The sequence below is a fragment of the Frigoribacterium sp. Leaf8 genome (assembly GCF_001421165.1).
In the GTDB taxonomy this organism is placed as follows: Bacteria; Actinomycetota; Actinomycetes; order Actinomycetales; family Microbacteriaceae; genus Frigoribacterium.
Genome location: NZ_LMKB01000001.1, coordinates 105,125 through 161,214, shown reverse-complemented (window position 1 = coordinate 161,214; position 56,090 = coordinate 105,125). Strand labels below are relative to the sequence as shown.

Annotated in this window: 56 protein-coding genes, 1 tRNA gene and 1 riboswitch (2 of these 58 running past the window's edge); of the genes, 31 read left to right on the top strand and 26 right to left on the bottom strand. The window is 71.9% G+C overall.

Translation table 11 applies throughout. The features are described from left to right. From ASL10_RS00790 to ASL10_RS00755, 8 genes are all read left to right on the top strand, one after another. Window positions 1–711, top strand: the 3' portion of a protein-coding gene (locus ASL10_RS00790) for a LacI family DNA-binding transcriptional regulator (RefSeq protein WP_056043320.1). It extends 318 nt beyond the left edge of the window; the window shows 711 of its 1,029 coding nt (coding positions 319–1,029); the start codon falls outside the window, past its left edge; its stop codon occupies window positions 709–711. 285 nt (window positions 712–996) lie between these two features. Beyond that, complete coding sequence (locus ASL10_RS00785) at window positions 997–2,316, top strand: hypothetical protein (RefSeq protein ID WP_200922548.1); 1,320 nt, start codon at window positions 997–999, stop codon at window positions 2,314–2,316. A gap of 36 nt (window positions 2,317–2,352) precedes the next feature. Continuing rightward, window positions 2,353–3,654 (top strand): sugar ABC transporter substrate-binding protein, encoded by a 1,302-nt coding sequence (locus ASL10_RS00780; RefSeq protein ID WP_369794350.1) that lies wholly within the window; start codon window positions 2,353–2,355, stop codon window positions 3,652–3,654. Window positions 3,655–3,665: 11 nt separating this feature from the next. After that, complete coding sequence (locus ASL10_RS00775; protein ID WP_056044485.1) at window positions 3,666–4,676, top strand: carbohydrate ABC transporter permease; 1,011 nt, start codon at window positions 3,666–3,668, stop codon at window positions 4,674–4,676. Window positions 4,677–4,812: 136 nt separating this feature from the next. Continuing rightward, window positions 4,813–5,568, top strand: a complete 756-nt coding sequence (locus ASL10_RS00770; protein WP_218141852.1) for a carbohydrate ABC transporter permease — start codon at window positions 4,813–4,815, stop codon at window positions 5,566–5,568. A gap of 188 nt (window positions 5,569–5,756) precedes the next feature. Then, the gene (locus tag ASL10_RS00765; protein ID WP_056043318.1) at window positions 5,757–6,812 is read left to right on the top strand and encodes a glycosidase; all 1,056 of its coding nucleotides are present in this window, start codon (window positions 5,757–5,759) and stop codon (window positions 6,810–6,812) included. A 91-nt stretch (window positions 6,813–6,903) separates the two neighbouring features. Continuing rightward, window positions 6,904–9,000, top strand: a complete 2,097-nt coding sequence (locus ASL10_RS00760; RefSeq protein ID WP_056043315.1) for a hypothetical protein — start codon at window positions 6,904–6,906, stop codon at window positions 8,998–9,000. A 115-nt stretch (window positions 9,001–9,115) separates the two neighbouring features. Beyond that, entirely contained in the window at window positions 9,116–9,361 is a 246-nt protein-coding gene (locus ASL10_RS00755) for a hypothetical protein (RefSeq protein ID WP_056043312.1), read from the top strand. 74 nt (window positions 9,362–9,435) lie between these two features. On the opposite strand, the gene ASL10_RS00750 is transcribed toward ASL10_RS00755, so the two are convergent. Next, window positions 9,436–10,410 (bottom strand): XdhC family protein, encoded by a 975-nt coding sequence (locus tag ASL10_RS00750; RefSeq protein ID WP_056043310.1) that lies wholly within the window; start codon window positions 10,408–10,410, stop codon window positions 9,436–9,438. Window positions 10,411–10,567: 157 nt separating this feature from the next. On the opposite strand from ASL10_RS00750, the gene ASL10_RS00745 reads away from it, so the two are divergent. Then, window positions 10,568–11,260 carry an NTP transferase domain-containing protein gene (locus ASL10_RS00745; RefSeq protein WP_056043307.1) on the top strand — a complete coding sequence of 231 codons (693 nt, stop codon included), beginning with the start codon at window positions 10,568–10,570 and terminating at the stop codon, window positions 11,258–11,260. 19 nt (window positions 11,261–11,279) lie between these two features. On the opposite strand, the gene ASL10_RS00740 is transcribed toward ASL10_RS00745, so the two are convergent. Beyond that, the gene (locus ASL10_RS00740; protein ID WP_056043304.1) at window positions 11,280–12,251 is read right to left on the bottom strand and encodes a hypothetical protein; all 972 of its coding nucleotides are present in this window, start codon (window positions 12,249–12,251) and stop codon (window positions 11,280–11,282) included. Window positions 12,252–12,542: 291 nt separating this feature from the next. Between ASL10_RS00740 and ASL10_RS00735 the strand changes: the two genes are divergently transcribed. Both ASL10_RS00735 and ASL10_RS00730 read left to right on the top strand, forming a co-directional pair. Then, window positions 12,543–13,061 carry a DinB family protein gene (locus ASL10_RS00735; RefSeq protein ID WP_056043301.1) on the top strand — a complete coding sequence of 173 codons (519 nt, stop codon included), beginning with the start codon at window positions 12,543–12,545 and terminating at the stop codon, window positions 13,059–13,061. Between the two features lie 233 nt (window positions 13,062–13,294). Then, window positions 13,295–13,840 (top strand): MOSC domain-containing protein, encoded by a 546-nt coding sequence (locus ASL10_RS00730; protein ID WP_056043298.1) that lies wholly within the window; start codon window positions 13,295–13,297, stop codon window positions 13,838–13,840. A gap of 75 nt (window positions 13,841–13,915) precedes the next feature. On the opposite strand, the gene ASL10_RS00725 is transcribed toward ASL10_RS00730, so the two are convergent. Then, window positions 13,916–14,305, bottom strand: coding sequence for a DUF2256 and DUF3253 domain-containing protein (locus tag ASL10_RS00725; RefSeq protein WP_056043295.1), 390 nt, complete (start codon window positions 14,303–14,305; stop codon window positions 13,916–13,918). 227 nt (window positions 14,306–14,532) lie between these two features. Here ASL10_RS00725 and ASL10_RS00720 point away from each other — a divergent pair, with 227 nt between their 5' ends. Together ASL10_RS00720 and ASL10_RS00715 are read left to right on the top strand one after the other, a co-directional pair. Beyond that, entirely contained in the window at window positions 14,533–15,201 is a 669-nt protein-coding gene (locus ASL10_RS00720) for a DUF805 domain-containing protein (RefSeq protein WP_056043292.1), read from the top strand. Between the two features lie 313 nt (window positions 15,202–15,514). Beyond that, window positions 15,515–16,810: an MFS transporter gene (locus tag ASL10_RS00715; RefSeq protein ID WP_056043289.1), complete on the top strand. Its 1,296-nt coding sequence runs from the start codon at window positions 15,515–15,517 to the stop codon at window positions 16,808–16,810. 92 nt (window positions 16,811–16,902) lie between these two features. Here ASL10_RS00715 and ASL10_RS16635 read toward each other — a convergent pair whose 3' ends face one another. Continuing rightward, window positions 16,903–17,028: a hypothetical protein gene (locus tag ASL10_RS16635; protein WP_255349713.1), complete on the bottom strand. Its 126-nt coding sequence runs from the start codon at window positions 17,026–17,028 to the stop codon at window positions 16,903–16,905. Between the two features lie 129 nt (window positions 17,029–17,157). Beyond that, complete coding sequence (locus tag ASL10_RS00710; protein ID WP_056043286.1) at window positions 17,158–17,643, bottom strand: Asp23/Gls24 family envelope stress response protein; 486 nt, start codon at window positions 17,641–17,643, stop codon at window positions 17,158–17,160. Between the two features lie 201 nt (window positions 17,644–17,844). Here ASL10_RS00710 and ASL10_RS00705 point away from each other — a divergent pair, with 201 nt between their 5' ends. Continuing rightward, window positions 17,845–19,413 carry a cryptochrome/photolyase family protein gene (locus ASL10_RS00705; protein ID WP_056043282.1) on the top strand — a complete coding sequence of 523 codons (1,569 nt, stop codon included), beginning with the start codon at window positions 17,845–17,847 and terminating at the stop codon, window positions 19,411–19,413. A 167-nt stretch (window positions 19,414–19,580) separates the two neighbouring features. Further along, window positions 19,581–20,177, top strand: coding sequence for a hypothetical protein (locus ASL10_RS00700; protein WP_056043278.1), 597 nt, complete (start codon window positions 19,581–19,583; stop codon window positions 20,175–20,177). 133 nt (window positions 20,178–20,310) lie between these two features. Here ASL10_RS00700 and ASL10_RS00695 read toward each other — a convergent pair whose 3' ends face one another. Both ASL10_RS00695 and ASL10_RS00690 read right to left on the bottom strand, forming a co-directional pair. Then, window positions 20,311–21,480 carry an SGNH/GDSL hydrolase family protein gene (locus ASL10_RS00695; protein WP_056043272.1) on the bottom strand — a complete coding sequence of 390 codons (1,170 nt, stop codon included), beginning with the start codon at window positions 21,478–21,480 and terminating at the stop codon, window positions 20,311–20,313. Window positions 21,481–21,538: 58 nt separating this feature from the next. Beyond that, entirely contained in the window at window positions 21,539–23,230 is a 1,692-nt protein-coding gene (locus ASL10_RS00690) for an ABC-F family ATP-binding cassette domain-containing protein (RefSeq protein WP_056043269.1), read from the bottom strand. A 79-nt stretch (window positions 23,231–23,309) separates the two neighbouring features. Between ASL10_RS00690 and ASL10_RS00685 the strand changes: the two genes are divergently transcribed. Then, window positions 23,310–23,495 carry a PspC domain-containing protein gene (locus tag ASL10_RS00685; protein ID WP_054147120.1) on the top strand — a complete coding sequence of 62 codons (186 nt, stop codon included), beginning with the start codon at window positions 23,310–23,312 and terminating at the stop codon, window positions 23,493–23,495. 127 nt (window positions 23,496–23,622) lie between these two features. Here the strand turns inward: ASL10_RS00685 and ASL10_RS00680 are convergent, their stop codons facing one another. Further along, window positions 23,623–24,099, bottom strand: a complete 477-nt coding sequence (locus ASL10_RS00680) for a DUF2017 domain-containing protein (protein ID WP_056043265.1) — start codon at window positions 24,097–24,099, stop codon at window positions 23,623–23,625. Further along, a complete protein-coding gene (clpS, locus tag ASL10_RS00675; protein WP_056043262.1) occupies window positions 24,096–24,401 on the bottom strand; it encodes an ATP-dependent Clp protease adapter ClpS in 306 nt (101 codons plus the stop codon). The genes ASL10_RS00680 and clpS overlap by 4 nt, the downstream gene beginning before the upstream one ends. A gap of 60 nt (window positions 24,402–24,461) precedes the next feature. Next, a riboswitch (ZMP/ZTP riboswitch) is annotated at window positions 24,462–24,545 on the top strand. 44 nt (window positions 24,546–24,589) lie between these two features. On the opposite strand from clpS, the gene glyA reads away from it, so the two are divergent. Together glyA and ASL10_RS00665 are read left to right on the top strand one after the other, a co-directional pair. Continuing rightward, window positions 24,590–25,906, top strand: a complete 1,317-nt coding sequence (gene glyA / locus ASL10_RS00670) for a serine hydroxymethyltransferase (RefSeq protein ID WP_082460133.1) — start codon at window positions 24,590–24,592, stop codon at window positions 25,904–25,906. 62 nt (window positions 25,907–25,968) lie between these two features. After that, window positions 25,969–26,886, top strand: a complete 918-nt coding sequence (locus ASL10_RS00665; protein WP_056044483.1) for a bifunctional methylenetetrahydrofolate dehydrogenase/methenyltetrahydrofolate cyclohydrolase — start codon at window positions 25,969–25,971, stop codon at window positions 26,884–26,886. Window positions 26,887–27,271: 385 nt separating this feature from the next. Here the strand turns inward: ASL10_RS00665 and galK are convergent, their stop codons facing one another. Both galK and galT read right to left on the bottom strand, forming a co-directional pair. Then, window positions 27,272–28,477, bottom strand: a complete 1,206-nt coding sequence (gene galK, locus ASL10_RS00660; protein ID WP_056043260.1) for a galactokinase — start codon at window positions 28,475–28,477, stop codon at window positions 27,272–27,274. Further along, window positions 28,474–29,577, bottom strand: coding sequence for a galactose-1-phosphate uridylyltransferase (galT, locus tag ASL10_RS00655; RefSeq protein ID WP_054146884.1), 1,104 nt, complete (start codon window positions 29,575–29,577; stop codon window positions 28,474–28,476). Before galT ends, galK begins: the two co-directional genes overlap by 4 nt. A 55-nt stretch (window positions 29,578–29,632) precedes the next feature. On the opposite strand from galT, the gene ASL10_RS00650 reads away from it, so the two are divergent. Both ASL10_RS00650 and ASL10_RS00645 read left to right on the top strand, forming a co-directional pair. Next, window positions 29,633–30,523 carry a DeoR/GlpR family DNA-binding transcription regulator gene (locus tag ASL10_RS00650; RefSeq protein WP_235452253.1) on the top strand — a complete coding sequence of 297 codons (891 nt, stop codon included), beginning with the start codon at window positions 29,633–29,635 and terminating at the stop codon, window positions 30,521–30,523. A gap of 70 nt (window positions 30,524–30,593) precedes the next feature. Next, window positions 30,594–31,535 (top strand): aldose 1-epimerase family protein, encoded by a 942-nt coding sequence (locus tag ASL10_RS00645; RefSeq protein ID WP_056043257.1) that lies wholly within the window; start codon window positions 30,594–30,596, stop codon window positions 31,533–31,535. 442 nt (window positions 31,536–31,977) lie between these two features. Here the strand turns inward: ASL10_RS00645 and ASL10_RS00640 are convergent. Beyond that, window positions 31,978–32,050 (bottom strand) — tRNA-Lys (locus ASL10_RS00640). 148 nt (window positions 32,051–32,198) lie between these two features. Here ASL10_RS00640 and ASL10_RS00635 point away from each other — a divergent pair. The 3 genes from ASL10_RS00635 (at window position 32,199) to ASL10_RS00620 (ending at window position 35,145) form a co-directional block, all read left to right on the top strand. Next, window positions 32,199–32,828 (top strand): hypothetical protein, encoded by a 630-nt coding sequence (locus tag ASL10_RS00635; protein WP_055977451.1) that lies wholly within the window; start codon window positions 32,199–32,201, stop codon window positions 32,826–32,828. 779 nt (window positions 32,829–33,607) lie between these two features. Next, window positions 33,608–34,204 (top strand): sigma-70 family RNA polymerase sigma factor, encoded by a 597-nt coding sequence (locus tag ASL10_RS00625; RefSeq protein ID WP_056043251.1) that lies wholly within the window; start codon window positions 33,608–33,610, stop codon window positions 34,202–34,204. Next, window positions 34,201–35,145, top strand: a complete 945-nt coding sequence (locus ASL10_RS00620) for an anti-sigma factor domain-containing protein (protein WP_056043248.1) — start codon at window positions 34,201–34,203, stop codon at window positions 35,143–35,145. The genes ASL10_RS00625 and ASL10_RS00620 overlap by 4 nt, the downstream gene beginning before the upstream one ends. Window positions 35,146–35,260: 115 nt before the next feature. On the opposite strand, the gene pstB is transcribed toward ASL10_RS00620, so the two are convergent. The 10 genes from pstB to ASL10_RS00570 form a co-directional block, all read right to left on the bottom strand. Continuing rightward, window positions 35,261–36,040 carry a phosphate ABC transporter ATP-binding protein PstB gene (pstB, locus tag ASL10_RS00615; protein ID WP_043597259.1) on the bottom strand — a complete coding sequence of 260 codons (780 nt, stop codon included), beginning with the start codon at window positions 36,038–36,040 and terminating at the stop codon, window positions 35,261–35,263. Between the two features lie 64 nt (window positions 36,041–36,104). Beyond that, window positions 36,105–37,199, bottom strand: a complete 1,095-nt coding sequence (gene pstA / locus ASL10_RS00610) for a phosphate ABC transporter permease PstA (RefSeq protein ID WP_056043244.1) — start codon at window positions 37,197–37,199, stop codon at window positions 36,105–36,107. Beyond that, window positions 37,199–38,161 (bottom strand): phosphate ABC transporter permease subunit PstC, encoded by a 963-nt coding sequence (gene pstC, locus ASL10_RS00605; protein WP_056043239.1) that lies wholly within the window; start codon window positions 38,159–38,161, stop codon window positions 37,199–37,201. Before pstC ends, pstA begins: the two co-directional genes overlap by 1 nt. 142 nt (window positions 38,162–38,303) lie before the next feature. Then, a complete protein-coding gene (locus tag ASL10_RS00600; RefSeq protein ID WP_369700715.1) occupies window positions 38,304–39,404 on the bottom strand; it encodes a phosphate ABC transporter substrate-binding protein PstS in 1,101 nt (366 codons plus the stop codon). A 226-nt stretch (window positions 39,405–39,630) separates the two neighbouring features. Then, window positions 39,631–40,572, bottom strand: a complete 942-nt coding sequence (locus ASL10_RS00595) for an NUDIX hydrolase (protein ID WP_056043236.1) — start codon at window positions 40,570–40,572, stop codon at window positions 39,631–39,633. Beyond that, on the bottom strand, window positions 40,569–42,740 hold the full coding sequence (locus tag ASL10_RS00590; protein WP_056043235.1) for an RNA degradosome polyphosphate kinase: 2,172 nt from the start codon (window positions 42,738–42,740) through the stop codon (window positions 40,569–40,571). Before ASL10_RS00590 ends, ASL10_RS00595 begins: the two co-directional genes overlap by 4 nt. 154 nt (window positions 42,741–42,894) lie before the next feature. Then, the gene (locus ASL10_RS00585) at window positions 42,895–43,113 is read right to left on the bottom strand and encodes a hypothetical protein (RefSeq protein WP_054146872.1); all 219 of its coding nucleotides are present in this window, start codon (window positions 43,111–43,113) and stop codon (window positions 42,895–42,897) included. Window positions 43,114–43,255: 142 nt separating this feature from the next. Further along, complete coding sequence (locus tag ASL10_RS00580) at window positions 43,256–44,593, bottom strand: hypothetical protein (RefSeq protein WP_056043232.1); 1,338 nt, start codon at window positions 44,591–44,593, stop codon at window positions 43,256–43,258. A 93-nt stretch (window positions 44,594–44,686) separates the two neighbouring features. Continuing rightward, a complete protein-coding gene (gene mshD / locus ASL10_RS00575) occupies window positions 44,687–45,517 on the bottom strand; it encodes a mycothiol synthase (protein WP_056043229.1) in 831 nt (276 codons plus the stop codon). A gap of 13 nt (window positions 45,518–45,530) precedes the next feature. After that, a complete protein-coding gene (locus ASL10_RS00570; RefSeq protein ID WP_056043227.1) occupies window positions 45,531–46,211 on the bottom strand; it encodes a winged helix-turn-helix domain-containing protein in 681 nt (226 codons plus the stop codon). 121 nt (window positions 46,212–46,332) lie between these two features. Here ASL10_RS00570 and ASL10_RS00565 point away from each other — a divergent pair, with 121 nt between their 5' ends. From ASL10_RS00565 to ASL10_RS00550, 4 genes are all read left to right on the top strand, one after another. Next, window positions 46,333–46,623: a hypothetical protein gene (locus ASL10_RS00565; RefSeq protein WP_056043223.1), complete on the top strand. Its 291-nt coding sequence runs from the start codon at window positions 46,333–46,335 to the stop codon at window positions 46,621–46,623. Between the two features lie 202 nt (window positions 46,624–46,825). Continuing rightward, the gene (locus ASL10_RS00560) at window positions 46,826–47,449 is read left to right on the top strand and encodes an FABP family protein (protein ID WP_043597230.1); all 624 of its coding nucleotides are present in this window, start codon (window positions 46,826–46,828) and stop codon (window positions 47,447–47,449) included. Continuing rightward, window positions 47,442–48,695 carry a folate-binding protein YgfZ gene (locus tag ASL10_RS00555; RefSeq protein WP_369794348.1) on the top strand — a complete coding sequence of 418 codons (1,254 nt, stop codon included), beginning with the start codon at window positions 47,442–47,444 and terminating at the stop codon, window positions 48,693–48,695. Before ASL10_RS00560 ends, ASL10_RS00555 begins: the two co-directional genes overlap by 8 nt. 33 nt (window positions 48,696–48,728) lie before the next feature. Next, a complete protein-coding gene (locus ASL10_RS00550) occupies window positions 48,729–49,844 on the top strand; it encodes an aromatic acid exporter family protein (protein WP_162234585.1) in 1,116 nt (371 codons plus the stop codon). A 70-nt stretch (window positions 49,845–49,914) separates the two neighbouring features. Here ASL10_RS00550 and ASL10_RS00545 read toward each other — a convergent pair whose 3' ends face one another. Then, window positions 49,915–50,691, bottom strand: a complete 777-nt coding sequence (locus tag ASL10_RS00545; RefSeq protein WP_056043213.1) for a hypothetical protein — start codon at window positions 50,689–50,691, stop codon at window positions 49,915–49,917. Between the two features lie 41 nt (window positions 50,692–50,732). On the opposite strand from ASL10_RS00545, the gene ASL10_RS00540 reads away from it, so the two are divergent. Further along, complete coding sequence (locus ASL10_RS00540; RefSeq protein ID WP_056043208.1) at window positions 50,733–51,476, top strand: phosphoglyceromutase; 744 nt, start codon at window positions 50,733–50,735, stop codon at window positions 51,474–51,476. A gap of 96 nt (window positions 51,477–51,572) precedes the next feature. Here ASL10_RS00540 and ASL10_RS00535 read toward each other — a convergent pair whose 3' ends face one another. Both ASL10_RS00535 and phoU read right to left on the bottom strand, forming a co-directional pair. Next, window positions 51,573–52,106, bottom strand: coding sequence for an AAA family ATPase (locus ASL10_RS00535; RefSeq protein ID WP_056043205.1), 534 nt, complete (start codon window positions 52,104–52,106; stop codon window positions 51,573–51,575). A 94-nt stretch (window positions 52,107–52,200) separates the two neighbouring features. Next, window positions 52,201–52,854 carry a phosphate signaling complex protein PhoU gene (phoU, locus tag ASL10_RS00530; RefSeq protein WP_043597221.1) on the bottom strand — a complete coding sequence of 218 codons (654 nt, stop codon included), beginning with the start codon at window positions 52,852–52,854 and terminating at the stop codon, window positions 52,201–52,203. Between the two features lie 238 nt (window positions 52,855–53,092). Between phoU and ASL10_RS00525 the strand changes: the two genes are divergently transcribed. Both ASL10_RS00525 and ASL10_RS00520 read left to right on the top strand, forming a co-directional pair. Continuing rightward, window positions 53,093–54,286 (top strand): cell wall metabolism sensor histidine kinase WalK, encoded by a 1,194-nt coding sequence (locus ASL10_RS00525; RefSeq protein WP_056044479.1) that lies wholly within the window; start codon window positions 53,093–53,095, stop codon window positions 54,284–54,286. 13 nt (window positions 54,287–54,299) lie between these two features. After that, complete coding sequence (locus ASL10_RS00520) at window positions 54,300–54,980, top strand: response regulator transcription factor (RefSeq protein WP_056043202.1); 681 nt, start codon at window positions 54,300–54,302, stop codon at window positions 54,978–54,980. A gap of 129 nt (window positions 54,981–55,109) precedes the next feature. Here the strand turns inward: ASL10_RS00520 and ASL10_RS00515 are convergent, their stop codons facing one another. After that, the gene (locus ASL10_RS00515; protein ID WP_056043199.1) at window positions 55,110–55,676 is read right to left on the bottom strand and encodes a hypothetical protein; all 567 of its coding nucleotides are present in this window, start codon (window positions 55,674–55,676) and stop codon (window positions 55,110–55,112) included. 166 nt (window positions 55,677–55,842) lie between these two features. Here ASL10_RS00515 and ASL10_RS00510 point away from each other — a divergent pair, with 166 nt between their 5' ends. Continuing rightward, window positions 55,843–56,090: the 5' portion of a CarD family transcriptional regulator gene (locus ASL10_RS00510; protein ID WP_043597211.1), read on the top strand. Its footprint extends 235 nt past the window's final position; the window shows 248 of its 483 coding nt (coding positions 1–248); the start codon lies at window positions 55,843–55,845; the stop codon falls past the right edge of the window.

The following is a 56,090-nucleotide window of genomic DNA, read 5'->3' as shown; positions in this document are numbered from 1 at the left end:
GCGGCGGACGAACCGCTCGACCGCTATCGCCGGCTCGCGGCCGGACGTCGGGTCGACGGCGTCGTCCTGAACGAGCTGACGGTGGACGACCCGCGCGTCGAGCTGGTCCGCGAGCTCGACCTGCCCGCCGTCGGGGTCAACCCGGCCGGGGACTTCCCCCTGCCCGCCGTGCGCCAGGACGACTCGGCCGGCATCGGCGAGCTCGTCGAGCACCTCGTGTCGCTCGGTCATCGGCGGTTCGCCCACGTCGCCGGGCCCGGGCGCTTCGTCCACTCGCGGCGTCGCGGGGCCGCCTGGCGGGACGCCGTCGTCGGAGCCGGGCACGAGCCCGGGGCGGTCGTCGAGGCCGACTTCACCTACGACGGGGGCGCCCGGGCCGCCGCTCGCCTCTTCGGCCCGGACGCACCGGTCCACGACCGGCCCACCGCCGTCTTCTGCGCCAACGACCTGGCCGCCATCGGGTTCATGACCGAGCTCGACCGGCTCGGGGTCCGCGTGCCCGACGACGTCAGCGTGGCCGGGTTCGACGGCATCGATCTCGGGTCGTACGTGCGCCCCGGGCTGACCACGCTGACGACGGCTCCGCGGCTGATCGGGGCCGAGGCGGCGCGCCTCCTGCTCTCGGCCGTCGAGGGCGAGGCCGTCACCGACGCCGAGATCGAGCCCGCCCGGCTGCTGGTCCGCGCGTCGACGGGCCCCGCCGCCCGCTGACCCCGCGGCGCCCCGCGCTGCCTCAGAGATCGCTCGGCGCCCGGGCGTCGAGGACGCGCCACGCTCGCGTCGTCGAACCACGTTCCGAGGTGGTTCGACGACGCGAGCGTGGTGCGCCCTGCGGCGGGAGCCCGATGGGTGCTCGTCGGGCGTCAGGTCAGGAGGTGCGGGACGGGAGATCGCGCCGGGAGGGGTTCCGGCGCGGCGGCGGACGTGCTAGCTTCTCGATCTACCGAAACGTTTCGGTAGACGAGTGAGACCGCACACGACGAAGTGGGTGCCCCGATGACGACCGCCAGTGACACGACGAGCACCGAGGCGAGCGCCGACACCGGGCCCGACACGACGCGCGTCGACACCGGGCCCGACACGACGTGCGCCGACACCGGGCCCGACACGACGCGCGCCGACACCGGGCCCGACGCCGACGCGGCGCGCGCCGCCTCGAAGCCGTACCTCGTCCCGCTGACCCGGGAGCGCCTCCGGACGGTCCTCGACGAGGCCCTCGTCCATCGCAACGAGCTCACCGGCGCCCTCTCGCAGCTGACCTTCTCGAGCCCCGCCGCCTACGACTCGGCCCGCCCCGACTGGGCGGTCGGCCCCTTCACCGTCGACCCGGCGTTCACCTTCACCCTGGACGGCCAGTGGCCCGACCCCGACGGGCTCGGCTGGACGAGCGAGTCGCTCTACAACCCCAGCCTCATCGAGCACGACGGCACGCTGCACCTGTTCTACCGGGCCTCGCCCCGCAAGGAGAGCCTCGGCAGCCGCATCGGCCACGCCACCCTCGCCCTCACCCCCGACGGCGAACCCGCACCCGGCGCCGCCTGGGTCGACGACCCGGCCAACCCGGTCGTCCGTCCCACCCTCGACGACGAACTGCTCGGCACCGAGGACCCCAAGGTCTACCGCGCCGAGGGTCGCTTCTGGCTGTTCTACAACGGCGTCTTCCCGATCACCGAGGAGGCGCGGGTCGCGCACCCGAGCCCCGGTTACCCCGTCCAGGCGGTCGGCATCGACCTGCTGGTCGCCGTCAGCGACGACCTCGTCACCTGGCAGAAGCTCGGCCCGATCGCCGACCACGAGCAGACTCGGCTCTGGGCCAAGGGCGCCGTGATCCCTCGCGACGAGCACGGGAACGCGGTCCGCCTCGGCGGCAGCGGCAGCGGCGGCGGCAACGGCAGCCACGACGACGGGGACTACCTCATGTTCGTCAGCGAGGGTTTCGACGGCGTGCTGCACGTCGGCCGCTCGGACGACCTGCGTCACTGGACCTTCGAGCCCGTGCCGTACCTCGACCTGTCGGGCGTCGGCGGCCACCTGCACGAGGTCGCCGCCGCGATCGTCACGGGCGACGGCCGACTCGTGCTGGACGTCTTCCACGACGTCGACGGGGTCTTCGCGGCGAGCCAGGCGCTCTACGACGTCGGGCGTCCGGTCGACCAGCTCGCCCTCACGTCCGGAGGGTCGCTCAGCTGGGGCGGCCTGCAGCAGATCGGCGGCCGCTGGACCTTCGCCCAGGGCTGGGACGCCCCCGTCGGCTACCGCGACCTGTACTTCTACCGCACCGACCCGCACGCCCCCGTGCCTCAGACCACCCCCTAGCCACACCCGCAGCACCACCCACCCAAGGAGAACACCGTGCAACGACGCACACGCTTCACCCGCCGCGCGACCCTCGGCGCGACCGTCCTGGTCGCCGCCCTCGGCCTGACCGCCTGCTCCGGCGGCGGCGGCGCCTCGAGCGACGCCCTCACCGCCAAGGGCCCCATCACCATCTGGTACTCGAACAACGAGCAGGAGGTGACCTGGGGCAAGGCCATGGTCGAGGCCTGGAACGCCGACCACCCCGACGAGCAGGTCAAGGGGCAGGAGATCCCCGCCGGCAAGTCGAGCGAAGAGGTCATCGGTGCCGCCATCACGGCCGGCAACGCCCCCTGCCTCGTCTACAACACGGCCCCCAGCGCGGTCGGGCAGTTCCAGAAGCAGGGCGGCCTGGTCGACCTGTCGAGCTTCGACGACGGCGCGAGCTACATCGAGGAGCGCAGTGGCGACCTCGCGAAGCAGTACCAGGACGCCGACGGCAAGTACTACCAGCTGCCCTGGAAGTCGAACCCGGTGATGATCTTCTACAACAAGGACCTCTTCACGAAGGCCGGCCTCGACGCCGAGAACCCCGACCTCTCCACCTACGACGACTTCCTCGCGACGTCGAAGACCCTGGTCGACGCCGGCGTCTCGAAGTACGCCATCCACCCGGCGCCGACGAGCGAGTTCTTCCAGTCGCAGTTCGACTTCATGCCGCTCTACGCGGCCGAGACCGGCGGCACTGGCCTCGTCGAGGACGGCAAGGCGACCTTCGCCGACACCGCCGGCGAGGACGTGGCGACCTTCTGGCGCTCGCTCTACGAGCAGGGGCTGGCCGGCCAGGAGCAGTACACGGGCGACTCGTTCGCCGACGGCGAGGCCGCGATGTCGATCGTCGGGCCGTGGGCCGTGTCGGTCTACGAGGACGTCAACTGGGGTGCCGTGCCCGTCCCGACCAAGGACGGCACGAGCGCCGACGAGACCTACACGTTCAGCGACGCGAAGAACGTCGGCATGTACACGGCCTGCGAGAACCAGGGCACCGCGTGGGACTTCCTGAAGTTCTCCACCAGCAGCGACCAGGACCGCGCCCTGCTCGAGACGACGGGCCAGATGCCGATCCGCACCGACCTGGCCTCGACCTACTCCGACTACTTCGACGCGAACCCCTCGTACGCGCTCTTCGGCGACCAGGCGGCCCGCACGGTCGAGGTGCCGGCCGGCCCGAACACCGTCGCCGAGTTGCAGGCCTTCCGCGACGCGTGGTCGAGCAGCGTGATCTTCGGCAAGGGCGACGTCGACTCGTCGCTCAAGGACGCCGCGGACAAGATCGACGAGCTCGCGGCGCAGGGCTGATCGTGTCCACCGTGCACGAGGCGGCGGCAGCGTCGCCGACCGCCGGACGAGCCGAGGAGGCGCACCGCGCCTCCTCGGGGGGTCCCGGCTCCGGGCACCGGGCGGGCCGTCGCCGCGACGGCGACCCGCGCGGGCGCCGGCGGGGCGGCCCCCTCGGCAAGCACCCGCTCGGCCTGCTGTTCAGCGCGCCCTACCTGGTGTTCGTGCTGGCGGTGTTCGCGTACCCGTTGGTCTACGCGGTCTACATCGCGTTCCACGACTACTTCTTCACGGCGCCCGGTGCCGTCGTCGCGCGGCCCTTCGTCGGCCTCGACAACTTCGTCACCGCGTTCACCGACCCGGCGGTCATCCGCTCGTTCGGCAACGTCGGCGTCTTCCTGGTGATCAACGTGCCGCTGACCGTCGTGCTGAGCATGGTGCTCGCCACGGCGCTCGACAAGGTCGCGCACTTCCGGGGGTTCCTGCGGGTGGCGTTCTACGTGCCGTACCTGACGGCGAGCGTCGCCGTCGTCGCGGTCTGGTTGTTCCTCTTCAACGGCGACGGTCTCGTGAACAACGTGCTCGGGCCGTTGGCCCCGACCCCGTCGTGGCTGATCAACTCGGCCTGGGCCATGCCCTCGATCGCGTTGTTCGTCACCTGGAAGCAGCTCGGCTTCTACATCCTGCTGTACCTCGCGGCTCTGCAGAACGTGCCCAAGGAGCTGTACGAGGCGGCCTCGAGCGACGGTGCCGGCCCGATCCGGTCGTTCTTCACCGTCACCGTCCCGGGCGTGCGTCCGGCCACCGTGCTCGTGCTGCTCGTCTCGACCGTCACGGGGGCGAACCTCTTCACCGAGCCGTACCTGCTGACCGGGGGAGGCGGGCCGAACGGCGCGTCGACCTCGCCCGTGCTGCTGATGTACCAGAAGGGCATCGAGCAGGGGAATCCCGACCAGGCCGCCGCGATCGGCGTCGTGCTCGTGATCCTCGTGCTGGTCATCGCCCTGCTGCAGAACCGGTTCGCCGGCGGAAAGGAGGACTGAGATGACCGTCTCCGACGAGACCACCGCCCGCCCCCTGCGGGTCGGCAAGAAGCCGCCGCTGACCCGGGCCCAGACCACGCTGCGCGGCGTCGTGCTGGCGATCGGCGCCCTGGCGTTCCTCTTCCCGTTCTACTACATGGTGATCGGGTCGCTGCAGACCAAGCCCGACCCGACCGTGGCCGGGGCGTTCCCCCACCCGTCGAACCTGACGGTCGAGAACTACGCCGCGATCGACAGCCGCATCGGGCTGCTCAGCGGCCTGCTCAACTCGGGCATCTTCACGGTCGGCGTGCTCGCCTGCACCCTCGTGTTCGGGGTGCTGGTCGGCTACGCGCTGGCCGTGCTGCAGTGGCGTGGTCGCGGGGTCACCTTCGCGCTGGCGCTGCTCGTGCAGGTGGTGCCCTTCCAGCTGCTGATCATCCCGCTGTACGTGCTCATCGCGCGCAACTACGGGCTGAGCGACAACTACCTGGGCATGATCCTGCCGTTCGCCATCAACTCGACGGCGGTGATCATCTTCCGGCAGTACTTCCTGCAGCTGCCGAAGGAGCTCTTCGAGGCCGCGCGCATCGACGGCACCGGCGAGTTCCGGCTGCTGTGGAACATCGCGTTGCCGCTCGTGCGCCCGGCGCTGGTCACGGCCCTGCTGCTGACCTTCATCGGTCCGTGGAACGAGTTCCTCTGGCCGTTCCTCATCACCAAGGAGGCGTCGATGCAGCCGCTCGCCGTGTCGCTGGCGAACTACATCAGCAACGTGGCGGCGACGGCGGCGAACCCGTTCGGCGCGACCCTCGCGGGCGCCGTCGTGCTGGCCGCTCCGGTCGTGCTGCTGTTCATCGTGTTCCAGCGCTACTTCATCTCGACCGACGTCGGCTCGAGCGTGAAGGGCTGACCGACCGCCTCCCGACCCGAGGAGGCGCGCTGCGCGACCGGCGCGCGCCGCGCCTCCTCGGCTCCCCACCCCCAGACCGGGTCGTCGTGCCGACGGCCCCCACCGCAGGAGGCGCGGTGCGATCCCCCCTCGCACCGCGCCTCCGTCGCCTCCCGCCTCTCGCTTCTCGCCTCTCGAAAGGGCCTCCCATGGCTGACTTCCCGTACCGACTGACCCGCCTGGGCGTCGTGATGACCCCCGACCCCGACTCGCCCGACGAGGCCGAGGGCGTGCTCAACCCCGGTTCGGGACGCGGGCCCGACGGCGAGCTCTACCTGCTGCCGCGGCTCGTGGCCACGGGCAACGTGTCGCGCGTCGGGCTGGCCCGGGTCGTCGTCGAGGACGGCGTGCCCGTGGGCGTGACCCGCGAGGGCGTCGTGCTCGCGCCCGACCGCGGGTGGGAACGCGGCGTGACCCACGCCGGCGTCGAGGACCCGCGCGTCACGTGGATCGAGGAGCTCGGGCTGCACGTGATGACCTACGTCGCCTACGGACCGCTCGGGCCGCGCACCGCCGTCGCCGTGAGCGACGACCTGCGCGACTGGCGCCGGCTCGGGCCCGCGACCTTCGAGTACGTCGACGAGCTCGACACCGACCTCGGACTGTTCCACAACAAGGACACCGTGTTCTTCCCGTCGCCGGTCACCGCGCCGGACGGCGTGCGCAGCTTCGCCGTGCTGCACCGACCGATGTGGCACATCGGTGCGACGGTGCCGGGCGAGGGCAGTCCGCTGCCGGCCGGCGTCACCGACGGGCGGCACTCGATCTGGATCAGCTACGTGCCGGTCGACGCGGTCGCCGCCGACCCGCGGGCGTTGGCGCGGTGGGGGCAGCACCGGTTCGTCGCCGGCCCCGAGTTCCCGTTCGAGGAGCTGAAGATCGGCGGCGGCCCGCCCCCGCTGCGCGTCGACGAGGGCTGGCTGCTGCTGCACCACGGCGTCACCGGCGTGATCGACGACGCCTTCGCCCAGCAGCAGAACGTGAACTACGCGGCGGGCGGGATGATCCTCGACGCCGACGACCCGTCGCGCGTGGTCACCCGGTCGGAGGTGCCGCTGCTCGAGGCCGAGACCGCCGACGAGCGCGACGGCATCGTGCCGAACGTCGTGTTCCCGACCGCGATCGAACACGTCGACGGCGTCCCCTACGTGTTCTACGGCATGGCCGACTCGAAGATCGGCGTCGCCCGCCTCGACCGCGCCTGAGGTCGCGCACGGACCGACGACACCCACGGCCCGGCGACACCCTCGGACCGACGGCACCCACGGATCACCGACAAGAAGGAGGCGGTCGACGATGATCGCACGCAACTCACGATGGACGGGCGCGGCGCTGGCCGCGGCCCTGGCGACCGTGCTGGGGGTGACGGGGGCGCTGCCTGCTGCCGCCGCGCCTCCTGGTCCGGCGACCGCGCCGCCCGGCTCGGCCGCGCCGACCGTCCCGGCGGCCGCACCGGCCGTGGCACCGTTGACGAACCTCGCGCACCTGGACTTCCTGCTCGACCGGACGACGCCCGTGCCCGAGGCCGGGCACTCGACCTACCGGCAGAGCGCGGAACCGACGCTCACCCTGCCGTGGACCTACGCCGACGCCCGCGACGGCGGCACCTTCGCCCGGGTGGGCGGCGGTCCGCTCGACCCCGCGACCGGGTACTGGGGGCAGGGTGCATACAACAGCGACGACGTCTCACGGACGGCCGTCGTGTACCTGCGCGACTGGAAGCAGACCGGCTCGGAGTCGAGCCGGCAGAAGGCGTACGAGCTGCTGCGGGCGACCGCGTACTTCCAGACGACCACCGGTGACGCCGCCGGCAACGTCGTGCTCTGGATGCAGCCCGACGGCACCTTCAACCGCAGCCCGGTGCCGGTCGAACTGCCCGACCCGTCCGACAGCGGCAACAGCTACTGGCTGGCCCGCAGCATCTGGGCGTTCGGCGAGGGGTACGCGGCGTTCGCGGACGACGACCCCGAGTTCGCCGCGTTCCTGCAGCAGCGGCTGCAGCTCGGCGTGACGGCGCTGAACCGCGAGACGCTCGCCCGCTACGGTCGGTACGACGTGGCCGACGGGGCGAAGGTGCCCGCCTGGCTGATCGGCTCCGGAGCGGACGCCTCGGCCGAGGCCGTCCTCGGGCTGAGCGCCTACTCGGCCGTCGTGCCGGGTGACGCGGCCTCGCGCACCGCGCTGACGCAGCTCGCCGAGGGCGTCGCGGCGATGTCGTCCGGCGACGGGCAGACCTGGCCGTACGGAGCCGTGCTGCCCTGGGCGAAGTCCCGCTCGATGTGGCACGCCTGGTCGTCGCAGATGCCCGTCGCCCTGGCCCGGGCGTCGACCGTGCTCGCCCGACCCGACCTGCTGAAGCCGGCCGTGCTCGACCAGACCTCGTTCACGACCACGCTGCTCACCGCGAGCGGGCCCGACAACGCCTGGTACCCGACGCCCGTTGACCAGACGCAGATCGCCTACGGAGCCGACTCGCGGCTGCAGTCGGCGCTCGCCGTGGCCGGCGCCGGCGCGGGGGCCCCGGGTCTGAAGCGCATCGCGGCCGTCGCTGCGAGCTGGTACTTCGGCACGAACCGCTCGGGCACCCCCGTCTACGACCCGGCCACCGGGGTGACCTTCGACGGCGTGCAGGCGGACGGCACGGTGAACCGCAACAGCGGTGCCGAGAGCACGATCCACGGCCTGTTGTCGATGATCGCCCTCGACGGCGCCCCCGACGTCTCGGCCGAGGCTCGAGGGCTGACGAGCGTCACGTCGCGTGACGGCCTCACGGTGGTCGAGGCCGAGACGGCGTCGCCCACGACGGGCACGGTCGTCACCCCCGACTCGGCGTGGACGGGCGAGTCGCAGTACGGCGGAGGCTCGGCGCTGCGGCTCGAGCCCGGGCAGAGCGCGACGATCACGGTGCCCGCGGGCTCCGGGTTGCGGCACGTCGAGCCGGTCCTGCTCGCCGCCGAGGGAGTGCGGTCGACGTCGGTCTGGAAGGCGGGACGCGTGCCCCTGGGGACGCTGACGACGCAGGCCGGGGCGCAGGGCGTGACCGCCGCCTCCGGGGCTCTGCTGCCCCAGACGCTGCCGGTGCCGATCGGTGCCGGAGCGACGGCGATCACCGTGACCGCCGGCCGCGACGCGACCGTGGTCGACGGCCTGATCGTGCGGCCGCTCGTCCAGCGGCTCGTGCTCGCCGGGACGGCGGCCGACGGTCGCCCGACGACGACCGAGCTGCTGTCGTCGACCTCGCGGCTGCCGTTGCCGACCCCGGTCGGCGTGCGGGGCAGTCGGACGTCGGCGTCGTCGTACGACGCGCAGGGCCGCCTCGTGCAGCAGCGCGACGTGCAGGGCCGCAGCGTCGTGCTGGTCAAGCCTGGCGGCTTCGCCGTCCTCACCCGCTAGCCCGGCGCCGAGGCCCAGGAACCCGCTCAGACCCCATCGACCCACGTGAGGGTCTGGGCGGGTTCCTGGGGTCTCGTGCGCCAGGACCCGAGGAGGCGCGGGTACGGTCGACCGCATGAGCGACGACACGCAGGCCCCCGGTCCCGACGGCGCCGGCCGCGACACCAGCCCGGGGCACGAGGTCGACCACGACCCGACCGGCATGACCGACGACGAGAAGCGGCACGACCAGCTGACCCGTGCCCCGAAGTCGGACGAGTCGGACGCCGCCCCGCGCATCACGACCGAGGAGCGCGGCGACGGCGTCACCCGCATCGACGTCGCCGACACCGCCAAGGTCCGCCCGGGCGGGGCCGGCTGACGCCGACGCACCACGGGCTCGCCGAGACCCTCTGCGCGCACGGGCGCCTCGGCGGAACCCTGGGGTCTCGCGCCTCAGCTGATCAGGTGGATGCTGCCGTCACGGTCGCGCAGCGGAGCCCGCGAGGCGCCCGACCGCACGGCGAGCACCTCGGCCAGGATCGACACGGCCGTCTCCTCGGGCGTGCTCGCCCCGAGGTCGAGCCCGATGGGGGAGTGCAGTCGGCCGAGCGCCGCCGGCCCGACTCCGCGATCGGCCAGGGCGGAGACGCGTCGGTCGTGCGTGACCCGTGATCCCATGGCCCCGACGTACGCCGCCGGGGACGCCAGCGCCGCCTCGACCAGGTCGGCGTCGAACCGTTCGTCGTGCGACAGCACCGCGATCACGGTGCGCTCGTCGACCCCGGTGCGCGCCAGGTAGTTCGGCGGCCACTCGACGACGACCTCGTCGGCCGACGGGAAACGCTCGCGGGTCAGGAAGACCGGACGCGGGTCGCACACCGTCACGCGGTAGCCCAGCACCGCCCCGGCGTTGCAGAGGGCGACGGCGAACTCGACCGCCCCGAAGACGAGGAGGCGCGGCGGCGGCACCGAGCGCTCGCTGAAGACCCGCAGACCCTCGCAGTCGTCGACGGTCGGCACGACCTCGCCGGTGCGGACCGGGCCGAGCACGACATGCGCCGACGCCTCACGCCCGGCGGCGGCATCGCGGAGGGCGGCGATCGTCTCGGCGTCGTCCGGGGTGACGAGCCGGGCGAGCACCTCGATGCGCCCGCCGCAGCTGAGCCCGACCTCGAACGCCGTCTCGTCGCTGAACCCGAACGTCTCGAGCTGCGGCGTGCCGTCGTCGAGCACCTGCGTGCAGATCTCGTAGACCGCGCCCTCGACGCAGCCGCCCGAGATGCTGCCGATCACGGTGCCGTCGACGGTGACGGCCATCGACGTGCCGACCGTCCGGGGTGCACTGCCCACGACCGACACGGCCGTCGCGACGGCGAGGCGCTCGCCGGCGTCGAGTCGCGCCAGCAGGCGGTCGGCGATCTCGAACACGGGGCTCCTCGGGTGCGACGGGCGAGCGGGTGGTCTCTGGTGGTGCCAGGTCTCGATGGTGTCACGGCCTCGGCCCCGCGACCTACCGCGACCTACCGCGACGTCGGACGTCGCCGGCCGGCGCGAGGTGCTCTCCGGGGTTGGCTAGCCTGACCTCGTGCCCGGTGACGACTCCTCGACGTCCGTCGGCCTGCTGCTCGCGGCCGGCGCCGGGACGCGCATTGGCCGTCCCAAGGCGCTCGTGGTCGACGAGCGCGGGCCGTGGCTGACCCGCGCCGTGACGACGCTGCTCGACGGGGGCTGTGACCGCGTCGTCGTCGTGCTCGGGGCGGGCGCGACCGAGGCGCGGGCGCTGCTGGCCGCCGACCCGCGCCTCCTGACGGTCGAGACACCGGTGCCGGGCGGGGCGACGGACGCGCCGCACGCCGACCCGCGCCTCCCGCCGGTCGACGGTCGGGCGAGGGTGGCGGTCGTCGTCGCGGACGACTGGGCCGACGGCCTCGCGACGTCACTGCGCGTCGGGCTGGAGGCGCTCGCCGCCCTCGACCCCGAGGAGGCGCGGCTCGCCCTCATCACGCTGGTGGACTACCCGGGTCTGCCGTCGTCCGCGGTCGCGCGGCTGCTGTCGTCCCCGGCCGCCGACGTGCCCCTGGGCCCGGCTGCGCTGCGGCAGTCCGTCTTCCACGGACGCCCGGGTCACCCCGTCGTGGTCGGTCGGTCCCACTGGTCGGCCCTCGCGGCGTCCCTCACCGGGGATCGCGGGGCGGGCCCCTACCTCAGGGCGCACGCCGCCGAGCCGGTCGACTGCTCCGACCTCTGGGACGGCGCCGACGTCGACGCGCCCGCCTGACCTTCGCCGTCCCCGAGGGTCAGTTGCACTTCCCGCTGCCGCTGAAGCACGGGGTGTAGTTCGCGGGCAGGGGTTCCTGACGGGGGGTGGGGGACTCCCACCGGTCCCCGGGGACGGGTGCCCCGACGGCACCGATCACGACCAGCCCGGCGACGACGACGGCCGCCACGACGACACCTCGATGCCCGGCGGTGATCGCGGCGAACAGCGTCACGACGAGGCACGCGAGGCAGGCGACGAGGGTCCGGAGCCAGCTGTCCGCGGCCTCCTGGCTGACGGTCACGGGGGTGCCGAAGAGGCTGAACTCGGCCGAGAACCACTGCCCGGCCAGCGAGAGCGTGAGCAGGACGCCCGCCGCGAGGGCGAGCGCCTCGACGATCACGGCGACGCGGTGCATGAGGTGACGGGGCGGGCGGGGCGCCCGGTCCGCCCGGGCCGCGGGGGCGTCGACGGGGACGTCGACGGGTGCGTGCTCGGCCGGACGTGCTCCGTCGTGCGCCGAGGCGTCGCGGCCGCCCCGACCCGACCGCGCGGCGAGGACGACGAACGACGCCAGGCCGACGGTCGCGACGAACGGCAGGCTGACGAAGACGACGGTGGGCACCGTGTAGAGGGAGAAGCCCGCCCGGAGGCCCGACGTGACGCCCGACCCGACGGTGAGCTCGACGCCGGCCCGTGCCACGGCCGCCGCGGCGACGTAGTGCCAGGCCCGGCGTGACACCGGCGCCTCGGACCACCGCCACGCGACGAGGACGACGAGGACGGCCCACACCACGAACGGCACGAGTGCGGCCTGCGCGAGCGCGCCCGGCAACTCGAGCAGCGACGCGACCACCCGGCCGGCCGAGGCCGTCAGGCCGACGAGCGCCGCGCCCGCGACGAACAGGGCCGCGGTGGTGCCGACGACCCACGCCACCTCGCGGCGGTCGACCCGCCGTCGCAGGCTCGCCGCCGCCCCCGCGAGTCGGCCCTCGTGCTGAGTGTTCGTCATGGGTCGACGGTAGCGGCGGGTCGCGGAGCCGACGTCATCCCGGAGGCGGATGTCGGTCGGGCGGCACGGATCGCCCGAGCCCCTGTCCCGCCGCGCCCCGTCCCGCCCTGTCCCGGCGCTCCCGCCGCGCCTCGCCCCGCCATGAACCCGGTTTCGAACCGTGCACCCGGTAGCAACCGGGTGCACGGTTCGAAACCGGGTGCCTCGCGTGGTCGCGGTTGGCGCCGGGGGCACCGACGTCGGCAGGATCTCGATGGCGGGTGTCGGGTCGCGCGTCCTAGCGTCGGTCCCATGCCGATCACGCCCGACACGAAGAACTGGACCTGGGTGCTCGAACGCCCCTGCGACGACTGCGGCTTCGACCCCGCCGAGGTCGCGTTCCGCGACGTGCCGCGCCTCGTCCGCGAGAACGCCGCCGCCTGGCCCGCCGAGCTCGCCCGGCCCGACGCCCGCACCCGGCCCGACGACGCCACGTGGTCGACCCTCGAGTACGGGGCGCACGTGCGCGACGTGTTCCGGGTCTTCGACACGCGCCTCCGGCTGATGCTCGCCGAGGACGCGCCGACCTTCGCGAACTGGGACCAGGACGCCACCGCGCTCGACGACGACTACGCCTCCCAGCAACCTCCGGTGGTGGCCGACGAACTCGTGGCCGCCGCGGCCGTCGTCGCCGACGCGTTCGAGGCGGTGCCCGACGACCGGCTCGGTCGCACCGGCCTCCGCAGCGACGGCTCGGCCTTCACGGTCGACTCGCTCGCGCGCTACTTCGTGCACGACCCCGTGCACCACCTGCACGACGTCCGCCGCTGACCCGTGCCCCGGCCGGCACCATCGCCCGGCGAGCCGCTGTCGCACCGCCGCCCGGGCCACCGCTGTCGCACCGCCGACTGAACATCGCACCGCCCATGTCGACGGTGCGACGTCCATTCGGCGGTGCGACCCACCCGGGCCAGCCCGACCGCCGCCCAGCCCGACCGCTGCCGAGCCCGGCCCCGCGCAGCACCACCCTCGACCCCGGCGGCCGACGCGGGCAGACTGACGACATGACCCGCGCCTCCGTCCTCTCGGTCAACGTCGACGACGTCCACCGCTTCAGCAAGCCGCCCGTGGAGCGGGTCACCCTGCTCGCCGGCCTCGGCGTCGAGGGTGACGCCCACCTCGGGCCCACGGTGCAGCACCGCTCCCGCGTGGCGCGCGACCCGAGTCAGCCCAACCTGCGGCAGGTGCACCTGATGCACGCCGAGCTCTTCGCCGACCTGGCCGACCACGGCTACGACGTCGGGCCGGGCGACCTCGGCGAGAACGTCACCACCCACGGGGTCGACCTGCTCGGTCTGCCCGTCGGCACCGTGCTCACCCTCGGTCAGGAGGCGCGGGTCGAGATCACCGGACTCCGCAATCCGTGCCTGCAGATCGACCGCTTCGAGTCGGGCCTGCTGAAGGCGGTCGTCGGACGCGACGAGGCCGGCGAGCTCGTCCGCAAGGCGGGCGTCATGGGCGTCGTGCTCGCCGGGGGAGAGGTGCGACCCGGCGACGCGGTCGGAGTCGACCTGCCCGTCGAGCCCTGGTCGGCCTTGCAACCCGTCTGATCCCGATCGGTCGCCCCGATCGTCCTCAGCGTCCCTGGCAGCCCGCTCGCCCCGCGCGTCGTGTCGGCGCCCGGCTCAGGACCGGTGCCGGCGGATGCGGATCGGGCCCTTCGCCGTGGACGGGTCGACCACCGACCCGCCCTGCGTGATGTCGACCTCGCCCGCGGCGACCAGTCGTCGGGCCGCGCGACGGACGGGCTCCATCAATCCGCGCCAGGCGTCCTCGTCGTCGGGGTGCAGCGACCGCGCGACGTCCGAGGGGCAGATCGTCGACGTGGCCGCCCGGGCCGCCAGGAGGTCGCGGATGCGCTGCTCGAGCTCGCGGTCCTGCGCCGTCACCTTGCGCGTGCGGCACGCGTCGCTGCAGTACGCGACCTCGTCCCAGTTCGACGCCCACTTCTTGCGCCACTCGATGGTGCGCCCGCACGATCGGCAGGTCTTCGGGTCGGGGGTCGCGGCGCTCATGCTGACAGTCAACGCGGGAGGCGCGGTGTGCGTTCCCGGGGAGGCAGCCGTCGGTCCCTCCGCCGCGGACCGCACCCGCGCCTCCTGACCTCGGGCGCCGCCTTTCGTGCAGCACACCCCGACGAGTCGAGGTGCCCTGCACGAGACGCGGTGCGACGCTGCGGGAGGGGACATCTCGCTCGCGTGGGGGATGGAGTCGCGGGCACGGTCCCCGTATCGTCGTCCCGATGAGCGAGGGCACGGCGGCAGGCACGACGAGGGGTTCGTGGTTCGAGGTCGACCGTCAGCCCCTGCCCGGCGCGACCCCGGTGCAGGCTCTCCGGCGGTTCGTCGGCAACGCCTACGTGGTGCACGCCCGCGCGGGCCGGGCCGAGTTCTGGTGGATCTGGCTCTTCCAGACCGTCCTCGCCCTCGTGCTCAACGTCGGCGTCGGGTCGCTGGTGCGCGGTGCGAGCGTGGCCTCGTGGTCGATCGGCGCTTACGGCTCGTCGCTCTTCGCGCCCTGGCCGGTCGTCGTCCTCGGCCGCCCGGCCGGTGCGGGCCCGGGCACCAGCCTGGGCCAGGGCGCGTCCCTCCAGATCGGACAGTTCTCGCTCGGCCCGTTCGGCCCCGCGGGTCCGGCCTGGGGCGGCACGACCTGGGTCGCCCTCGTCTGGGGTCTCTGGTGCCTGATGACCTTCGTCCCCATGGCGACGCTCACCATCCGTCGCCTGCACGCCGCCCGGGCCTGGGGGTGGGGCTGGTTCTGGCTCGGGGCGCTCATCCCGTTCCTGCAGATCGTCGTCGTGTTCATGCTGGCTCGCGAGACCCAGCCGCCGAGCGCCCGCTTCCTGGACCGCGACCGCGCCCGCGACCGCGCGCGTGACCGCCACCCCGACCCGCACCGCGCCTCCTGACCCCACTGCACCGCGTTTCGTGCACTGCACCGCGACTAGTCGAGGTGCAGTGCACGAAACGCGGTGCGCCGTCGCACGCCGGGCCCCTGGCCAGGCCGGGCACGAGCGGGTAGGCTCGACCTCGGTCGGGCGGTACTCCCGGCCCCGGGCGTGCACGACAGCGCGCAGTCGGGATCACCATCCTCCCCGAGTCACCCACGGTCACGAACGGCACCCGCCGCGAAGGCCGTGCCGCCGGCAGATCGTCACGATCAGCCGGCCCGTGGCCACCATCGGGTCGAGAGAACGGCGCCCGCCGACCACCCCAGGTTCCATGACACTCGCACCCCCGCGCCCCACCGCGCCGTCGTCCACCCCGTTCGCCCGCTTCCCGTGGGCCGGCCTGATCGCCATCGCCGTCGCCACGTTCCTCTCGATCTCGGGCGAGATGCTGCCGACCGGTCTGCTGCCCGAGATGAGCGCCGACCTCGGCGTCACCGAGTCGAGCATCGGCCTGCTCGTCAGCGTCTTCGCCTTCACGGTCGTGCTCACCAGCACCGGCCTCACCCACCTCACCCGTCGCCTGCCCCGCCACCTGATCGTGGTCGGCCTGATCGTCGTCCTCGCGATCAGCGCCGGGCTCACCGCGATCGCACCGACCTACGAGCTCGTGCTCGCCAGCCGCGTGCTCGGCGGTCTCGCCCACGGCATGTTCTGGGCCATCGGCGGCGCCTACGCCGGTCACCTCGTGCCCCGGGCCCAGGTCGGCCGCGCGCTCGCCGTCGCGATGAGCGGGGGCACCCTCGCGTTCGTGCTGGGCGTCCCGCTCGGCACCGCGCTCGGCCAGGCCCTCGGCTGGCGTGAGGCGTTCGGCATCCTCGCCGGGCTCATGGCGCTCGGTGCGGTCTTCGTCTACAAGTTCCTGCCGCCGGTCGGTCGGGGCACGGCGCACGAGTCGGTGCCGGAGCCGGTGACCGACGCGGTCCCGACGCTGGTCGACGGCACCGCGCCTCCTGCGGGGGCCGTCCGTCGCCGTCGCTCGCTGCCGAGGCCGAGCGTGCTCGGCGTCGTCCTGAGCTGCGTGATCACGGCGGTCTTCATGATCGGCCACTACTCGTTCTTCACCTACATCACGCCGTACCTCGTGCGCTCGACCGGGGTGCCCGAGCAGGGCCTGGCCGCGTGGCTCTTCGCGTTCGGCGTCGCCGGGGCCGTGGGGCTCGGCATGGTCGGGTGGTTCCTCGGGGCGCGACCGCGGGTGAGCATCCCGATCGGCGTGGCCGTGGTCGGACTGGCCGTGAGCGGCATGCTCGTCTTCGAGGGCATGCTCGTGCCGTCGCTGGTGGCCTTCGTGCTGTGGGGCGTGACGTTCGGAGCGCTGCCGCCGCTGTTCCAGACCCGGATGCTGCAGGTCGCCCCCGAGCGGATGCGCGACCTCGCGAGCGCCTTCTACACGACCGGCTTCAACGCCGGCATCGGCGGGGGAGCACTGATCGGTGCCCTCGTGCTCGACGGGTCCGGGCTCGACTCGCTGCCCGTCCTCTACATCGTGGTCGCCGCGGTGGTGCTCGTCGCCGTGCTGGCGAGCGACCGTCTGCTCGCCCGTCGGTCGGCCCGCCCCGCCGCCTGAGCGGCGCTGCCGGGACGACGAAAGACGCAGGAGGCGCGACTCGCGTGAGTCGCGCCTCCTGCGTCCGAGGCGGTGCGGATGGTGCGGTTCGGTCAGCGACGACGACCGGGCTGCTGGTAGCCGCCGGCCTGGCCGTTGCCGCCGCCGCGCTTGTTCATGATCTTCTTGATGACGAAGCCCACGATGAGCGGGGCGAAGCGTCGGAGCAGTGATGCCATGGGGTGCCTCCTGGGGCGATGGTGCACGGGTCGTGCGGTCGAGCCGGTCGGCTCGGTGGGGTGCGGCCCGCGGTGCTGCGGGGACGATCGTGTCGGGACGACCGCCGCGGGTACCAGTGAACTCGCTGTCTACTGAACCCGCTGCGAGTCGTTCGTGCCGTCCGAGTCGTCGTCCTGTCCGGCGATGAAGATGTCGCTGACCTCGATGTTGATCTCGACGACCTCGAGCCCGACGAGCTGGGTGATGGCGTCGGCGACGGCCTGGCGGACGTCGTCCGCCACCTGCTGCACCGACAGCGGGTAGTCGACGACGATGCTGAGGTCGGCGGCGGCCTGGGTCTCGCCGACCTCGACCTTGACGCCCTGGCCGTGGTCCTGCTGGCCGACGGCGGTGCGCAGCGCGCCCACGGCACGCGACGCGCCGCCACCGATCGAGTGGACGCCGGGCACCTGACGGGCGGCGATGCCCGCGACCTTGGCGACGACGCCGTCGGCGATCTGCGTGGTGCCCGCGGCGTCCGACGACACGGTCGAGGCACCGTCCACGCGCGCGGCGCCGTCGACGCGCGAGCTGCTGGTCAGGGTGGCGGGGGTGGGAGCGGCGGTGTTCGACATCTCGGGTCCTCTTTCGGCTGGGGGAGTCGTGCGGATGGTCGTGCGGTGGTCGTCGTGCGAGCGGGCGTGTCCGGGCGAACCGGGGCGATCCGGGTGAACCGGGGCGACCCGGGCTGCACGTCAATGAGACGCCGCGCCCGCCCCGTTCGTCACGGTGAACATGCTGGCAACCCGCTGAGTGCCCACGTCTACTGTCGGGGCATGCAGCGCACCCGGTGGATCTTCCTCGACCAGCTCGGCCCGCACTTCGACGACGGCGACCCGATGCTGCTGATCGAGAGCCGGTCGTCGTGGCGGGGCCGCACCCTGCACCGCGCCAAGCTGCAGCTGATCCTGTCGGCGATCCGGCACCGGGCGGCCGAGCTCGGCGACCGTGTCGACTTCCGGCAGGTCGAGCACTACTCCGAGGCCCTCGAGGGGCGGGACGACCTGCAGGTGGTCGACCCCACCTCGTACCGGGCGCGCCGTCTCGTGCGGTCGGTGGGAGCCGAGGTGCTGCCGAGCCGCGGCTTCGTCTCGAGCGAGGCCGAGTTCGCCGAGTGGGCCGCGGGTCGCCAGGGCGGGCGCGGTCCGGGCCGGTCCGCAGGCGCGACGGCGGACGCCGACGACGCCCGTCGAGGAGGCGCGGGTCGACCGACCGGCGCGTCCGGCGGTCGACCGGCACCGCGCCTCCTGATGGAGGACTGGTACCGGGCGGTGCGCCAGCGCACCGGACTGCTGATGGAGGGCCCGCAGCCCGTCGGAGGCCAGTGGAACTACGACCACGACAACCGCGAGAAGCCACCGAAGGGCGCGGCCACTCTCGGCCTGCCGCCGCAGGAGTGGCCCGAGGAGGACGACATCGACGCCGAGGTGCGGGCCGACCTCGAGCGCTGGGAGCGTGACGGGGTCGTCCGGCTCGTCGGCGACGACGCGCCCCGACGGTTCGCGGCGACCCGGGCCGAGGCGACGGCCGCGCTGGCGGACTTCGTCGAGGTGCGGCTGCCCGACTTCGGCCCGTTCGAGGACGCCACGCTGTCGGGCGACTGGACGATGGCGCACTCCCTGCTCAGCGCCCCCATGAACCTCGGGTTGCTCGACCCGCGCGAGGTCGTCGAGGCCGCCGTCGCGTCGTACCAGGCCGGAGACGCCCCCTTGCGGAGCGTCGAGGGGTTCACCCGGCAGATCGTCGGCTGGCGTGACTGGGTCTGGCACCTCTACTGGCACCTCGGCGAGGACTTCGCGACGACGAGCAACGCGCTCGGGGCCACGAACCCCCTGCCCGAGGTGTTCGCCGGCCTCGACGTCGAGGCCGTCGAGGCCGAGTGCCTCAGCGAGACGCTCGACGGCCTGCGGCGGCACGGCTGGAACCACCACATCCAGCGGCTGATGATCCTCGGCAACTGGGCCCTGCAACGCGGGGTCGACCCGGCGGCACTCAACCAGTGGTTCGTCGACATGTACGTCGACGGCACGCCCTGGGTGATGCCGGCCAACGTCGTGGGCATGTCGCAGCACGCCGACGGCGGCGTCGTGGCGACCAAGCCGTACGCGTCGGGTGGTGCCTACATCAACCGCATGACCGACCACTGCGGCTCGTGCCGCTTCGACCCGAAGAAGCGGCTCGGCGAGGACGCCTGCCCGGTGACCGCCGGCTACTGGGCGTTCCTCGACCGCGTCGAGCCGGTGCTCTCGGGCAATCCGCGCATGGGGCAGCAGTTCGCCGGGCTCCGCGGGCTCGCCGACCGCGAGGCCGTCGTCGAGCAGGAGCGCACCCGCACGACCTGGTGAGCCGCGGCGACCGACGCCGCCGGAGGTCGCACCACCGTCGCGTCGTCGAACCAGCCTCCGGGGTGGTTCGACGACGCGGCGACGGTGCGTCCTCGGAGGTGCCCCTCGTTAGGGTGACGGGAGCACCGGGCACAGCGAGCCCGAGGCAGATCACGAGGGAGCCCCCGATGACCACGACCATGCGCAGAACGGCCGTGACGGCCACCACCATGGGCGTGCTCGCCCTCGGCCTGCTGCTCGCCGGCTGCACCTCAGGAGGCGCGGGTGACGGTGACGAGGCCGGTTCCGGCGGGTCCTCGGCCGACTCGACGGAGGGCACCTTCGACGACCTCGCCAGCTGCGACGACGTCGGCTCGGCACTCGGCGGCGTCGTCGACGGCCTCGAGCTGCGCGATGACAGCACGTTCTCGGGTGACCAGGCGAACTGCCAGTGGGCCACCCCGACCACCGAGGCGACCGACGCCGCCGACGTGACGGCGATCGTCGTCCTCGCCCAGCGCCAGGAGTTCAGCGCCGACGACATCAGCGCCCAGACCTCGCAGATCGAGGGCACCGAGGGCGTCGAGACCGTCGACGACTCGCGCGTCCAGGCGTTCGGCGGCCAGGCCTTCTCGCAGTCGGTGACGCAGCAGGGCATCACGGCCTCGGCCAGCACGGTCCTCTCGCCTCACGGCCTGGTCGCCGTCACGGCGACCGGTGCGGGTGACGACGCCCCGCTCAGCACCGACGAGACGCTCGACGCCGCCTACGGCCTGTTCGACTGAGCTGCGCCGCGGCGGGCGTCCGTCCTCGTGACGTGCCCGCGCCTCCTCGTCCCGCTCGACACGTCGGTCGAGCGGTTCGGAAACGTCCTCGCGTGCGGGCCGAACCACGATTCGGGACCACTCGACGGGTCGCTCAGTCGACGCTGAGCTTCTCGAGCACGAAGTCGGCGATGACGCGTTGTCCGGCGTCGTTCGGGTGCACCCCGTCGGCCGAGAGCAGCGAGGCGATCCCGTCGGCGGGCAGGGCGTCGGCGAGGTCGACGTAGGCGCTGCCGGTCTCGGCCGCGAGGCGCTGCACGACGGCGTCGTACTCGGCGGCGTCGCCGGCCAGCCCCTCGGTGAGGTTCGTGCCCGGCACGAACTCGCCCATCAACAGGACCGACGGCGGGTCGTCGAGGCTCTGCAGGCCGTCGATCAGGGTGCGGTAGTCGTCCTCGAACTGGTCCGGCGTACGGCTGAACGCGTCGTTGGCGCCGAGCGTGATCGTGACCAGGTCGGGCTTGGTCGCGGCGATCGAGTCGAGGAACCCGGGCAGGTCGGCCGTGAAGGTGCGGGCCGTGGCGCCGGAGCGGGACGAGTCGAAGAGCGTGATGCCGCGGTCGCGATCGCCGTCGAAGGCGGTCAGACCCTCGAGGTCGACCGGCGTCTGCGCGTGGATCGTCACGGTGTGTGCGCCCGCGTCGAGCCCGGTCACGGACGTGATCCCGCTGGTGGCCATGGAGTCGCGGGTGTCGACCTCGACCGCCTCGCCGTCGTCGACGGCGTAGTCGAAGGTGCCGCGTCCGCTCGACCACCAGAGGTCGAGGTCGGTGCCCGTGAACGGGTACGTGGTGGTCGCGCCGGCACCGAGGGTGACCGCGCGGTAGCCGAGGTCGGCGGTGCGGGACGACGCCGACACCGATCCCTCGCTGCTCGAGGCCCAGCGGGCCCAGGTCGAGGCCGGGGGAGCGACGGCGAACGCGGCCGGCCGGTAGCCGACCCCGCCCGGCACGTCGTCGGTCGGGTAGCGCTCGCGCAGGCCGTCGAGGGTCAGGTCGATCCACCGGGAGTCCACGGTCGAGGCGCCCATGCCCTCGGAGATCGAGTCGCCGACGGCGACCCAGCGGGCGGAGTAGTCGTCGCGGGCGTCGAGGGCGGTCGCCCAGTCGGCGAGCTCCGAGGAGGCGCGGGTCGGCTGGGGAGAGGAGGTCCCGTCCGTGGAGGCGCCGCCCGTGGGCTCGCTCGGGTCGGTCGGGGCCGCCGTGCAGCCCGTGAGCAGGGCGAGGGCAGCGGCGACCGCGACCAGTCGGGTGGTTCGGGTCATGACGACGACGGTAGTCGAGGGGCGCGGGGGTCGTTCACCGGCGACGGCGTCGGCGCCCTCACGACTCGGTGACGGTGCCGCCCTCGACCCTCCAGTGGCGATCGAGCCGGACCGTCTCGAGCATGCGCCGGTCGTGCGTGACGAGCAGCAGCGTGCCGTCGTACGACTCGAGGGCCTGCTCGAGCTGCTCGATGGCGGCGAGGTCGAGGTGGTTCGTGGGCTCGTCGAGCACGAGCACGTTGACGCCTCGGGCCTGCAGCAGGGCGAGGCCGGCGCGGGTGCGCTCGCCGGGCGAGAGCTCGTCGACCGGACGCGAGACGTGGTCGGCCTTGAGCCCGAACTTGGCGAGCAACGTCCGCACCTCGGCCTGGGGCCAGTCCGGCACGAGCGCCTCGAACGCGTCGGCCAACGGCACGTCGCCGGCCAGGAGTGCCCTGGCCTGGTCGATCTCGCCGACGGCGATGCTGGCTCCGCGACTCGCGCCTCCTTCGCTGGGGGCCTGGCGGCCGAGCAGGCCGCGCAGCAGGGTCGACTTGCCGGCGCCGTTCGGGCCGGTGATGCCGATGCGGTCGCCGCCGTCCACCTGCAGCGACACCGGACCGAGCACGAACTCGCCCGTCGCGGGGTCGCCCTGGCGGAACACTGCACCGCTCAGGGTCGAGACGACCGAGCTCGACCGGGGTGCGGCGCCGATCGTGAACTCGAGCTGCCACTCTTTGCGGGGCTCGTCGACCTCGTCGAGGCGGGCGATGCGGCTCTCCATCTGGCGGACCTTCTGGGCCTGCTTCTCGCTCGACTCGGCCGAGGCCTTGCGACGGATCTTGTCGTTGTCGGGGGCCTTCTTCATCGCGTTGCGGACGCCCTGGCTCGACCACTCGCGCTGCGTGCGGGCGCGGCCGACGAGGTCGGCCTTCTTCTCGGCGAACTCGTCGTAGGCCTCGCGGGCGTGACGGCGGGCCGTCTCGCGCTCGTCGAGGTAGGCGTCGTAGCCGCCGCCGAAGACGCGGTTCGACGACTGCGCGAGGTCGAGCTCGAGCACCTTCGTCACGCATCGGGCGAGGAACTCGCGGTCGTGGCTGACGAGGACGATGCCGCCCCGCTGCCCCTGCACGAAGCGCTCGAGTCGTTCGAGGCCGTCGAGGTCGAGGTCGTTCGTGGGCTCGTCGAGCAGCGCGACGTCGAAGCGGCTGAGGAGCAGGGCGGCGAGGCCGACGCGGGCGGCCTGGCCTCCGCTGAGGCCGGTCATCGGGCTGTCGGGGCCGACGGCTCCGTCGCCGTCACGGTCGAGGCCGAGGTCGGCGAGCACCTGCGGCAGGCGGTCGTCGAGGTCGGCGGCGCCGCTGGCGAGCCACCGGTCGAGGGCGGTCGAGTAGACGTCGGCCGGTTCGAGGCCGTCGGCTCGGGGCGCCGGGTCGGGGTCGCCGAGGGCGGCGGCGGCGGCGTCCATCTCGGCGGTGGCCTGCGTGCTGCCCGTGCGGCGGCCGATGTAGTCGGCGACGGTCTCTCCGGGCACGCGCTCGTGCTCCTGCGGCAGCCAGCCGACGAAGGCGTCGCCGGGGTTGAGGGTGATCGTGCCGGCCTGCGGCTCGTCGACCCCCGCCAGGAGGCGCAGCAACGTCGACTTGCCGGCCCCGTTCACGCCCACCACCCCCACGACGTCACCCGGGGCGACGGTCAGGTCGAGGTCGTCGAAGAGGGTGCGGTGCCCGTGGCCGCCGGCCAGGCCCTTGGCCACGAGTGAAGCGCTCATCCGGTCATTCTCGCGTACCGGGCGCCGGCCCGCGAGGCGGCCCTGGCGCCCTCCAGGCGGGGCTGGCATGCTCGGGGGCATGGCCTCCCTCACTCGTCCCCGCCGCGGCAAGATCATCGCCGGAGTCTGCGCCGCCCTCGCGAACCGCTTCGGCATCAGCGCCTTCCTGGTGCGCCTGATCTTCGTGCTGTCGATCATCCTCCCGGGGCCCCAGGTGCTCGTGTACCTCGTGCTCTGGGTCGTGTTCCCGAAGGAGAACCGCTAGACCTCGCCCCACGGGTCTGCTGATCGCCGGGTCGCGGCCCTCGCCCTGCGGGGCGCCGGGCGCGTGGCGCCGGACTGGGGCGCCGGGCGTGTGGCGCCGGGTCGGTGCGCCGGGTTCGGGCGCTGGGTCAGCCCTTGTGCAGGGACCGCAGCAGCGCCTCCTGCAGGTAGCCCAGCCAGTCGAAGACGTGGCCCATCGCCTGCAGCTGACGGTCACCGCCCTCGGGGAGGCCGTCACCCGTGACCCCCAGGCGCTCGCCGAGGGTCAGGCGAAGGTCGTTGAGGGTGCGCAGCCACGACTGCTGGGCGGCACGGTCGAGCGTCGACCCCGCTTCGCCGAGCGTCGCCAGCACCGCCCGGCCGTTCTCGACCTTGCGCCGGGTCAGGTCGTCGGCCGTGAACCGCCGGAACTCGGCGGCCGCCTCGGCGTCGTCGCGGTACGCCGCCGGCAGGAGGCGCGCCAGGGCCGGATCGCCCTCGTCACCGTTCTCGAGCAGCGACAGCAGTTGACCGACCAGGTCGGTGAGCAGGCCCCGCTCGTCGGCGTCGAGCCGCACGCGGATCTCGTCGCCGCCCCGGGGGCGGACGAACGGCACCAGCGTCACGCCTCGTCCTCCTTCGAGAGGGTCGCCCACAGGCCGTAGTCGTGCATCGCCTCGACGTGCCGCTCCATCGCTTCGCGGTTGCCCGTGGCGACGACCGCACGACCCTCGGTGTGGACCCGCATCATCAGGCGCTTCGCCTCGGCCCGGCCGAAGCCGAAGTAGGTCTCGAAGACGTGCGTGACGTAGGTCATCAGGTTGACCGGGTCGTCCCAGACGAGCGTCACCCAGGGGGTGTCGGGCGAGGTCAGGAGGCGCTGGTCGGCCTCCGTTCCCGTGCGGGTGTCGTCGAGGGTGGGGCTCACCCGTCCAGGGTGTCACACGGTCGCCGAGCGGGTTCCCCGTCAGGGGTCGTCTTGTTATGCTGTGCGGGTCGCGACTGGCGTTCAGATGGTCACCATCGGGGAGCGACTGACACACGTGCGTGGCCGTACGCCTGGGCCACGACATCCGACCTCCGTCCGTCCCGTGTGCCAAGGAGTCCTCCGTGACCATCTCCGACCAGACCAGCGCCCAGACCGCCGCCTCGTCCGCCGAGTCGACCGATCGCCAGCCGTCGACCTTCAACCAGCCGCTCTCGGTCGTCGACCCCGAGATCGCCGCCGTCCTCGAGCAAGAGCTGGGGCGCCAGCGCGACTACCTCGAGATGATCGCCTCCGAGAACTTCGTGCCGCGTGCCGTGCTCGAGTCGCAGGGCTCGGTGCTGACGAACAAGTACGCCGAGGGCTACCCGGGTCGTCGCTACTACGGCGGTTGCGAGTTCGTCGACGTCGCCGAGAACCTCGCCATCGAGCGCGCCAAGTCGCTGTTCGGCGCCGAGTTCGCCAACGTCCAGCCGCACTCGGGTGCCCAGGCGAACGCCGCCGTGCTCGCCGCGATCGCCGACATCGGCGACACGATCCTCGGTCTCGAGCTGTCGCACGGCGGCCACCTGACCCACGGCATGAAGCTCAACTTCTCGGGCAAGATGTACAAGGCCGTGGCCTACGAGGTCGACCCCGAGACCTACCTGATCGACATGGACGTCGTCCGTCGCCAGGCGATCGAGCACCAGCCCAAGGTCATCATCGCCGGCTGGTCGGCCTACCCCCGTCAGCTCGACTTCGCGGCCTTCCGCGCCATCGCCGACGAGGTGGGCGCCTACCTCTGGGTCGACATGGCGCACTTCGCCGGGCTCGTGGCCGCGGGCCTGCACCCGTCGCCCCTGCCGCACGCGCACGTGGTCTCGTCGACGGTGCACAAGACCCTCGCGGGTCCCCGCTCGGGCGTGATCCTCTCGAACCACGAGCCCCTGTTCAAGAAGCTCAACTCGGCCGTGTTCCCGGGCCAGCAGGGCGGCCCCCTGATGCACGTCATCGCGGCCAAGGCGACGGCGTTCAAGCTCGCCGCCGAGCCCGAGTTCAAGGACCGTCAAGAGCGCACCATCCGCGGCGCCCAGGCCCTCGCGGCCCGCCTCACGGCCGACGACGCCAAGGCCGCCGGGGTCGACGTGCTGACCGGTGGCACCGACGTGCACCTGGTGCTCGTCGACCTGCGCGCCAGCGAGGTCGACGGCAAGCAGGCCGAGAACCTGCTGCACGACGTCGGCATCACGGTGAACCGCAACTCGGTGCCGTGGGACCCCCGCCCGCCGATGGTCACCTCGGGCGTGCGCATCGGCACGTCGGCCCTCGCCACCCGTGGCTTCTCGGATGACGAGTTCGCCGAGGTCGCCGACATCATCGCGCTCACCCTGATGCCCTCGCCCGACGTCGAGGCCCTCGCGGCCCGCGTCAAGGCGCTGACCGACGCGTTCCCGCTCTACGCGTGAGCGCTGACGTCGCGGCCGGGACTCCGGCGGGCGTCGGGGTCGAGGCCTCGTCACGGGGTGCGGTGGGCGTCGAGCGTGCCCGTTTCGTCCCCGGCGACGACTCGTCCGCCGTGAAGATCGACGGCACGGCTCTGGCCGCCGCCGTCAAGGACGACCTGCGCCTCCGGGTGGACGCCCTCAAGGCCCGGGGCATCGCGCCGGGACTCGGGACGATCCTGGTCGGGGCGAACCCCGGTTCGCTGTCCTACGTCGCGGGCAAGCACCGTGACTGCGCCGAGGTCGGCATCGAGTCGATCCGCATCGACCTGCCCGACACGGCGACCGAGGACGAGATCCGTCGGGCGATCGAGACGATGAACGCCGACCCCGCGGTCACGGCGTTCATCATCCAGTTGCCGTTGCCCGCCGGCATCGACCCGACGGCGATGCTCGAGCTCATGGACCCGGCCAAGGACGCCGACGGCCTGCACCCGGTCAACCTCGGCGAGCTCGTGCTGGCCGTGCCCGGCGGCAAGGGGTCGATCGACACGCCCCTGCCCTGCACGCCGCGCGGCATCGTCGAGATGCTGCACGCCTACGACATCCCGATCGCGGGGACGCACGTCACGATCATCGGCCAGGGGCTGACGGTCGGGCGGCCGCTCGGGCTGCTGTTGACCCGCCTCGAGGCGACGGCGACGCTGACGCACTCCCGGACGGTCGACGTCGCCGCCGAGGTGCGCCGGGCCGACATCGTCGTGGCCGCCGCGGGCGTCGCGGGGCTGGTCAAGCCGGACTGGGTGAAGCCCGGGGCCGCCGTGATCGACGTGGGCATCACCCGCGTGCAGAACGAGGAGACGGGCAAGTACAAGCTGCGCGGAGACGTCGATCCGGCCGTCGCCGCGGTCGCGGGCTTCCAGTCGCCCGTTCCGGGTGGGGTCGGGCCGATGACCCGGGCCATGCTGCTGAAGAACGTGGTCGAGGCCGCCGAGCGTCCCTGACGCCAGGGCCTGCCGGGCGTGCTGCCGCTGCCCGCACCACGCCCGGAGATGAGCACAGCGCCAGGTTTTCCCCTGGCGCTGTGCTCATCTCGTGGTGCTGTGCCCACCTCGTGGAGCGCTGGCCGTCCCGTGGTGCTGAGTCGGGGTCGTGCCCTCATCCCGCCACGGACTCGACACGCCGCCACGCAATGACGTGGCGGCGTATTGACCTCGTGGCGGGGAGCACTGCCGCCGCCCCCACCACGCCAGAAGATGGTCACAGCACCAGGTTTTCCCCTGGCGCTGTGCTCATCTCGTGGTGCGATGCCCAACTCGTGGCGCGATGCCCATCTCGTGGCGCAGCACCCACGCCGTGGCGCTGTGCCCGTGGCAGGGCAGCCCGGCGTCAGGCGTCGCGGCGGGCGCCCTCGGCGGCGTGCACCGTGAAGACGGTCGGAGCCGTGTAGCCGGCCTCGGCGAAGGCGGCGACGATCGCGGCTTCGACGTCGGCGCGGGCCTCGGTGGGGACGAGCGCGATGGCCGACCCGCCGAAACCGCCACCCGTCATGCGGGCACCCACGGCGCCGGTCGCCTGGGCGGTGGCGACGGCGAGGTCCAACTCGGGGACCGAGATCTCGAAGTCGTCGCGCATCGACACGTGCGAGGCGTCGAGCAGATGGCCGATCGCCTGCGGGCCGTCGGTGCGCAGCGTGCGGACGGTGTCGAGTACGCGCTGGTTCTCGGTGACGACGTGACGGACGCGACGGAAGGTCTCGTCGTCGAGCAGCTCTTCGGCCCGACCGAGGTCGTCGGCGTCGAGGTCGCGCAGGGAGTCGACGCCGAGGGCGGCGGCACCCTTCTCGCACGACGCGCGACGCTCGACGTAGCCGCCGGTGGCGTGGGCGTGCTCGACGTGCGTGTCGACGACGAGCACCTCGAGGCCGGCGGCGGCGAAGCCGAGGTCGACGACGTCGGCGTCGAGGCTGCGGCAGTCGAGGAACACGCCCGAGTCGGCCTCACCCAGCAGCGACGCGGACTGGTCCATGATGCCCGTCGGTGCGCCGACGACCTCGTTCTCGGCGAGTTGCCCGACCGCGGCCAGGGCCGAGCGGTTGACGTCCAGCGACCAGAGCTCGGCGAAGGCCACGGCCACCGAGCACTCGAGCGCCGCGGACGACGAGAGCCCTGCGCCGACCGGCACCTCGGACTCGACGAACAGGTCGAGGCCGGGGACGCCGGACAGGTCGATGGTCGACAGGTCGCCCCCGGCGGCCGCGAACGAGGGTGAGTCGGCGCGGTCGTGTGCGACCGACAACGCCCAGGCGATGCCGAGGGCGTACGCCGACCAACCCGACATCGATGCCGGGTCGAGGTCGTCGAGCGACACCTCGTGCACGCCGCCCTCGAACGACGACGCCACGCGCAGCAGGCGGTCGTCGCGCCGACCGACGGTGACGGTGGTGCGTCGGTCGATGGCGAAGGGCAGCACGAAGCCGTCGTTGTAGTCGGTGTGCTCGCCGATGAGGTTCACGCGGCCCGGGGCGGACCAGCGTCCGGCGACCTCGGTGTCGAAGACCTCGCGGAAGCCCTGGGGAGTGGTGGTGTCGGTCATGATCGCTCGATCGCCTCTCGGATTCGGTCGGCCTGCACCTCGGGGACGAGGTCGCCCACCCAGGCTCCCATCGCCGCCTCGGAGCCTGCCAGGAACTTCAACTTGCTCTCGGCCCGGCGAGGCGAGGTGATCTGCAGCATCAGGCGCACGGTGTCGCGTCCGACGCCGACCGGGGCCTGGTGCCAGGCGGCGATGTAGGGCGTCGGGTCGTCGTACAGGCCGTCGACACCGCGCAGGAGGCGCCGGTACATGACCGCGAGCTCGTCGCGTTCGTCGTCGGTCAGCGCCGCGAAGTCGGGGGCGTGACGGTGCGGCAGCAGGTGGATCTCGATGGGCCATCGCGCGGCGAACGGGACGAACGCCGTGAAGTGCTCGCCTGCGAGGACGACGCGGGGGCCGGAGCGTTCGCGGTCGAGCAGGTCGGCGAAGAGGGTCGGCCCGTAGGTCTCGATGCTGTCGAGCAGCCGCGTGGTGCGCGGCGTGACGTAGGGGTAGGCGTAGATCTGACCGTGCGGGTGGTGCAGGGTGACGCCGATGGCCTGGCCGCGGTTCTCGAAGGGGAACACCTGCTGGATGCCGGGCAGCGCCGACAGGGCGGCCGTGCGGTCGGCCCAGGCCTCGACCACGGTGCGGGCGCGTGACTCGCTCAGGTCGGCGAACGACCCGTGGGTCTCGGGGCTGAAGCAGACGACCTCGCACCGGCCGACGCTGCGCAGGGTGCGTTCGAGGCCGATGCGGGTCAGGTCGTCGAGGCCCTCGGGAGCGTCGTCGCTCTCGAGCAGCGGCCCGAACGACGGCGAGCGGTTCTCGAACACGGCGACGTCGTAGACGTCGGGGATCTCGGACGGGTTGGTCTCGCTGGCCGGCGCCAACGGGTCGAGCTCGGCCGGGGGCAGGAACACGCGGTTCTGCCGCGACGCGGCGATCGAGACCCACTCGCCGGTGAGGACGTCCTGTCGCATGGTCGCCGTGTCGGGCCGTGGATCGAGCGTGCGCGCGTCGACGCGGCGCTCCGCCGTGAGCGTGGTGTCGGCGTCGTCGAAGTAGATGAGTTCGCGACCGTCGGACAGGACCGTCGCGCGTTTCGTGATGGACGACATCGCGCCTCCTTCAGTTCGGGGCACTCGCGACCACGATTTGCAGTTGCGAAAGTACGTGAAAGCATACGAAACTAGCCGGGTGAACGGCAACTCGACCCCGCCCCCGGTGCCGCAGCCGGCGGCGCTGCCGGGCGAGCGGCGCCGCGACCGCATCGCCGACCTCGTCGGGCGTCGCGGCTTCGTCCGCACGGCCGAGCTGGCGCGCGAGTTCCGGCTGTCCGAGGTGACGATCCGCACCGACCTCGAGAGCCTGGCGGCCGACGGCCTCCTCTCGCGCGTGCACGGCGGGGCGCTGTCCGTCGACCGCCCGGCCGAGCGACCGTTCGAAGAAGAGAGCTCGGTCTCGACCGAGGCCAAGCGGGCCATCGGGGTCGAGGCCGCGTCGCTCGTGCGGTCGGGCGACTGCGTCGTGCTCGACGTCGGCACGACCACCACCCAGATCGCTCTGGCCCTGCTCGAACGGCACGACCTCGAGGGCGTCGTGGTCGTGACGAACGGCCTCACCATCGCGCTGGCGCTCGAGCAGGCCGTGCCCCGGTTCACGGTCATCGTGTCCGGCGGCACCCTGCGGCCGTTGCAGCACTCTCTGGTCAACCCGCTGGCGACGAGCGTGTTCGCGAGCGTCACGGCCGACCTGGCGTTCATCGGCTGCACCGGCGTCCACGCCCTGCACGGGGTGACGAACGTCAACCTGCCCGAGACCGACCTCAAGCGCCTCATGACCCAGACCGCCCGCCGGTCGTACATCGTCGCCGACGGCAGCAAGCTCGGCGAGGCCCACCTCGGCGTCATCGGTCCGCTCGACACCTTCGAGGCGCTCATCACGGCGGGGGCCGACGAGGCGCCCGTCGCCGAGCTGCGTCGAGCCGGCCTCGCCGTCGTCACCGCAGGAGGCGCGGGCGAGGTCGACGCGCCTCCTCGCGACCCTGCCCCCTCGCGTCCCTGAGCCCCGGCCCCCGTCGCGGGGCCTCGAGCGATCCCGGACGCCACCGACACCCGAGAGCGAGACTGGAACGATGACGACGAGCAGCCCGACCGGAGAACAGTACGACCTCGCCCTGGAGCACGACGGGCACCGCGTCACGGGTGTGGTCACGCAGGTGGCGGCGGGCATCCGCGCGCTGGCCGTCGACGGCATCGCCCTGACCGAGACGTTCGGTGCCGACGAGGTGCCGCCGTCCGCCTGCGGCATCACCCTCGTGCCCTGGCCGAACCGGGTCGCGCGCGGCCGATGGACGCTCGACGGCCGCGAGCAGCAGCTCGACCTGACCGAGCCGTCCAAGGGCAACGCCAGCCACGGGCTGCTGCGGTACACGGCCTACCAGGTGGTCGGCCGCGAGCCCCACGCCGTGACGCTCGGAGCGACGGTGTTCCCCCAGCACGGCTATCCGTTCGAGCTCGACACGAGCGTGCGGCACGAGCTCGTCCCGGACGGCATGGTGGTGACGCACACGATCACGAACGTCGGCCCGGACCGGGCCCCGTTCGCCGTCGGGTCGCACCCGTTCTTCCGTGTGGGCGACCACGATCCGGCGACGCTGACCGTCACGCTGGCGGCCTCGACGCGCTACGAGACCGACGAGGCGAGCATCCCGGTCGGGACGGTGCCGGTGGCCGGCACCGAGTTCGACCTGTCGCAGGGCCCTCGCCTGGGCGACCTCGACCTCGACACGGGTTACCGCGACGTCGAGCCCGACGCCGACGGCATCCGCACGACGACCTTCACGGCCCCCGACGGCTCGGCGACCGAGCTCTGGCAAGACCCGTCGTTCGAGTACGTGCAGGTGTTCACGCCCCGCAACTTCCCCCGGGACGGGGTCGAGGGGCTGGCCGTCGCCGCCGAACCGATGACGGCACCGGCCAACGCGCTGGCCTCGGGCGAGGGCCTGCGCTGGCTCGAGCCGGGCGAGACGTGGACGGGCACGTGGGGCGTGCGGTACCGGGCGTCCGGCTCATGACGATGACGTGGCGGTTCGTCGCGACTCGCTCGAGGGTCAATGTCCAGAAAACGCGAACCTGAGACCGGCACGATGCCGGGCGCGTAACGTCGAGTGCTGTCTCCCCAGGGTCCCGTAACCCTGGCGTACCCCGTAACGACCGCGTCGGCTTGCCCGACACGTGTCGCGAGGAGGCCGAGCGCCCCTCCCGGCCCGAACCGGAGGGGCGCTTTCTCTCGCCCTCAACAGACTCGTCGAGACGCGGAGGCGGACAAGGCGTAGGTTCTGCGCATGCCAGGTGGGTGGGACCCACCTGAAATCGGGGGACAGGATTCGGGTTCGGTCTCTCGTGGTGGGGCCGCCGCATTCGGGTGCGACGTCGGCCCCACCTTCCTGGTCGGAAGGCGGCCGTCCGTGACGGGCGACGACGTCGGAGCGATGTGGCGACGGCGACGCGTACAGGTGGGCCCCGTGGGGCTCGAACCCACGACCCGCGGATTAAAAGTCCGATGCTCTACCAACTGAGCTAGAGGCCCGTGCGCGTCCACTTTACGGGATGCCGCGCCTCCTGGCCGCCAGGCCCACCCGCGCCTCCTCGGTGTCGACGGGTGCGCCCGGTGCAGGCGGTGATGCCGTGGGCGAACGCCCGGCTCGGTGTCGGTGGTCGCGCCTATCGTGGGTCCGGTGCCGAGACCATTCCACCGCCCCACCCAGTTCTCGGGGTCCGAGTTCGAAGCCTTCCAGGGCGGAGACGACCCCGCGACGATGAACCGCGTCGCCCACGAGTCGGCCTCGGCCCTCGTCGCGCGCGTCAAGCACGACCCGAGCCCCGAGATCCTCGACCGGCTCGTCACCTTCACCGACCAGCACGGCATCGACGCGGTCGCCGAACTCTGGGCCCGGGCCAGTCCCCACAGCCTTCCCGGCGCCCTCTGGCGCATCTACCTCGTGCGGGCCGTCATCCGGCAGAACCCGGTCGAGGTCACCCAGCTCTTCGAGCGCGGGGTCGAGGTCGCCACCACGATCGACCCGGTCGTCGCGGGTGCGCCCGCTCCGGCCAGCCCGGAAGAGATCCTCGAACTCGCCGACCTGATCCTCCGCGGGGTCTTCGTCGGGGACTTCGCCATCGCCCTCGAGCGGGGTGCCGCGTTCTGCCGCCTCGCCGCCGCCGGCGCCACCTCGGTCGCCGACGACCAGGACGCCGTCGGGTCCGACCGCGCGGGCGAACTCACCCGTCGCGCTCTGCGCTTCAGCGAGCTCGGGGTCGACCTCGTCGCCTGCGCCCACCTGTGGCGCGACGACAGCCTCGACTGAGCGCCGGGGCCAGCGCCGCGCGGGCGGGCCTGCGCCGCGCTGAGGAGGGCGGCACGGCCGAGCGCCGACCGCCGACCGGCGACCGCCCCCCGCTCGACACGCGCGGACCCGCCTCGCGTTCGCACGACGCGAACTCGGCGGACCGCTCGGCCCGAGGCGGGTAAAGTCTTCCCTGTCGGGCCGCAGTAACCCCGGGCTCCAAATTTAGCCGCTTCGAGCGGCCTCGCGCCGAGAGGCGTTTCTGCGGTCCGGCGCCTCTTCCTCCCGAGGTGGGTCCTCGGTCGAGAGCCGACGTGACGACCGACCGTCGGCCTCCTTTCCGCCGGCACCGCGCCTCCTCGGCTCGTCGGTTCGGGTACGTCGGGAGCAGGCGACGGCGTCTGGCGATCGCTGGGTGACGGTGAGCGACGCGTCGGGGCGAACCCGTCGGCCCCTGGACGGCTGTCGGTCCGCCCCTGTCAGGTTCGACACCCGGGGTCCGGCCGGGCACCACGAGCGCGCCGGGATGTTCACCCAATCCGGCGGGCCCCCCGTGCCGAATCATTGACGTGAGGGATCCACGATCCCCCGCCGACACCCGTCCTCCCTTAGTTTCGGGCGTCGGCGGGCTGGTCTCCCTGCGATGCACCGGGCCTGAACGCCATCCCAGACGGACGCATCGCAGGGAGTCCCGTCCGCACCACGAACACACCGCACCACGAACACCGCACCACATCACGATCCGCCCCGGATCGTGACCCACGACCCGACGAACAGTGCGACCGGAGGTGAACCCTGACATGCTCGAACTCGTGACCCGAGAGACAGAGACACCCGAGAGCGGGCCTGCTCCGTCGACCCCCGACATGTTGTTGCCGCGGGTCGCGCAGGGTGATCAGGCCGCTTTCGCCGAGCTGTACGACCAGACGGCGCCCCGCGTGCTGGGTCTGATCAAGCGCCTCCTGAAAGACCACGCCCAGTCCGAAGAGGTGGCCCAAGAGGTCTTCCTCGAGATCTGGCAGAACGCCACGCGCTTCGACTCCACCCGGGGCAGCGCCGCCAGCTGGATGCTCACGATGGCGCACCGACGAGCCGTCGACCGCATCCGCGCCTCCCAGGCCGGCCGCGATCGCGACCTCAAGATCGGCGTGCGCGACCTCGAGACCGACTTCGACTCGGTCACCGAGTCCGTCGAGATCCGCATCGAGCACGAGCGGGTCGAGCGGGCCCTCGGACGCCTCACCGAACTGCAACGGCAGGCGGTGAAGCTCGCCTACTACGGCGGCCTCAGCCACAGCGAGGTCGCGAAACTGTTGGACGTGCCGATCGGCACGGTCAAGACCAGACTGCGCGACGGCATGATCCGTCTGCGCGACGAGATGGGGGTGGCTTCGTGACCGACCACGACGAGCCCACGCACGGCCGCCACGCGGACGACGCGGGCACCACGAGAACCGACACCGACAACCTGTCCGGCGCCTACGTGCTCAACGCACTGAGCGACGACGAACGACACGCGTTCGAGGCACTCCTCGACGACACATCAGACCAGCACGACGACACCAGGACGGAGGTGGCCGAATTGAGAGAGACCGCATTGTTGCTCGCTCACGCGGCCCGGCCCGTCACCCCGTCGGCCGGGCTCCGCGCAAGCGTGCTCGACCTCATCGCGTCGACGCCGCAGCTCGCGCCGCTCACGGCGACGGCGGCACCGACGAGCCCCACGGCAGACCACGACATCGCGACGACCGCAGGAGGCGCGGGTGACGACGACCACGCACGTCGCGTCGAGCGCACCCCCGCCCCCGAGATGGAGCCGAGCGAATCCGAGGGTGCTCGCGTCCTCACGCCGACCGGAGCCGCGCACCGTCGTTGGTTCACGCGCCCCGTCGCCGTCCTCGGGGCGGCCGCCGCGGCCGCCGCGCTCTTCTTCGGCGGTGGAGCCCTCGTCGAGGGCCTCGGTCAGTCCGGCCAGCAGCAGGAACAGCAGGCCTCGGGCATCGACGAGATCTACGCCGCGAGCGACTTCCAACGCTCGGTGGCCGACGTCAGCACCGGCGGCAAGGCGACGCTCATCTGGTCGGACGAGCTCGGTCGCTCGGCCGTCGTCGTCGACGGGATGACCTCGCTGCCCGGCGACCAGACCTACGAGCTCTGGTACATCAACGATGACGGCGCCGTCCCCGCGGGTACCTTCGACGCCTCGTCGAGCGCCCCGGCCACGCACCTGCTCAAGGGTGAGATGAACGCGGGCGACACCATCGGCATCACGGTCGAGCCGGCGGGTGGCTCGTCCTCGCCGACCAGCGACCCGGTCGTCGCCATCCCCAGCGCCTGACCCGTCGCCACGCCAGAAGAGGCGGTCCACCAAATGGTGGACCGCCTCTTCTCGTGTGCCCCTCACGGACGCGCCGCGTGCGGGTGCGCCTCACCCCGAGGAGGCGCGGCGCCGATCAGCCGAAGCGTCCCGACACGTAGTCTTCCGTGGCCTGCACGCTCGGGTTCGAGAACATCTTCGCGGTGTCGTCGTACTCGATGAGCTTGCCTGGCTTGCCGGTGCCGGCGATGTTGAAGAACGCGGTCTTGTCGCTGACGCGGCTGGCCTGCTGCATGTTGTGGGTCACGATGACGATCGTGTACTGCTGCTTGAGCTCCTCGATGAGGTCCTCGATGGCGAGCGTCGAGATCGGGTCGAGGGCCGAGCAGGGCTCGTCCATCAGCACGACGTCGGGGGAGACCGCGATGGCCCGCGCGATGCAGAGGCGCTGCTGCTGACCACCCGAGAGGCCCGAGCCGGGCTTGTCGAGGCGGTCCTTGACCTCGTTCCAGAGGTTCGCGCCCTGCAGCGACGACTCGACGAGGCCGTCCTGGTCGCTCTTCGACATGCGGCGGTTGTTGAGCTTGACGCCCGCGAGCACGTTGTCGCGGATGCTCATCGTCGGGAACGGGTTGGGGCGCTGGAACACCATGCCGACCTGTCGACGGACCAGGACGGGGTCGACGCCGGGGCTGTAGAGGTCGTTGCCGTCGATCAGCACCTCGCCCTCGACGTAGGCACCGGGGATGACCTCGTGCATGCGGTTCAGCGTGCGCAGGAAGGTCGACTTGCCGCAGCCGGACGGGCCGATGAACGCGGTGACCGTGCGGGGCTCGATGGTGATGTTGACGTCTTCGACAGCCTTGAACTTGCTGTAGTAGACGTTGAGGTCGTTGACCTCGATGCGCTTGGACACGGTGATTCCTTCGGGGTGGGAGCCGGGCGGGAGCCGGGACGGGGTGTGGGTCGGGGCGGCCGGGTCAGCGGCCGAGCTTGGGGGCGAACACGCGGGCGATCAGGCGGGCCAGCAGGTTCAGCGCCATGACCATCAGGATCAGGGTGAGGGCGGAGGTCCAGGCCCGGTCGATGAAGGCCGCCGCGTCGGTGCCCTGGCTGACGTACGAGCTGTAGGCGAACACCGGCAGCGACTGCATGCGACCGTCGAAGAGGTTGTAGTTCATGCTCGCGGTGAAGCCGGCCGTGATCAAGAGCGGAGCGGTCTCGCCGATGATGCGCGCGATGGCCAGCATGACGCCGGTCGTGATGCCCGCGACCGAGGTGGGGATGACCACCTTGACGATGGTCAGCCACTTCGGGACGCCGAGGGCGTAGGCCGCTTCTCGCAACTCGTTCGGCACGAGCTTCAGCATCTCTTCCGTGCTGCGCACCACCACGGGGATCATCAGGACGGCGAGGGCCACGGAGCCGGCCGCGCCCATGCGGACCCCTTCGCCGAAGAAGATCACGAACAGGGCGTAGGCGAACAGGCCGGCGACGATCGAGGGGATGCCCGTCATGACGTCGACGAAGAACGTGATGGCGCGGGCCAGGCGGCCCTGACCGTACTCGACGAGGTAGATGGCGGTCAGCAGGCCGATCGGCACCGAGATGACGGCGGCCAGCGCCGTGATCAGCAGGGTGCCGGTGATGGCGTGCAGACCACCGCCGCCGGCTCCGACGACGTTGCGCATCGACATCGCGAAGAAGTCGGCGTCGAACCGGTTGGAGCCCGACGTGACGACGGTGAAGAGCAAGGAGACCAGCGGAACCAGCGCGATGATGAACGCCGCACTGACGGCGGTCGTGACGACGCGGTCCTTCGCACGGCGGATGCCCTCGATCTGCATCGCGACGACGAAGACGAGCACGGCGTAGAGCACGGTGCCGAGGATGATCGCCCCGACCCAGTTGAAGGAATCGGTGACGCCCGCCGCGTTCAGGAGGGCGAAGACGACGCCCATGACGACCCAGCTGCCGAGCAGGATGACGAGGGGCGCGGCCTTGGGCAGGCGCCCCGTCGTGAGGGCGTTGACCGTGCGGGTGGACCGGCGCACGCCGGCGGTGGTGGTGGCCATCAGTTCGCTCCCGAGAAGGCCTTGCGGCGGTTGATGACGTAGCGTGCGATCGAGTTGACGATCAGGGTGATGACGAACAGCACGAGGCCGGTCGCGATGAGGGTGTTGATGCCGATGTCGTGCGCCTCGGGGAACCGGAGGGCGATGTTCGCCGCGATGGTCGAGGAGTTCGTCGACGTCAGGATCGCGGGGTTGACGACGAGGGCCGGCGAGAGCACGAGCGCCACCGCCATGGTCTCGCCCAGGGCACGACCGAGGCCGAGCATCGCGGACGAGATGACTCCGGGGCGACCGAACGGCAGCACGGCGATCTGGATCATCTCCCAGCGGGTGGCGCCGAGGGCGAGGGCGGCCTCTTCGTGCAGTACCGGCGTCTGGAGGAAGACCTCACGACTCAGGGCGGTGATGATCGGCAGGATCATCACGGCGAGCACGATCGAGGCGGTCAAGAGGGTGCGACCGGTGCCCGAGACCGGGCCGGCGAAGAGCGGGAACCAGCCGAACGTGCTGACCAGCCAGTCGTAGAAGGGCTGGATCGCGGGGGCGAGCACGATGCTGCCCCACAGGCCGAAGACGACCGACGGCACGGCGGCCAGGAGGTCGATCACGTAGCCGAGCCCCTGGGCGAGCTTGCGGGGGGCGTAGTGCGAGATGAAGAGGGCGATGCCGATGGCGACGGGGAGGGCCATCAGCAGGGCGAGCGCGGCGGCGTAGACCGTGCCGAACGCCAGCGGTCCGACGTACTCCCAGAACGAACCCGGGTAACCCGAGAGCGAGACGTCCTCGGGAGCGGCCGTGAGGGCCGGGATGCTCTGCACGATGAGGAAGAGCGCGACGGCCGCGAGGATCGCGAGGATGAGACCACCGGCGACGACCGTGCTGCCCGAGAAGATCCGGTCGGCAGGACGTCGCTTGGGCTTCGGGACGACGGCGGGGGCCGAGGTCGTGGCGGGGGCGGTCATCGGACGGGGTCCTCCGGAGGCTCGGGTGGGGTTCGGGGACGAACACGGGTGCTGGTGCTGGTGCTTGTGCTGGTGGTGCCTGTCAGGCCGACGGCCCGGGAACGCACGCGGTGCGTTCCCGGGCCCCCGGGGTGGTGCCGTGTTACTTGATGAGCGCGATGGCGTCGGCGACCTGACCCGAGAGGGTGCTCGAGATCGGGGCCGAACCGGCGGCGTCGGCCGCGACCTTCTGGCCGTCCTCGCTGGTGACGTACGAGAGGTACGCCTTCACGAGCTCGCCCTTGGCGGCGTCCTCGTAGGACTCGCAGGCGATCAGGTAGCTGACCAGGACGATCGGGTAGACGCCTGCGGCGCTCGAGGTGCGGTCGAGCTTGATGGCGATGTCGCCGTCGGTGCGACCCTCTTCTTCGGGCGACTCGTCGACGATGGCGGCTGCGGCCTCGGCCGAGTAGCCGACGAAGTCGTCGCCGACCTTGACCTTGGCGACGCCGAGGTCACCGGCGCGCGAGGCGTCGGCGTAGCCGATGGTGCCGGTGCCGTTGGTGACGGCGTCGATCACGCCGGTGGTGCCCGAGGCGCCCTCGCCGCCGAACGCGGTCGGCCAGGTGCCGTCGGCCTCTTCGGTCCAGGTGTCGCCGGCCGTGGCGTGCAGGTAGTCGGTGAAGTTCTCGGTGGTGCCCGAGTCGTCCGAGCGGTGGACGGCCGTGATGCCCGTGCTGGGCAGGTCGGCGTCGGGGTTGTCGGCCTTGATCTCGGAGGCGTCCCAGGTGGTGATCTTGCCGCTGAAGATGCCGGCGAGGGTGGCGGGCGTGAGGTTGAGCTCCTTCACGCCGTCGAGGTTGAAGACGACCGCGATGGGCGAGACGTAGGCGGGCAGTTCGACGATGCCGGTGTCGGGCGTGCAGCCGGCGAAGGTGCTCGACGAGATCTCGTCGGTCTTGAACGCACGGTCGGAGCCGGCGAAGTCCGCGGCGCCCGAGATGAAGCTCTCACGGCCGCCACCCGAACCCTGCGGGTCGTAGTTGATCGTGACGTCGGGGTTGGCGGTCTGGAAGCCCGCGACCCAGGCCTCCTGCGCAGCCTGCTGCGACGAGGCGCCGATGCCCGAGATGGAGCCGGAGAGGTCGCTGGCCGATGCGTCGCCCGAGGGCGAAGCGCCGCCTTCGTTGCTGGCGCAGGACGCGAGGAGCATGGTTCCGACCGCGGCGATCGCGACGATGCTGCCGGTGCGCTTGAAGTTCACAGGGGGGTCCTTTTCGGGATGTGATGGCTGGGTGCTGTGGGCCAGGTGCCGACCCGTGCGAGACGCTACGGCGACGGGTTAACCACGGTCGCCTGCCCCGGTGAACGGAAGGTGAACGAGGGGGGAACATCGGCCCGGACAGGCGCGTCCGGACGGCGGTCGACCCCGGCCCGGTGCGGGCGGGGGTCGACCGTCTCGGCGTCGCGGCGAGCCGAGGAGGCGCGGGTCAGGCGGCCGGGCCGTGCGTCTCGATCGCGACGAGCGCCGTGTCGTCGACCGAGACGTGTAGCACCGTGAACTCGGCCGTGCCGAGCGAAGAGGCACGGCGCAGATCGATGCGGTCGCCCCCCTTGGTGCCCAACGAGATCTGTCGGATGACCTCGGGCAGCACCGGGCCGTGGCTGCAGATGACGGCCGCGGCCTTCTTCTTGAGGCGCTTCTTGACGACGCCGGCGACGTCGTCCGTGCCCTGCTCGAAGGCGTCCTGGCTGATCGCGTCGGTCTGCTTGACGCCGACCCGGGTCAGCTCGGAGAGGGGCTCGAGGGTGGCCAGGCAGCGCGCCGCCGTGCTGCTGACGATGCGGGTGGGGGCCCAGGCCGCGATGACGGGGGCGACCGACCTCGCCTGGCGGCGGCCCTGGGGCAGCAGGGGGCGCGTGGCGTCCGAGCCGTGCCAGTCCGACGGCGAGGTCGTCTTGGCGTGGCGGAGGGCCACGATCGGGAAGGTGCGGGCCGTGCCCGTCGCCACCCGGTCGGCGAAGCGCTGCAGGACGTCGGCGTCGCGGGCGTAGGTCAGCATGGCCTTCGCCTTCTCGATGCCGACCCACTCGATGGCCGCGACCTCGTGGTTGGGCGTGAACGTCCCGGCCGCGGCGAAGGACTCGTCGGTCACCTCGGCGGACCAGTAGTGCACCACCTTGTCGCGACCGCCGGGCAGCAGGTACTCGGCCGTGCCGAGCGGGGCGCCCAGCGTCACCCGGTAGCCCGTCTCTTCGTGGATCTCGCGCACGGCCGTCTGCGGCGTCGCCTCGCCCGGGTCGACCTTGCCCTTCGGCAGCGAGACGTCGCCGTGGTGGTCGCGGTGGATCAGCAGCACCCGGACCTTGCCGTCGACCAGCCGCCAGCAGACGGCACCCGCGGCGACGACCGTCGTCGAGGTGATGGTCATCGCTTGGAGCGCTTCCGCTGCGTGATGGCCTTCATCTGGGCGTTCTGCAGATCGGTCAGCGAGCGGCCGTCGGCGTCACGCGCGTGGCGGGTCCAGGTGCCGTCGGCCTCGAGCCACCACGAGGCGGTCTCGTCCGACATCGCCTGCTCGAACAGGTCGGCGACCTCGGCGAGGTGGTCGGCCTGCGTCAGGCGCACCAGGGCCTCGACGCGACGGTCGAGGTTGCGGTGCATCATGTCGGCGCTCCCGATGAAGACCTGCGGGTCGCCGTCGTTGAGGAACCAGAACAGACGGCTGTGCTCCAGGTACCGCCCGAGGATCGACCGCACACGGATGTTCTCGCTCAGGCCCGGCTCGCCCGGCTTGATGGTGCAGATGCCGCGCACCCAGACGTCGACGGGCACCCCCGCCTGGCTCGCCTTGTAGAGGGCGTCGATGATCTGCTCGTCGACGATGGAGTTGATCTTGATGCGGATGCCGGCGGGTCGGCCGGCCTGGGCGTTCTCGATCTCGTTCTGGATCTGCTTGAGCAGACCTCGGCGGAGGTAGCGGGGGGCCACGAGCAGCCGCTTGAACTTCTTCTCGATCGCGTAGCCCGAGAGTTCGTTGAACAGGCGCGTCAGGTCTTTCCCGACCTGGTCGTCGGCGGTGAAGAGCCCCATGTCTTCGTAGATGCGGCTGGTCTTCGGGTTGTAGTTGCCCGTTCCGATGTGCGTGTAGTGCTTGAGCGTGCCCTTCTCCTGGCGGATGACCAGGGCGAGCTTGCAATGGGTCTTGAGCCCGACGAGGCCGTAGACGACGTGCACGCCGGCCTTCTCGAGCTTGCGGGCCCAGGTGATGTTGTTCTGTTCGTCGAACCGCGCCTTGACCTCGACGAGCGCGAGGACCTGCTTGCCGGCCTCGGCGGCGTCGATGAGCGCCTCGATGATCGGGCTGTCACCGCTGGTGCGGTAGAGCGTCTGCTTGATGGCCAGCACGTTGGGGTCGGCCGCGGCCTGTTCGAGGAACGCCTGCACGCTGGTCGCGAACGACTCGTACGGGTGGTGCACGAGGATGTCCTGCCGGGCGATGCTCGCGAACATGTCGGGCTTCATGTTCGGCTCGGTCTGCTGCAGCTGCACGGCCGTGGTCGGCAGGTGCTTGGGGTACTTGAGGTCGGCCCGCGGCATCTTGGTGATCTCGAACAGGCCGGCCAGGTCGAGCGGGGCCGGCAGCTTGTAGACCTCTTGATCGGTCACGTCGAGTTCGCGCACGAGCAGCTCGAGGGTGACCGGGTCCATGTCGTCGGTGATCTCGAGCCGGATCGGCGGACCGAACCGGCGGCGCAGCAACTCGCGCTCGAGGGCCTGGATGAGGTTCTCCGACTCGTCCTCGTCGACCTCGACGTCCTCGTTGCGGGTGACGCGGAACACGTGGTGCTCGACGACCTCCATGCCGGGGAAGAGGTCTTGCAGGTGGTTGGCGATCAAGTCCTCGAGGGGGATGAACCGCACGCGCCCGCTGTCGTTGTCGGGCAGCTGCACGAAGCGCGGCAGCATCTGCGGCACCTTGAGGCGCGCGAACTCCTGTCGCATCGTCTTGGGGTTGCGGACGCGGATGGACAGGTTCAGGGACAGCCCCGAGATGTAGGGGAAGGGGTGGGCCGGGTCGACCGCCAGGGGCATGAGGACGGGGAAGATCTGCTCGGCGAAGATCTCGCGCATGCGGACCCGGTCGGCCTCTTCGAGGTCGGACCAGTTCTCGATGTGGATGCCCGCGTCGTCGAGGTCGGGCTTGACGAGGTCGAGGAACGCCCGGGCGTGGCGTTCTTGCAGCTCGTGGGCCTTCCGGTTGATGTCGGCCAACACCTCGTTCGGCCCGCGCCCCACGTTGGTCGGCACGGCGAGGCCCGTCGCGATGCGGCGCTTGAGGCCGGCGACCCGCACCATGAAGAACTCGTCGAGGTTGCTCGCGAAGATCGCCAGGAAGTTGGCCCGTTCGAGCAGCGGCGTGGTCGGGTCTTCTGCGAGCTCGAGCACGCGCTGGTTGAACGCGAGCCAGCTCAGCTCGCGGTCGAGGTAGCGCTCGGCGGGCAGGGTGCCGTCCTCGAAGCTGACGATCTCGTCGAAGTCGTCGAGGAAGTCGGGGGTGACGCCGGCGCCGTCGACGCGGGGTTCGCTGCTGTCCATCGCACCATCGTGCCACCCCCGACCGCCTCGCAGCGTCGTCCCGGGTAAACGCGAGATGACGTGTGGACACCCGGCCGCGGGGGAGGAGCGGTCGAGGGGACGACGACGCCCCCGCCGGGTGGGCGGGGGCGTCGTCGCAGTGGAGGACCTGCGGTTACTTCTCTTCGTTCTTCAGGGCGAGGCCCAGGGCGAAGAAGGTCGGCGCCCAGTGGCCGATGAAGATGCCCCAACGGTCGGACTGGGCCTTGTCGGACGAGTCCTTGCCCTGCGAGGCGATCCAGGCCACGAGGGCGATCACGATCGAGGCGAACCCGCCCCAGTAGGCGTGCTTGCTCTGGAGGCCGAGATCGGAAAGGAACTTGACGGGGTTCATGTTGTTCTCCTGACGATGGGATGCGTGCCTTGCGCGGTGCCTCAATCCACTCCCCGGTGCTGGGAGTGCGGTGGCAGGTCGGCTCGGACCCCAGGAGTACGCGTCGCCGCCCCGCTTCTGTACCCCGGCTGTACCCCTTGGGTCAGGTGAGCGGCGTGGCGACGCTCGAGGTGAACGTGGCGCCGTCGGCGGTCACGTCGCTGATGAGGCCGCCCACCCGCACCGGCACGGGGGCGAGCGAGCCGTAGACGCCGCTGTTGCCCGCAGCATCGACGCCCTGGGCGGTGAAGGAGGCCGAGCCCGGAGTCGTGGTGCTCACCGTCCACCCGCCGTCCTGCCAGTCACCGACGGTGAACTGCGGCGCGGACTCGAGTGTCCACTTCTGGCCGGACAGCGTGTACCGACCGGACTCCGTGTCGTACAGGCCGAAGCTGCAGCCCTCCGGACGCAGGTCGGTCGAGGCGATGCAGCCCGCCACCCAGGCGTCGACGGCCGCGGTCGCCGCCTCGGTGCCGGCGGGCGTGAGCGCGGTCGTGAGCAGGGTCGGTTGGGCGATGGCGTCGGCGCCTTCGACCACGGCGGTGGCGGCGGTCGCCGAGTACGACTCGTTCTCGGCGGCGAGGGCGACCTCGTAGCTGCCGGGGAAGGCCTTGAGGCTCACCGATCCGTCGGACCCCCGGGTCACGGGAGTGCCGTCGACGGCGATCTCCGCCGATGCCGGTCCGGCGACCTGCACCGAGACCGTGCCGAGGTCGACCGGCTGGAGCGCCCATCGGTCGAAGAAGAGGAGATCGCGCCCGTCGCGCACGAGAGTGAACTCCTGGGCGTGGGTCGACCCGTCGCCGCGGTGCACGACGGTCTCGACCTGCGCGTCGTCTCCGTCGGTCGAGACGGCACCCACCTGGAACCCGTCGACCCGGTCGCCGGCCGCGGCGTAGGCGTCGTCGGTCAGCAGCACGTCGCCGTCGGCGACCTCGGTGCCGTCGAGCGCGAGGGCGCGTTCGACCTCACCGGCCTGGACCGCGCCGAGGTAGTCGCGGACGGTCGCCTCGGGCCGGTGGGAGGCGCTCATCGTGGCGAACGTCACGGCACCCGCCACGACCAGCACGAGCAGCAGGGCTACGCCACCGATCAGGCCGATCAGCAGTCGTCGACGTCGTGCGGCCTCTTCGGGCGTCCTCGGTGCCGGGGGAGTCGGAGCCTGCGCGTACGCGAACTGCGAGGTCGGCTGGCCCGAGGCGTCGTACGGCTGCTGGTACGCCCCCTGCGGCTGTCCCTGGTCGCCCTGCTGCGGCGAGGAGCCGTAGAGCTGGTCCCCGTAGCCGGTCGCCTGGTGCGGGTTCCCCTCGGGCTGCTGCCCGTACGGCAGTCCCTGGTACGGGAACGCGGCGGGCTGCTCGTGGCCCCCGGCCGGTGCCCCGTCGTGCTGCGGCTCGTCGTGCCCCTGGTCGTCGCCGTCCGGTCTGGTCTGATCGGTCATGATGCCCCCTCGATCGCTGTCATCCGATCCGCAGCATATCGGTGGACCGGAGGGGCCCGCACCCCCCGAGGACGGGCCGTGCCCGGGCGGGGTTCAGCGGGTGAGGGTGTACTGCACGTCGACGGCGTGGTCCGTGAACCCGCGGGCCGCGTAGAGCCGGAGGGCGGCGGTGTTGTCCCCTTCGACGTACAGCGCCGCGGTGCCGGCACCGCGCTCGGCGAGGCGCGCGAACCCGGTGTCGACCACCGCGCCTCCGAGTCGTTCGCCCTGGTGGTCGGGCGAGACGCCGACCGCGTAGAACTCCCCGGGCTGACCCTCGTCGAGCTTCAGCCAGCAGAAGGCCAGCAGGTCGTCGCCGCGCCAGAGCAGGAGGAAGTCGTCGGCGTCGAACCACGATTCGGCCTGCCGGGCGTCGAGGTCCGCCTGGACGAGCGAGCCCTGCTCGGGGTGGTCGGCGAACGCGCGGGCGTTGAGGTCGAGCCAGGCCTCGTCGTCGACTCCAGGCCGGAACGAGGCGACCCGGTCGGCGTCGCGGAGGCGGGGCGCACGGGGGTCGGCGGGGACGTCGGCACGCTGTTGCAGCAGGCGACGGGTCTCGGCGAGGCCGAAGCGCGCGGCGAGCACGCGGGAGCCGGGGTGGTCACCGTGTGCCCAGAACAGCAGCGGGCCCTCGGTCTCGTCGACGAGTCGTTGCAGCAACTCCGCACCGCGACCCTGTCGGCGGTCGTCGGGATGCACGACGAGCTCGGTCTCGCCCTCGCGCAGCACGGCCGCGGCGTGCGCGTCGCCGACGACGGTCGCGACGCCCGACCGGACGTCGACCAGGGTCTGGTCGGAGAACGGCGGGCTGCCGTCGGCCGTGGTGGCCGCTCGGGCGAGCGTGGGCACGAAGGAGGCGCTGGTCGCGTCGGCGGCGTCGGTCACCGCGACACCGTGCTCACGAGACGACCGCTTGGGCGTCGTCGTCGTAGACGTTGAACCGGTAGCCCACGTTGCGCACCGTGCCGATCAACGACTCGAGGTCGCCGAGCTTGGCCCGGAGCCGTCGCACGTGCACGTCGACCGTGCGCGTGCCGCCGAAGTAGTCGTAGCCCCAGACCTCGCTGAGCAGCTGTTCACGGGTGAAGACGCGGGAGGGATGCGTGGCGAAGAAGCGCAGCAGCTCGAACTCTTTGAAGGTGAGGTCGAGGGGGCGACCGTGCACCTTCGCCGAGTAGCTGGCCTCGTCGATGACGACACCGGAGGCGTGGATCTTCGAGCCGTTCTGCGACTGCGCGAGACGACCGGTGACCAGTCGGATGCGGGCGTCGATCTCGGCGGGGCCGGCCGTCTCGAGGATGACGTCGTCGACGCCCCACTCGCTGTTGACGGCGGTCAGCCCGCCCTCGGTGAGCACCAGGACGAGCGGCACCGTGACGCCCGTGGTCCGCAGGATCTTGCAGAGCGACTTGGCGCTGGCGAGGTCGACGCGGGCGTCGACGAAGATCAGGTCGCTCGAGGGGGCGTTCACCAGTTGCGCGGGTTCGGCCGGGATCTGCCGGGTACGGTGGCTTAGCAGGGCGAGAGACGGCAGGACCTCGGGGCCGCCCGCAGACGTCAGTACCAAGAGCTGCGCCACACGACCTCCAGTGAATGTACTGTCGAGCAGTCTAAAACATGAGACACCGCCACTCCGACCATCCGATGCTAGGGCAGGTCGGCAGGTCGGCAGAACGGCGGACACGAACGAGGGACGAACGGTGCAGACAGGCGAACGAGACGTCGACGCGACGACGGCACGGCTCAAGCCGATCACGGTCGTCCCGGTCTGGGCCGCCACGCTCGTCGTGGCCGTGCTGATCGGCCTGCGGTCGCCCGCCTCCGAGTACTGGGACCACGTCGTCCTGGCCCTCGGCGGGGCCATCGTCCTCACCTTCGTGCTGCAGCTCGCCACGAGCCAGAAGGACGGCCTGGTCTCACGCACGATGCTCAGCACCTGCGGCAGCCTGGTGATCCTGGCCGTCGTGACGGGCGTCTTCGCACTCGTCTGAACGCCCGACCTCCGGCTCGTCTGAACGGTCGCCCCGAAGGGCTGGGCACGTCCGCGGTCGCCGGGTAGGCTCGACGGCATGGATTCCCTGCTCGCACTCGAGGTGTTCTACATCGGGCTCCTCGGCCTCGCCACCCTCGCCATCGGCTTCGTCTCGGTCGTCGTCCTGCTCAAGTTGTTCAAGGGTCAGCGCTGACCGCTCCATGATCGACATCCCCACCGACCTGCCGTCCGAGCTCGTCCCCCTCTCGTGGTTGATCGGCGTCTGGCAGGGCACCGGCGTCGTCGACTACAAGATCGGCGAGGGCGACCCCGACTCCGAACCGGGCACCGAGCGTCGCACCCACGAGTTCGGGCAGCGAATCAGCTTCAGCCACGACGGCCTGCCGTTCCTCAACTACAGCTCGTTCACCTGGCTGCTCGACGACGAGCACACGCCACTGACGAGCGAGACGGGCTACTGGCGGCTCGAACGTCCGGCCGAGCCGGGTGACCGCGGCCCGGGGATGCTGCCCGGCGTCGGCGTCCAGCCCTTCACGTCGGCCCGGGCGGTCGAGATCCTCCGCACGCCCGACGACGGCTTCGGCCTCGAGGTGCAGATCGCCCACCCGACCGGCGTGAACGAGCTCTACCTCGGTCGGGTCAAGGGGCCGCGGATCGACCTCGCGACCGACGCCGTCGTCCGGTCGAGCAACGCGAAGGAGTACTCGGCGGCCACCCGCATGTACGGCCTCGTCGAGGGCAAGCTCTTCTGGGCATGGGACATCGCGGCCCTCGGGCAAGAACTGCGCTCGCACGCATCCGGGCAGCTGGCGCGCGTTGACTGACGTCGGCGGCCCGTCCCTCGACACCACGGGTCCCGTGGTCTCGCCCTTCTCGTCGCGCGACGGCTTCGTCGACGACGGCTCGGGCGTGGCGTCCCACTACGGCAATCCTCTCGGCGAACAGCGGCTGCTCGCCCGGGGGGCGGCGATCGTCGACCTCTCCGATCGTGGCGTGCTGACCGTCACGGGGCCGGACCGGCTCAGCTGGCTCAACTCGCTGACGAGCCAGGCCCTGGTCGGTCTCGCGCCGGGCGTCTCGACCGAGACCCTGCTGCTCGACGCCAACGGCCGCCTCGAGCACGCCGCCCGCGTCCTCGACGACGGCGAGACCACCTGGCTGCTCGTCGACCGCTCCGGGGTCGAACCGCTCGGCACCTGGCTCGACCGGATGCGCTTCATGCTGCGCGTCGAGGTCGTCGACCGCACGGCCGACGTCGCGACGATCGGCTCGATGCACGACCTGCTCGACGGCCCCGACGGCTCCGAAGGCCCTGACGGCTCCGCTCCGCTCGTCCCGGTCCTGACGTCACACGACACGGCGCTCGTCTGGGTCGACCCCTGGCACGAGGTCGCGGCCGGCGGTCACAGCTACGCCGACTCCGACCGTCACCCGGGTCACGACTGGACCTACCGCGAGAGCCTCGTCCGGCGCTCCGACCTCGACGCCCTCGCCGCGTCGCCGGCCGACCGGCTCGCCGTCGCGGGCACCCTCGCCCTCGAGGCCCTACGCATCGAGGCCTGGCGTCCCCGACTCTCGACCGAGGTCGACGAGCGGACCATCCCGCACGAGCTCGACTGGATGCGCAGCGCCGTCCACCTCACCAAGGGTTGCTACCGCGGGCAAGAGACCGTCGCCAAGGTGCACAACATCGGTCACCCGCCGCGTCGGCTCGTCATGCTCCACCTCGACGGCAGCGACGGCGTGCTGCCCCCGCGCGGTGCCGAGGTCGTGCTGGCCCCGGTCGCCGGCGGTGCCCCCGACGCGGCCGCCACCGCAGGAGGCGCGGTGTCCGATCCCGAGGCGACCGCACCCAAGTCGGTCGGGCACGTCACGAGCGTCGCCCTGCACCACGAGCTGGGCCCGGTGGCCCTCGCGCTCGTCAAGCGCGGCACCGACGAGGCCGCACCGCTGGCCGTCGTCGTCGACGACCTGATGATCGCCGCTGCGCAAGAGATCGTCGTGCCCGCCTCGGCTGGTGCCGCCGCAGGCGTTCCCCGGTTGCCGCGCCTCGGCGCCGTCCGCCGCTGACGGCCTGGTGACGCGGTGCACCCGGGCCCGGTCGTGACCGGGCCGACGCGCGGCGGCGGGCTGCGACGCGGCTGGCACCGCGCCTCCTCGTCCTTCGACGTGCGCGACGCGACGGCGCGGACGATCGCGTCCGGTCCGGCGATCGTCCAGATCGTGCTCGCCGTGGCGGGGGCCTACGCCATCACGCACTACGGACTCGGGCACGCGGTCCCCCTGCTGGCCGTGACCGTCACGATCTCGTCGCTCGGCCTGGCCCGTGACGCCCGTCCGCGTCGGGTGCTCGAGAACGCGGTCGGCGTGCTCATCGGCATCGCGCTCAGCGAGGTTCTGCTCATGGTGGTGGGCAAGGGGCTGTGGCAGATCGCCCTGGTGCTGTTCGTGACGCTCCTCGTCGCCCGGTTCTTCTCGTCGAGCAGCGCCTTCGCGGCGGCCGCCGCGACCCAGTCGATGCTCGTCATGCTGCTGCCCGACCCCGACGGAGGGGCGTTCGTCCGCAGCATCGACGGCGCGGTCGGGGGAGCGGTGGCGTTGCTCGTCACGGCGATCGTGCCGCGCGACCCGGTCGGCCTGGCCCGCCACGACGCCCGGCGCCTGTTCGACGAGCTCGACCGGGCCTTCGCGGCGCTCGTCGGCGCCCTCCGCGCCGACGACGCCCCGCGGGCCGACGACGCCCTCGAGCGGTTGCGGTCGACCCAGCCGGTGCTCGACGACTGGTCGTCCACCCTCGAGTCCGCCGAGTCGATCGCGCGGCTGTCACCGTTCCTCCGCTCCCGGTTGCCCGACCTGCGGCAGCAGGCGACGGTCCGGCGCTACGTCGACCTCGCCGTGCGCAACCTGCGCGTGGTGGCGCGACGGCTCGACACGCAGCTCGGCGACGGCGTCGACCGGTCGGCCCTGGCCGACCTCCTCGAGTCGACCTCGCGCGCGGTCGCCGTGCTGGGCCGGTCGGTGCACGACGTCGAGCAGCGGCCCGTCGCCCGTGAGGCCCTGTCGGCCGTCGCCCGTCGACTCGATCCGACGGTCGTGCTGCCCGGGGCACCCGTGACCGAGGCGATGGTCGTGCTGATGCTGCGCCCGCTGCTCGTCGACCTGCTCATGGCCACCGGCCTGGACCACGACGAGGCCCGAGGCCGACTCGCCCACGTCTGAGGACACCCGCCCCGCCCCGCCCCGACCCGACCCGGCTCGCCCCGACCCACCCGACCGGGCTCGACCCGGCTCAGTCGCGCGGCGTCACGGCGGCCCAGGGCAGCGAGAGCTCGCCGAGCCGCCAGCGGGACCGCCCGCCGAGCACCGGCCAACCCATGTCGCGGAGCCCCTGCACCGTCGCGAGCCACCGTTGGACCGGCCCGTAGACCGAGAGCGGGGCCGCCACCGCCCACTGCCGGTCGAGGTCGACGAGCAGGTCGTGCACGCGCTCACCCGGCACGTTGCGGTGGATCAGGGCCTTGGGCAGCCGTTCGGCCACGATCGAGGGCAGCTCGAGCCCGGCCAGGCGCAGCGAGATCGTGAACGTCGTGGGCCCCTCGGGGGTCACGTCGATCCAGCTCGCGACTCGCCCCACCTCGTTGCAGGTGCCCTCGACGAGGACGCCTCCGGGCTGCAGCCGGCCGGTCATCAACGCCCAGGCGTCGGCGACCTGGGACTCGTCGTACTGCCTGAGCACGTTGAACGCCCGGATCACCGCGGGTCGCCGGTCGCCGTCGAGCGGCACCTCGAAGCCGCCCCGCCGGAAGCTCACGCCCGGCCGCGCCGAGAGGCTCGCCAGCCGGACGCGCTCGGGCTCGATCTCGATGCCCACGACCTCGACGTCGTCGCGCACCTTCAGGAGGCGCTGGTGCAGTTCGAGGGGCGTCGTCGCGCTCGCCCCGTACCCCAGGTCGACGACGAGCGGGTCGTCCGCCCGCCGGAACGACGGGTGTGCGGCGATCCAGCGATCGACGCGGCGCAGGCGGTTGGTGCCGGTCGTCCCTCGCGTGACGGAACCGATGGGCATGAGCCAAGTCTGCCATCGGGCCGTCGCGATACGCTGGCGGCATGACTTCGACCCTCATCCTCCTGCGTCACGGCAACAGCGAATGGAACGCGAAGAACCTCTTCACCGGATGGGTCGACGTGCGGCTCACCGAGCAGGGCCGCGCCGAGGCCAAGCGGGCCGGCGAGCTGCTGCGCGAGGCCGACCTCCTGCCCGACATCCTCTACACGTCGCGCCTGACCCGGGCGATCCAGACCGCCGACATCGCGCTCGACGAGGCCGACCGGCTCTGGATCGACGTCAAGCGGTCGTGGCGACTCAACGAACGCCACTACGGCGCCCTGCAGGGCAAGGACAAGGCCCAGACGCTCGAGCAGTACGGGCCCGAGCAGTTCCAGACCTGGCGTCGCTCGTTCGACGTGCCGCCGCCCCCGCTCGACGACGACAGCGAGTTCTCGCAGGCGCACGACAAGCGCTATGCCGAACTCGGCATCGACGCGCCGCGCACCGAGTCCCTCGCCCTCGTCATCGAGCGCATGCTGCCCTACTGGCACAGCGACATCACCGAGAGCCTGGCCGCCGGTGACGTCACCCTCGTCGTCGCACACGGCAACTCGCTGCGGGCGCTGGTGAAGCACCTCGACGGCATCGGCGACGACGAGATCGCCGAGTTGAACATCCCCACGGGCATCCCGCTCGTCTACGAGCTCGACGACGACTTCGTGCCCACCGGCCCGGCCCGCTACCTCGACCCCGAGGCCGCCGCCGCCGGTGCCGCCGCCGTCGCGAACCAGGGCAAGAAATAGCGCCTCCCGACGTTCCCGCGCCCCGCGCCCCGTTCTCGGGGGCGTGGGGCGCTTCGGCGTCCGGCACCCCCGGCCCCACAGGGTTCGGAGCGGTCGTCAGACGAACCGCTCGCTGATCTGCACCACCAGGTCGTCCATGTCGACGGGCGTGCTCGTGTCGACGCGGATCACGGGCCAGTCGCCGAGTGGCTCGGCCGCGGCGGCCCACGTCGGCCACGAGGCCCGGGTCGATTCGACCGTGCCGTGGGCCGGGTGCCGACCGCCGGCCGCGAGCCGGTCGACCACGCGCTGCAGCGCCGTGTCGGGGTCGACGTCGCACCACACCTCGACCGTGCGGGGCGACCCGGCGCGCTCGACGCCGGCCCGGGCGAACTCGAGGTCGCGCTCCCGGTGCCAGAAGGCGTCGACGACGACGCCCGCCTCGACCTCGCCCGCCATCGCCCAGACGGTGTCCATCGCGATGCCACCGAGGGCCTCGGGGGCGATCATCGGCCCGGCCAGGTCGACCAGCGCCTCCTTGACGGGGTCCTTCGCGAGCAGCGGGCACCCGAGCACCCCGGCGAGCGTGGCCGAGAGGGTGGTCTTGCCCGATCCGGGCAGACCGTTGACGAGGATCGCGACTGAAGCCATGCCCCCATCCTCGCGGACGACGCAGGCCCGACCGGACGCAGGAGGCGCGGTGCCCGTCGAACGGTCACCGCGCCTCCTGTGGTCCGAGGGTCGATCAGACCTCGGGCGCGACCCAGTCGCCGGTCGCGAGGTACTGGACCTTCTTGGCGATCGAGACGGCGTGGTCGGCGAAGCGCTCGTGGTAGCGCGACGCGAGGGTGGAGTCGACCGTGTCGACGGCCGCGCCCTTCCAGGTCTCGCCGAGCACCTTGTCGAAGACGCTGAGGTGCAGCTCGTCGATGCGGTCGTCGTCGTTGCGGATCTCTTCCGCCAGGCGGACGTCCTCGGTCGTGAGCAGCTCGGTGAGCTTGTTCGCGATGGCGACGTCGAGCTCGCCCAGCTCTTTGAACGTCGGACGCAACGACTTGGGCACGACCTTCTCGGGGAACCGGTAGCGGGCGAGCTGGGCGATGTGCTCGGCCATGTCGCCCATGCGCTCGAGCGAGGCGCTGATGCGCAGCGCGCTGACCACGATGCGCAGGTCGCGGGCGACCGGGTTCTGGCGGGCCAGGATGTCGATGGCCAGCTCGTCGAGGGCGATGGCGCGCTCGTCGATCTTGTCGTCGTCGGCGATGACCTGCTCGGCCAACGAGACGTTCGACTCGTTGAAGGCCGTGGTCGCGTTCGCGATCGAGACGGCGACGAGGCCGGCGATCTCGACGAGACGCTCCTGCACCTCCAGGAGTTCCTGCTGGAATACCTCGCGCATGTCGTGTTCGACCCTCTCGTCGTGGGGGCTCGGTGGCCCTGGGAGCACGGTGGCTGTGAGCGACGTGCGGGTCGCACGGTCAGCTCGTGACGTCGGGCAGAGTCGCCCGCACAGTCCCGACGATGGTCTCCGGTGAAGGTTAACGACCGGTGATCACCGCCTGAACTCTGACCAAAGTACAGCGGATGGGACGACCTCCCGTTCATGCACCCGCCGGGGGGTCACTACTGTGAACGACATGGAATCCGCCTGGCTGGTGCCGTTGTCGCTGGCCTTCGGGGTCGTCGTCGGCGCCGCGATCGTGGTGGTCGTCGTCTCGGCCCACCGACGAGCCGTGCGTGCCGCGGCACTCGTCGACGTCGCCCTGCCCGACGGCATCGACGCCGTGCTCGACGCACTCGAGTCGGCGGGCCTCGTGGTCGACCCGTCGGGCAACGTGCTCAAGGCCTCGGCGGCGGCACGTCAGCTCGGCCTGGTCTCGGCCCAACAGCACCTCGTGCATCCCGAGGTCGAGACGATCGTGGACGCGGTGCGTCGGCACGGCGACCCGGTGGTCGAAGAGCTCACCCTCCCGCGCCTGCCCGGCAGCGAGGCCACCATCGCCGTGCACGTGCGGGCTGCCGCGCTCGGTGGACGATTCGTGCTGGTGCTCGCCGAGGACCGCACCGAGGGTCGTCGGCTCGACGACATGCGCCGTGACTTCGTCGCGAACATCAGCCACGAGCTCAAGACGCCGATCGGGGCCGTCGGCCTGCTCGCCGAGGCGCTGGAGTCCGCGTCGTCCGACCCCGAGCAGGTGCGCCACTTCGCCGCTCGGCTGACCCGAGAGGCCGGCCGCCTCGGCCGCCTCACGCAGGACATCATCGAGTTGTCGCGTCTGCAGGCGACCGACGCCCTCGAGACCAGCGAGTCGGTCGACGTGCGCCACGTGGTCGACACCGCCGTCGACCGCAACCGCGTGGGTGCCGAGGCGAGGGGCATCGACCTCGTCGTCCGGGGTGGCAAGCACGCGCACGTGATCGGCGACCAGGCGATGCTCGTCACGGCCGTCGACAACCTGGTCGCCAACGCGATCAACTACTCGCCGGACGGTTCGCGGGTCGGCATCGGCGCCACCCTCGACCAGGCCGGCGTGGTCGAGATCTCGGTGACGGACCAGGGCTACGGCATCCCCGACGACGAGCTCGACCGGGTGTTCGAGCGGTTCTACCGGGTCGATCCGGCCCGGTCGAGACGGACCGGCGGCACGGGACTCGGACTCGCCATCGTGAAGCACGTGGTGCAGAACCACGGCGGCGACGTGCGCGTCTGGTCGCAGGTCGGCAAGGGGTCGACCTTCACCCTGCGCCTGCCGGCGGCGGACGTCGACCCCGTCACCCGATCGATCCCGACCACGGCCGCCTCGGCACCCGAGCACCAGGAGACACGATGACCATGGAGACCCGATGACCCACATCTTGATCGTCGAGGACGAAGAGTCCCTCAGCGAGCCGCTCGCCTACATCCTGCAGCGCGAGGGCTACCAGGTGAGCGTGGCCGAGGACGGCCCGGCCGCCGTCGCGGCGTTCGACAAGACCGGTGCCGACCTCGTGCTGCTCGACCTCATGCTCCCGGGCATCCCGGGCACCGAGGTCTGCCGCGTGATCCGCACCAGGTCCCAGGTGCCGATCGTCATGCTCACCGCCAAGGACAGCGAGGTGGACATCGTGGTCGGCCTCGAGCTGGGTGCCGACGACTACGTCACGAAGCCGTACTCGACGCGGGAGCTGCTCGCCCGCATCCGGGCCGTGCTGCGCCGCCGCGTCGACCCCGACGACCTGTCCGACTCGATGCTCGAGGCAGGCGACATCCGCATGGACGTCGAGCGTCACGTGGTGACGGTCCGCGGGGACGACGTCGCCATGCCCCTCAAGGAGTTCGAGCTGCTCGAACTGCTCATGCGCAACGCCGGCCGGGTGCTCACCCGCGGTCAGCTGATCGACCGGGTCTGGGGTTCGGACTACTTCGGCGACACCAAGACGCTCGACGTGCACATCAAGCGCATCCGCTCGAAGATCGAGGCCGTGCCGTCCGAGCCGAAGGCGCTCGTCACGGTGCGCGGTCTCGGCTACCGCATCGAGGCCTGATCCCGAGGGCGGGCCGTCGGCCCGTCCCCACCGCGCCGACGGCCCCGAGGAGGCGCGGTGTACGGAGTACGCGAGAGGCCCGGCACCGCACTCGGCGGGCCGGGCCTCTCGGCTGACGTGGCGGAGACGCTACGGCGTCGGCGACGAGGAGGGTGCTTGCTGGGTCGCCTCGGGCAACGGCGTCGACGACGGCGTGGCCTCGCCGGACGGCGTGGGCGAGGGCAGCAGGGTGGCGTACTCGCCCAGCGCGCCCGTGAGGACGGGTACGACGAACGACTTGCCGGTCTCGGTGCCGTACTGGACGAAGATCGTCACGAGGGCACCCGGGTCGGAGTCGAGGGACTCCATGAGGAACTGGTCCTGACCGGGCTCGGTGCCCAACGAGACCTGCGACGAGCCGTCGACGTCGACGGTCTGGGTCTTCTTGCCGTCGGTCGTGGGGTACTCGAACGAGACCTCGGCGGCTTCGTCGCTCGTGTTGAGCACGACCATGCTGAGGCTGGCGGTGCCGCCGTCGCCCTCGCTCGCGGTGAGGGCGATCGCGTTGCGCACCTGGATGGCGCCCACGTTGACGCTCGTGCCGTCGCTCGCGTCGTACTGCTTGGTGGTGGCCTGGGGGCTGATGAAGTTGCAGCCGGCGGCGGTCAGGACGACCACGGCACCGACGGCGGCGGCCGAGACGAGCCGCGTCGTCAAGCCACGCGACTTCAGGGTTGGGGCTCGCACAGGTGTCCTCCAGGATCAGCGTCACGACAAACGTACGTCGGCCAGCTTATCCGCGCCCGCAGGGGTCGGTTCCTTAGGGCAGCCTTACCAACGACGGCTTATGGTATCCTGGGTGTCGCAGAATGGAGCCTGATTCATGCAGTTCGAGGTCGGCGAGACCGTTGTATACCCGCATCACGGGGCAGCGACAATCTCAGAAGTCAAGAAGCGGATCATCAAGGGCGAAGAGAAGCTGTACCTCAAGCTTCGCGTCACCCAGGGTGATCTGACCATCGAAGTACCCGCAGACAACGTCGACCTGGTCGGCGTGCGAGACGTCATCGGCAAAGAAGGGCTGGACCGCGTCTTCGACGTGCTCCGCGCCCCCTTCACCGAAGAGCCGAC

Coding starts and splice junctions, on each gene's coding strand:
- ASL10_RS00560 (WP_043597230.1), top strand. CDS start 46,826: ATGATCGACATCCCCACCGACCTGCCGTCCGAGCTCGTCCCCCTCTCG.
- ASL10_RS00705 (WP_056043282.1), top strand. CDS start 17,845: ATGCAGCGCACCCGGTGGATCTTCCTCGACCAGCTCGGCCCGCACTTC.
- ASL10_RS00785 (WP_200922548.1), top strand. CDS start 997: ATGACGACCGCCAGTGACACGACGAGCACCGAGGCGAGCGCCGACACC.
- ASL10_RS00765 (WP_056043318.1), top strand. CDS start 5,757: ATGGCTGACTTCCCGTACCGACTGACCCGCCTGGGCGTCGTGATGACC.
- ASL10_RS00585 (WP_054146872.1), bottom strand. CDS start 43,113: ATGAACCCCGTCAAGTTCCTTTCCGATCTCGGCCTCCAGAGCAAGCAC.
- pstC (WP_056043239.1), bottom strand. CDS start 38,161: ATGACCGCCCCCGCCACGACCTCGGCCCCCGCCGTCGTCCCGAAGCCC.
- ASL10_RS00595 (WP_056043236.1), bottom strand. CDS start 40,572: ATGACCATCACCTCGACGACGGTCGTCGCCGCGGGTGCCGTCTGCTGG.
- ASL10_RS00520 (WP_056043202.1), top strand. CDS start 54,300: ATGACCCACATCTTGATCGTCGAGGACGAAGAGTCCCTCAGCGAGCCG.
- ASL10_RS00700 (WP_056043278.1), top strand. CDS start 19,581: ATGACCACGACCATGCGCAGAACGGCCGTGACGGCCACCACCATGGGC.
- ASL10_RS00690 (WP_056043269.1), bottom strand. CDS start 23,230: ATGAGCGCTTCACTCGTGGCCAAGGGCCTGGCCGGCGGCCACGGGCAC.
- ASL10_RS00720 (WP_056043292.1), top strand. CDS start 14,533: ATGAGCGAGGGCACGGCGGCAGGCACGACGAGGGGTTCGTGGTTCGAG.
- ASL10_RS00695 (WP_056043272.1), bottom strand. CDS start 21,480: ATGACCCGAACCACCCGACTGGTCGCGGTCGCCGCTGCCCTCGCCCTG.
- ASL10_RS00730 (WP_056043298.1), top strand. CDS start 13,295: ATGACCCGCGCCTCCGTCCTCTCGGTCAACGTCGACGACGTCCACCGC.
- ASL10_RS00760 (WP_056043315.1), top strand. CDS start 6,904: ATGATCGCACGCAACTCACGATGGACGGGCGCGGCGCTGGCCGCGGCC.
- ASL10_RS00715 (WP_056043289.1), top strand. CDS start 15,515: ATGACACTCGCACCCCCGCGCCCCACCGCGCCGTCGTCCACCCCGTTC.
- ASL10_RS00755 (WP_056043312.1), top strand. CDS start 9,116: ATGAGCGACGACACGCAGGCCCCCGGTCCCGACGGCGCCGGCCGCGAC.
- pstA (WP_056043244.1), bottom strand. CDS start 37,199: ATGGCCACCACCACCGCCGGCGTGCGCCGGTCCACCCGCACGGTCAAC.
- ASL10_RS00625 (WP_056043251.1), top strand. CDS start 33,608: ATGCTCGAACTCGTGACCCGAGAGACAGAGACACCCGAGAGCGGGCCT.
- phoU (WP_043597221.1), bottom strand. CDS start 52,854: ATGCGCGAGGTATTCCAGCAGGAACTCCTGGAGGTGCAGGAGCGTCTC.
- galT (WP_054146884.1), bottom strand. CDS start 29,577: ATGTCGTCCATCACGAAACGCGCGACGGTCCTGTCCGACGGTCGCGAA.
- ASL10_RS00545 (WP_056043213.1), bottom strand. CDS start 50,691: ATGCCCATCGGTTCCGTCACGCGAGGGACGACCGGCACCAACCGCCTG.
- ASL10_RS00740 (WP_056043304.1), bottom strand. CDS start 12,251: ATGACGAACACTCAGCACGAGGGCCGACTCGCGGGGGCGGCGGCGAGC.
- ASL10_RS00535 (WP_056043205.1), bottom strand. CDS start 52,106: ATGGCTTCAGTCGCGATCCTCGTCAACGGTCTGCCCGGATCGGGCAAG.
- ASL10_RS00580 (WP_056043232.1), bottom strand. CDS start 44,593: ATGACCGATCAGACCAGACCGGACGGCGACGACCAGGGGCACGACGAG.
- ASL10_RS00735 (WP_056043301.1), top strand. CDS start 12,543: ATGCCGATCACGCCCGACACGAAGAACTGGACCTGGGTGCTCGAACGC.
- ASL10_RS00525 (WP_056044479.1), top strand. CDS start 53,093: ATGGAATCCGCCTGGCTGGTGCCGTTGTCGCTGGCCTTCGGGGTCGTC.
- ASL10_RS16635 (WP_255349713.1), bottom strand. CDS start 17,028: ATGGCATCACTGCTCCGACGCTTCGCCCCGCTCATCGTGGGCTTCGTC.
- ASL10_RS00645 (WP_056043257.1), top strand. CDS start 30,594: ATGACGACGAGCAGCCCGACCGGAGAACAGTACGACCTCGCCCTGGAG.
- ASL10_RS00685 (WP_054147120.1), top strand. CDS start 23,310: ATGGCCTCCCTCACTCGTCCCCGCCGCGGCAAGATCATCGCCGGAGTC.
- ASL10_RS00540 (WP_056043208.1), top strand. CDS start 50,733: ATGACTTCGACCCTCATCCTCCTGCGTCACGGCAACAGCGAATGGAAC.
- ASL10_RS00590 (WP_056043235.1), bottom strand. CDS start 42,740: ATGGACAGCAGCGAACCCCGCGTCGACGGCGCCGGCGTCACCCCCGAC.
- galK (WP_056043260.1), bottom strand. CDS start 28,477: ATGACCGACACCACCACTCCCCAGGGCTTCCGCGAGGTCTTCGACACC.
- ASL10_RS00770 (WP_218141852.1), top strand. CDS start 4,813: ATGGTGATCGGGTCGCTGCAGACCAAGCCCGACCCGACCGTGGCCGGG.
- ASL10_RS00725 (WP_056043295.1), bottom strand. CDS start 14,305: ATGAGCGCCGCGACCCCCGACCCGAAGACCTGCCGATCGTGCGGGCGC.
- ASL10_RS00710 (WP_056043286.1), bottom strand. CDS start 17,643: ATGTCGAACACCGCCGCTCCCACCCCCGCCACCCTGACCAGCAGCTCG.